This is a genomic window from Variovorax sp. 01N425, from assembly GCF_056399465.1.
This window is the reverse complement of record NZ_JBFTRJ010000003.1, coordinates 276,043-329,741: the sequence shown is the minus strand read 5'-3', so window position 1 is coordinate 329,741 and position 53,699 is coordinate 276,043. Positions and strand designations below refer to the sequence as shown.

Genomic DNA, 53,699 nt, shown 5'->3' with positions numbered 1-53,699 from the left:
TTGTGCCGCCACCTCTTGACCTCAAGTCGACTTGAAGTTGCACAGTCTAGCTTTCGCCCAAACAGACACGCCAAGGACAAACCATCATGGACATCACGGACCAGCAACACAACGAACAAGCCGCCCTCTGGAACGGCCGCGGCGGCCGCGCCTGGGTCGATGCGCAGGAGTCGCTCGACCAGCTGTTCGCGCCGTTCGAGAACTTGCTGGTGGACGAGGCGCGCGCCGCCTCCGCGCAGCGGGTGCTCGACGTGGGCTGCGGCACCGGTGCCACCACGCTGGCCATCGCAGGGGTGCTCGGCGCGGCGGGGCATTGCGTCGGCGCCGACATCTCCGAGCCGATGATTGCCGCCGCCCGCGTGCGCGCCGAACGGGCGGGAATACCGGCAAGCTTCATCTGCGGCGACGTGCAGCGGCACGCCTTCGAGCCCGCGAGCTTCGACCTGGTCGTTTCGCGCTTCGGCGTGATGTTCTTCGACAGCCCGGTGCAGGCCTTTGCGAACCTGCGGCATGCCGCGAAGGATGGCGCCGCGCTTCGGGCCATCGCATGGCGCAGCGCCGCAGAGAACCCATTCATGACGACGGCCGAGCGCGCCGCCGCGCCGCTGCTGCCGAACCTGCCGGCGCGCAGGCCGGGTGCGCCGGGACAGTTCTCCTTCGCGGACCGCGATCGGGTGGTGTCCATCCTGGAAGAGAGCGGCTGGGCCGGCATCGACATCCGGCCGATCGATGTGGAATGCACATTGCCCGAGAAGGCGCTGCATGGCTATCTCACGCGGCTCGGCCCCGTCGGGCTCGTTCTCCAGGATGCGGACGAGCGAACGCGCACACGGGTCACCGAGGGCATGCGCGCGGCGTTCGAGCCCTATGTGCACGGCAGCGAAGTCCGCTTCACCGCCGCCTGCTGGACGATCGGCGCGCGGGCGCCGGCCGCGTAGCGGCGCTCAGCCCAGGAGCCGCGGCACGCCCTGCACCGCAAGCGCTCCGATGATTCCCTGCGCTGTCACGCAGTGCCACATCAGCGCGGTGTTGTCGATGGTCGCGCGGGCCGCGGGCTGCAGCCTGCCCGACCACGAACGCACGAGCACATAGCCACCCATCAGCATCAGCACTGCGATGTGGAAGGCCTGGTAGCCCAGCAGCATGCCAACCGATGCGCTCCAGCCTTGGGCGCGCGGATCGAGCCCGGCGAGCTGGTGGCCGCCGATGTCGAGCGCCGCCGCACCGGCCGCGCAGGCCATGGCCAGTGCCGCAAGCATGCGCAGCCTGCGCTGGCGGCGCGGATCTGCTGCATGCAGCCTGCGCGCGGCCAGCGCCATCGCGGCCGAGCCGGCCGCGAGCAGCAGCGCCGCGCCCAGCGGCCAGCGCAGGGGCGGCAGCGCGGCACCGGGCGGCGGGCACACGTCGCTGGCCATCGACAGGTGCACATGGGTGTACAGCAGCGACACGAAGATCGTCATGTCCACCGCAATCAGCACGACCATGGCCCACCACGAGTGCGATGCCCGCCCCCGCGCGCCGACCGGCAGCTGCACGCCATGGCCGACGTCGACCGTGGCCACCGGCGGCGGACGGTCGGAGTCCCACAGCCAGCGCAGGATGCATGCCACCGCGATCACGCCGCAGGCCAGCGCAGGCAGCGTCTGCGACACCGTGAGAAGCAGGAAGAAACCCGCGGTGCCGGCGGCTGCCGCCAGCGGCCACCAGCTGTCGGTCGGCAGGCGCAGCAGGTGCATCGGCCGCGCATCGCGCGGGCTGGTCACCAGCGTTTCGCGGCCGCCGAAGACGGTGCCCGGCAGCCAGTGCCGACCGGCCTCCACCTCCTGCGGCAGCGCGAGCCGCCGCCACAGCGGATAGCGCGAATCCACCTGCGGAATGCTGCGCACGCCGTATTCGCGCGGCGGCAGCCATTCGAGCGTGCCGGCGCGCCAGGGATTGCCATGGTCCTGCCCGGGCCGGCGCAGCGTGCGCGCCGCGTCCACCGTGAAGAGCAGCACACCGGCCGCCAGCGTGTAGGCGCCAAGGGTGGACAGCATGTTGAGCGCGTTCCAGCCCAGGTCGGCGCTGTAGGTGTACACGCGCCGCGGCATGCCGAGCATGCCCGCGATGTGCATCGGAAAGAAGGCGAGGTTGAAGCCGCCGAACATGAGCCCGAACACCCAGCGGCCCCAGCGCTCGGAAAGCCGGTGGCCGTTGAAGACCGGCGCCCAGTAGTAGAAGCCCGCGAACACCGGAAACACCATGCCGCCGATGAGCACGTAGTGCAGGTGCGCGACGATGAAGTAGCTGTCGTGCGCCTGCCAGTCGAAGGGCAGCACTGCCACCATCACGCCCGTGAGGCCGCCCAGCACGAAGATGAAGTGAAAGCCCAGGAGGAACAGCGTGGGCGCATCGAGCGCGACGCGGCCGCGCCAGAAGGTGGCGATCCACGCGAACACCTGCACGCCGCTCGGTATGGCGACGATGAAGCTCGCGGCCGACACCACCAGCAGCGAGAGATTGCCCAGGCCCGCGGTGAACATGTGGTGCACCCACAGCGCAAAGCTCACCACGCCCACGCCGATGAGCGCCAGCACCACCGCCCGGTGGCCCACCAGCGGCGTGCCCGCGAGCGTGGCGACCATCATCGACACCATGCCGGCCGCGGGCAGGAAGATGATGTAGACCTCCGGGTGGCCGAAGAACCAGAACAGGTGCTGCCACAGCAGCGGATCGCCGCCGCGCGCGGGAATGAAGAAGGGCCAGTCGAGCGCGCGCTCCAGCTCCAGCAGCATGGTCGCCGCGATCACCGCGGGAAACGCGAAGACGATCATCAGCGCGGTGACCAGCATGGCCCAGGCGAAGATCGGCATGCGCATCAGCGTCATGCCGGGCGCGCGCGTGAACAGCACGCCCACGATCAGCTCGATGGCGCCCGCAATGGCCGAGATCTCGATGAACCCGATGCCCAGCAGCCACCAGTCGGCGCCGCGCCCGGGCGAGAACTCCTTGCCGGTGAGCGGCGGATACATGAACCAGCCGCCATCGGGTGACACGCCGAAGAACAGCGTGCAGAAGAAGGCGATGCCGCCGATGGCATAGGCCCAGAACGCATAGGCCGAGAGCAGCGGAAAGGGCAGGTCGCGCGCGCCCAGCATGCCCGGCAGCAGGTAGATGGCCACGGCCTCGACGATGGGCACCGCAAACAGGAACATCATCACGGTGCCGTGCATCGTGAAGAGCTGGTTGTAGGTGCCCGCGTCGATCAGGTGGTTGTCCGGCACCGCGAGCTGCGTGCGCATCATCAGCGCCAGGATGCCGGCCAGCACGAAGAAGAGCATGGCGGTGGCGATGTAGAACACGCCGATGCGCGTGTTGTTCACCGCCGAGAAGAGCCGCCAGCCGGTGGGCGGGCGCCACGCGCGCTCGAGGGCCTCGCGCTCGCCTGCGGGGCGCGGCGGCAGATTCGAAGGATCTTCCTTGGGAGCCTGCGTCGTCATTTCAGTTGCGCGAGCCAGGCCGCGATGGATTGCAGGTCGGCCTCGCCGATGCGCTCGCCGGAGGAGGGCATGCGCGCGCCCGGCTTCAGCTGCTGCGTGTGGGCCACCCAGGCGGCGAGCTGCGCGGCATCGTTGGGCGCGGTGCCGGCGCCCAGGTGCAGCCGGCTGCCCACGTGCGTGAGGTCGGGCCCGAGGCGGCTCTGCTCGCTGACGCCGCGCACGGTGTGGCAGGCGTTGCAGCGGTGCGCGAGGAAGGCCTCGCGGCCGCGTTCGAGCTCGCGCGAAGCCGCGGCCGCCGGCCGTGCCTGCCCCGCAAGCCATGCATCGAAAGCCGCGGGCTCTTCGGCCACCACGTGCAGCGCCATGCGCGCATGCTGCTCGCCGCAGTATTCGGCGCACTGCCCGCGCCAGGTGCCGGGCCGGCCGGCCTGCAGCAGCAGGTGCTGCACGCGGCCGGGCAGCATGTCCATCTTGCCGCCGAGCGAGGGCACCCAGAAACTGTGGATCACGTCGGCGCTGCCAAGGCCGAAATAGACCGGCCGGCCGACCGGAATGCGGATCTCGTTCGCCGTGACCACCTCGGCGCCGCTGGCGGGGTCGCGGTAGCGCACCTCCCACCACCACATGTGGCCCGTGACGCCGACGATCAGCGCGCCGGGCGGTGGAATGGGCCGCCACGGCGGCCGGTGGAATTCGCTGTGGGCGAAGAGCGCCGAGAGCACCACCGTCGGAAAAGCAAGGCCGCCGCCGAGCAGCCACCAGCGCGTGTTCACCCGGCCGCCACCGCGGTGGCGAACGGCCAGTGCGAGCAGCAGCATCACGCCGGCGAAGATCACCGCGCCGCCCACCGCCAGCACGCCGCTCACTTCGAGCAGCGATTGCGCGACGGGGCCGGCGGCCCGCAGGGCGGATTGGGGTGCGCCCTCGCTCGCCGCGTTCATTTCTCGAGCGCGAGCAGGTAGGCCGCCATGTCGCGCGCGTCCTGGGGCGACACACCCATTGCAGGCATGGTGGTGCCCGGCACCACGGCGGCCGGCGCCACGATCCAGCGCACCAGGGCGTCGGGGCCGTTCGGCACCTGGCCGGCAATGTAGCTGCGCTTGCCGAAGGCGGCGAGCGTGGGGCCGGTGCGGCCGCGCGCGGCCTGCACGTCGGGGATGGTGTGGCAGCTTCCGCACTGGTATTGCGCCAGCAGCTGCCTTCCGCGCTCGCGCTGCGCGGGCGGCGCGCGCTCGAAGATGGGGCTGCTCTCTCCCGGCGTGCATCCGGCCGCGAGCGCCACCAGCACCAGCAGGGCGAGCGGGCACACGGCAGGGCATGACGGGGCGGCCACCATGCCGCGATTCTGCGGATTGGAATGCGGCTTGCGCCGACATGGCGGCGCCGGTGCGCGTCGGACAATGCCGCCAATTGAATGCTGCCGATGGGTGCACCCAAGACCGCTCTACTCACCGTCGCCGCGCTGGGCATCGCGGGCGTGGCGGCGGGCGCGCTGGTGGTGTATGGCGGCCTCTACGACGTGGCGGCCACGCAGCAGCATTTCCAGCCGGTCTATTCGATGCTGGAAACCGCCATGCGCCAGTCGGTGAAGATGCGCGCGCGCAACATCGAGCCGCCGCGGCTCGACGACGAGCGGCTGGTGATGCGCGGCGCGGCCTGTTTTCGCGACAAGTGCGTGCAATGCCATGGTGCGCCGGGCGTCGCGCAGGGCGACATCGGAAAGAGCATGCAGCCGCTGCCGGGGCCGCTGGTGGATGCGCGGCACCACTGGAAGCCGCGCGAACTGTACTGGCTGACCAAGCACGGCATCCGCATGAGCGGCATGCCGGCCTGGGAGTTCAGGTTGTCCGAGGAAGACCTGTGGTCGGTGGTGGCGTTCATGGCGCGCCTGCCCGAGCTCACGCCGCAGCAGTATGCCGAAGCCACGCGCGTGGAGCCCACCGGCGCACAGGGCGCACAGGGCGCACCGGCGCGGCCGGCATGCGGGCCGGCAGATGGCGCCGCGCCGCTGCGGGCGGCCGATGCGCAGCGCGGCGCGCGGGCGCTGCCCCAGTACGCATGCAGCGCCTGCCACACGATCCCCGGCATCACGAGCTCGTCGCCCAACGTGGGGCCGCCGCTTGCGGGCATGGGCGGCCGTTCGCTGATTGCGGGAAAGCTCGCCAACACGCCGGACAACATGGTGCGCTGGCTGCGCCACACGCACGAGGTCGATCCGCTCACGGCCATGCCGCAGATGAGCGTGTCCGAGCAGGACGCGCGGGATATCGCCGCCTATCTGGCGGCGCTGCGCTGACCAGCCTTTCTAGAATTTGGCCGCGTTGCGTTCGTCGTCGACCGTGGCAATGCGCAGCCGGGCCCGCTCGTGCTTGATGACGAGCTGCGCGCACCGCTCCCGCATGGAAGGGTCCGTGGGCTGCTGCTCGCTGCAATCCACGAGAAGCTGCGACTCGTCGAAGTCGAGCCCGTGAAGAACCTCCTGGCCATGCGAATTGATGGCCAGGAGGTTGTCGGCCGACAACTGGGCGCGCAGGGCCTCGGAGATGGCGAGCGTCTGCAAGGGCTTCACCGCTTCTCGGGTCCTGTGGCGGGGGCTGTGCGCCACTGCCTACTTCTTCATCGCCTTGATGTCGGCCTTGCCCTTGGCCTCGGTGGCCTTGGCTTCCTTCACGCAAGCGCTCTTGGCGTCGCCCTTCTGGTCGTCGCACTTTTCCTTGGCGATCGCATAGGCCGCTTCCACCTTGGCTTCGGCCACCTTGCGTGCGTTGCTGTCGCTGGGCTTCTGCTTCTGCTCGAGTTCGGCCTTGGCAATCTTTTCCTTGCCCTTGGCTTCTTCGATGCAGACGTCCTTGGCGTTGTCCTTCATGGCATCGCAAGCCGCCTTGTCGGCCTTGTAGTCGGCCGAGATCTTGTCGCGCGCAGCCTTGTATTCGGCCATGGCCGGATCGGTGGCCGCCGCGGGAGGCGTGTTCACTTGCGCATGCACCTGGCCCACTGCCATGCAGGAGGCTGCGGCACACATCAATAACAGTTTCTTCATGGTTGAGCTCCTTGACGCCGGTGGTTTTTCTTGCAGGGGAGGATCCGGCGTCCGAAATCAATATAGAAGTCGGCAGCGCCGGGGCGGTAGGACGCCTTGCGAAGCGGCCGTAAGCACATGCTGACGCTTCCTGCGCAAGGGGCATGAATGGGCGGCGGGGCGTCGGCGGTGCCCCCCGGCCGGCTTGGGCGCACGTCCTACCGGCGCGGACGATGCGGCGCCCACACTGCGGCAAGAGCGACTGACAGGAGATCGCCATGCAAAAGCTACACGCGTTGTTCGCCGCCGCGCTGCTATGGGCGGGGGCGATCGTTCCGGCGGGTGCGCAAACCTCGCCGCCGCATCCGGCGGAGATCGACCCGGCCATCGTCGAATACGGCGCGGCGCGGGAACGGATCGGCGCCAACCTGAAGGCCGCGCTGGAACAGTGCGAAAAGCAGGTCGAGCCCGCCAGGGCAGTCTGCGTCAAGGAAGCGCAGGGCCGCCAGAAGATTGCACTGGCCGAGCTCGACCACCAGCGTAGCCCCAGCGACGCCAATGCCCGCAGGCTCGCTGAAACGCGGGTGGCGGTGAACTACGAGGTGGCCAGGGAGAAGTGCAACGAGCGGCAGGGCGGCGACAGGGCCGCGTGCCTGTCGCGCGCGAGCGAGGAAGAATCAAAAGCCAGGGCGGACATCAAGACCGGGCAGTAGCGGGAGAGACAAGGCTCATCACGCCGTCGCGCTGGCCCAGTATTCCCGCATGGTGGCCTTGATGGTCCGCATGGCTTCGGGGTCGCCCTGCCAGAGGGCCAGCAGGTAGGCCTTGGCCTGGGCGAGCGAAACATCGGGCGGCAGCGGCGGCACGGCGGAGTCGGTGACCATTTCCAGCAGCATCGGGCGGTCGGCCGCAAAGGCGGCGTCCCATGCCGGGCCGATGGCTTCTGGCGTATCGACGCGCAGGGCCGCAAGGCCGAGCATCTGCGCGAAGCGCGCGTAGGGAAAGTCGGGCAGCTCCTGCGAAGCGTTGAACTTCGGATCTCCGCCGAGCACGCGCTGCTCCCAGCTCACGAGGTTGAGGTCGCGGTTGTTGAGCACCATGACGACCAGGCGCGGATCGGCCCAGTCGCGCCACATGCGCGCCAGGGTGATGAGCGCATTGAGGCCGTTCATCTGCATGGCGCCGTCGCCCAGCATCGCGACCACGGGCCGGTCGGGATGCACCAGCTTGGCCGCAATCGCGTAGGGGAGGGCCGGGCCCATGGTGGCGAGGCCGCCGGACAGGCTGGCCTTCATGCCGCGGCGCAGCTTGACGTCGCGCGCGTACCAGTTGGCGGCGGTGCCGCTGTCGCAGGTGAGCACCGTTTCTTCGGGCAGGCGCGGCGACAGCTCCCAGAACACGCGCTGCGGATTGACCGGCGAGGCCTCCACATGCGCGCGCGCCTCGAGCACGCGCCACCAGCGCGCCACGTCGGCCTCGATGCCTTGGCGCCAGGCACCGTGTTCCTTGTGGTCGAGCAGCGGCAGCAGCGCCGCGAGCGTGGCGCGGCTGTCGCCGACCAGGCCCAGCTCCGTGGGGTAGCGCAGCCCGATGGCGCGCGGGTCGGTGTCGATCTGCACGCAGCGGGCCTGCCCTTCGGGCGGCAGGAATTCCGCGTACGGGAACGACGAGCCCACCATCAGCAAGGTGTCGCAGTCTTCCATCATGCGCGAGCTGGGCCGCGTGCCGAGCACGCCGATGGCGCCGGTCACGAAGGGCAGATCGTCGGGCACCGCCGCCTTGCCGAGCAGCGCCTTGGCAATGCCGGCGCCGAGCCGCTCGGCCGCATGGATCAGCTCATCGGTGGCATGCAGGGCGCCCGCGCCCGCCAGGATGGCCACCTTGCTGCCCGCGTTGATGATGTCCGCCGCCTGCCCCAGCGCCGCGGCGTTCGGCACCGCGGCGCTGGCCGTGCTGCCGATGCCGCTGTGCACGGTGCCGTGCTTGCGCGGCGGCACCGGCACCGCCGGCAGCTCCTGCACGTCGTTGGGGACGATCACGCAGGTGACGGCGCGGCGGTCGCGCGCGATGCGCATCGCGCGGTCGACCAGGTGGCGAACCTGCTCCGCGCTGGTGGCCATCTGCACGAACTCGTGCGCCACGTCCTTGAACAGCGAAACCAGATCCACCTCCTGCTGGTAGTCGCCGCCGAGCGCGCTGCGCTGCTGCTGGCCGACGATGGCGACCACCGGCTGGCGGTCGAGCTTCGCGTCGTACAGGCCGTTCAGCAGGTGGATCGCGCCCGGTCCCGAGGTGGCCAGGCAGACGCCCACCTCGCCCGAGAACTTGGCATGCGCACAGGCCATGAAGGCGGCCAGTTCCTCATGGCGGCTCTGGATGAACTCGATGGCGCCGTCCGCCCGGTCGAGTGCGCCCATGAGGCCGTTGATGCCGTCGCCGGGGTAGCCGTAGACGCGCCGCACGCCCCAGTCGTGCAGGCGCTGGACCACGAAATCGCTGACTGTCTTTTTCATCGCACGGATACTCCGCGCCTCGCGCGCGGCGGGCTGTCGTGCAATCGGCCCCAGGCACCGTCGGTGCAATCCCACAAGGGCCGCGTGCACTGCGCCGCCGACAGACTGCTCCCACGCGCAAGGCCTGCGTCTTCCGACCCGCAATGAAGACCAGGGGCGCAGCATGAAGGCTTCTTCATCCTCCAGGAGAGTTCAATGCCAAGAGGTGACAAGTCGTCCTATACGGACAAGCAGAAACGCAAGGCCGAGCACATCGAGGAAGGCTACGAGCATCGCGGCGTGGGCAAGGGCGAAGCCGAAAGGCGTGCCTGGGCCACCGTCAATGCCGAGACCGGCGGCGGCAAGAAGAGCGGCAGCGGCCGCGGCAAGGCGGAGAACCACGCGCCCTCGCGCACCGGCGGCCACAAGGGCGGCGCCGCGGCGGCGTCCCGTACGGCCGCCGAACGCTCGGCCTCGGCCAAGAAGGCTGCGGCCACGCGCAAGCGCAACGCCGAGCGGCGCAGCGGCTGACCCCCGAACGAAGGCAGGCAATGACACGCGTATCCGAACTGATGACCCGCGGCGTGCGGACCCTGTCGCCGTCCGACACGGTGGCGCTGGCCGCCCAGGCCATGGACGAGCTGGACATCGGCGCCATTCCCGTGTGCGACGGCCAGCGGCTGCTGGGCATGGTGACCGACCGCGACATCGTGCTTCGCGTGGTCGCGCAGACGCGCCCGCTGGACACCGCGCTGTCCGAGGTGATGTCGAAGGACGTCAAGTGGTGCAGCGAGAACGACAACGTCGAAACCGTGATGGACGAGATGGCCGGCTACCAGGTGCGGCGCATGCCGGTGGTGGACCGCGGCCGCAGGCTGGTGGGCATGCTGTCGCTGGGCGACACCGCCGCCAAGGGCGACATCGGCAAGGCCGGCGACACGCTCAACATCATCTCCCAGCCGGCCGAGCCCGACCGCTCGGGGCAGTCCGCGGCCAGCGGACCCACCGGCGGGGGCTCCTCGTAGGTCCGGCGCGGCGCGGGTTCTCTGTTTGTCTGCCAACGGCGTGTGCACGCATCAGCGCTTCGCAGGCAGGCGGATGCGCGCCCCGGGCGTGGTGGAGACGCGCAGCGCCTCTTGCGCCTGGCGCAGGAAGCGCTCATTGCGTGCGCTCGTCTGCGAGGCGACGCAATCGCGCGGAACGACGGCCTCGAGGTCGCGCATGCCCGCGTCGGCCACGGTGGCCCAGATGCACTGGTCGCTGGCCACGCCGGTCACGATCAGCCGCGTGGCCTTGAGATAGGCGAGCAGCAGCTCGAGCGGCGTCGCGAAGAAAGCGGACTGCTTGGGCTTGAGCACGAAGTAGTCCGTTTCCTCGGGCAGCAGCGTCGAGGTGATCTCGGCACCGGCGCCTCCAGAGGCCAGCGACAGTTCCACCAGCTTGGGAAAGTCCGAGCGCCAGCGCCCGCGGTTGTCGTTGACGTAGATGGCGGGCACCCCGGCGCGCGTGCAGCGCGCCTTCAGCGCTGCGATGCGCCCCGCAATGAAATGCGCGCCGGGCAACAGCTTTTCGGCATCGGGAAAGTCCCAGCAACTGATCATGTCGATGATCAGGAGGGCCGTGTGGCCCGCGGCGGGAGCCGGTGCGAGGGCGGGGGGCTGCGAGTGCGAGCGGGGAGGCGCCATGGCGCCCCACCATTCCAAATGGGCGGCGCCGCAGCCGTAGGAAAGGCCCGCATGGCTGCGAAAGTCGCCACCACGCGCGCCGGTCAGGGCCGGCCGGGGTCGCCGCCGCTCAACGGCCTTGCGGCACGCCGAACGCCGCGCGCACTTCGTCGAGCCGTGCTTGCGCGACCTCGAAGCACTCGGCCAATTGCTCCGGCGTGGCCGGCGGATAGCCGGCCGGCGGCTGCAGCGCATTGCCCAGCCGTTCCCAGGCGGCCTCCCAGGCCAGCTTGGCAAGCGCACGGGACTCCGGGTTGGAAGGAGCGGGCATGTTCGTCCTCGGTTGTGGCGAATGGGAGTATGCGCCCGAGGAAAGAAGGGCGGTTTGGCAGAGGCCGCGTAGGAGGCCTCTTTCACAACGACGCGCGTTATCCCGCCCCGCCGGGCCGAAACCTGTCCGACCATCGGCGCGAGGACGACGCCCGCCCTGGGCCTGCTGCAAAGAAGCCACAAGCTAGGCCCGTGCAGGAGAGCCTTCTGTAGGAACCGGCCTCATCGAGATGCACGGATTGCCCCCATGCACCCAGCCAACCGTTCACAAGGAGTTTTCCCGATGAACAGATCCGCTTTCACCCGGCCTCTTGCCCTTGTTGCCCTTGTCACCGGCGCTTCCTCCGGCATCTGCCCGGAGGCGCACCGCTAAGCCCGGGCCCATGCCATGGACACCCTTTTCAGCTCCGGAGTCGCCCTCGTGGACACGGTCCTCAAGAGCACCGGCGGCAGCGTCGTGGTCTGGAGCGCGGACCCGCAGGCCTACGGCAGCGATCACGAACGGGCCACGCGCAGCAATTTCGCGCAGCGGCTCGCAGCGCTGAAGCAGTTCCGCTACGCGGGCGAATACGACGCCTCGCGCGCCCACGAGAGCACGCCGCTGTACTTCGTGCCGAGCGACACCATCGCCAGCACGCAGCTTGCGCGCTCGCTCGGCATCTCGACGCTGCACGACCTGTTCGGCGGCGTGGTTCCGCACCCCTTCGTTGCCACCAAGGCGATCACGCACCCGCTGGTGGGCAGGGCGGCGGCCTGTCCCGAGGGATGGGAGCCGGCCTTCGCCCCCGCCGTGTCGCAGGCGGTGCTCGGCGGCTTTTCGGCGTTCTCGGTCGAGGACGCGCGATGGGCCGGGCGCCACCTGCTGGAAAGCGGCGCGGTGCGCATCAAGCCGGTGTGCGCCACCGGCGGGCGCGGCCAGGCGATGGCCGCCGATGCCGAAGCCCTGGACCGCTGCCTCGCGGCCATGGACGAGAGCGAGATCGCGCTGCACGGCGTGGTGCTCGAAGAGAACCTCGCCAAGCCGGAAACCTACAGCGTCGGGCAGGTGCTGGTCGACCAGATGATCGTGAGCTACTTCGGCCGCCAGCGGATGACGCTCGACAACACCGGCCAGAACGTCTACGGCGGCTCCGACCTGACGCTCGTGCGCGGCAACTTCGATGCGCTGCTGGCCATCACCAGCCCGCCGCCGGCGCTTTGCCTGGCGATCGAGCAGGCGCGGCGCTACCACCATGCGGTGATCGAGTGCTACCCGGGCTTCTTTGCGTCGCGCGTGAACTACGACGTGGCGCAGGGCCTGGGCGCGGACGGCGCCTGGCGCTCGGGCGTGCTCGAGCAGTCGTGGCGCGTGGGCGGCGCCACCGGGGCCGAAATGGTCGCGCTCGAATGCTTCTGGCGCGACCCGGCGCTCGAGCGCGTGCGCATCTCCTGCTTCGAGGCGTATGGTGAGGCGCCGGCGATCCCGGCGGGCGCAACGGTGCACTACCGCGGCGTCGACTCGCAGATCGGGCCGCTCGCCAAATACGCATTGTTCCAGCCATATGACAGCGACACGACATAACTTCATAGACATATCCGTAGACGGCCAGCACATTGCCGGAACGCTGGTTGCCGCCTCCACGATGGTGCCCGGCGTTCTCCTGGTCCATGGCTGGGATGGCAGCCAGGAGCAGTACATCGCGCGCGCGCACGAGATTGCCGCGCTCGGCTGCGTCTGCCTCACCTTCGACCTGCGCGGCCATGCGCGCCATGCCTCGCTGCGCCAGGAGGTCACGCGCGAGGACAACCTGCGCGACGTGCTCGCGGCCTACGACACGCTCATCAGCCACCCCACCGTCGACCCGCAGGCCATTGCCATCGTCGGCAGCAGCTACGGCGGCTACCTGGCGGCGCTGGTCAGCACCATGCGGCCGGTGCGCTGGCTCGCGCTGCGGGCGCCGGCGCTCTACCGCGACCGCGAGTGGCTCGCGCCCAAGGGCCAGCTGAGCCGGCCCGACCTCGTGGCCTACCGCCGCACCCTGGTGGGCCCGCGCGACAACCGGGCGCTCGCGGCCTGCGAGGCCTTCACGGGCGACGTGCTGATCGTGGAATCGGAGCACGACCAGATCGTGCCGCACCCGGTCATCGAGAACTACCTGGGTGCCTTCAAGCGCGTGCGCTCCGCGACCTACCGCGTCATTTCGGGGGCCGACCATGCGCTGTCGAAGCAGGCGCACCGCCAAGCCTATGGACAACTCCTCGTCTCCTGGATGACGGAGATGACGCTGGGCGCCCGGGCGACCGGCACCATGACGCGGCCCGTCTCCGCGAGTCCCGCATAGAAAGACAGGTTTCCTATGCAAACCCCCGCCCTGACCCTGAGCGAAAGGCAACGCTCGACGCTGCGGACCGGCCTCGTCGCGGGAACCCTTGCAAGCTTCGCCTCCACCGCCGCGCTGATGCTGTGCGGCCGCCGCGAGGCCGGCAGCCTGGTGGCGCCGACCAATGCCACCAGCCACTGGCTCTGGGGCGACCGGGCCTTCGATGTGCGCGGCCCCACGCTGAAGCACACCGCGCTCGGCTATGCCACGCACCATGCGAGCGCCATCTTCTGGGCGCTGATCTATGGCTGGCTGCATGCCAGCCGGCATCCCGCGCAGTCGGCTCCCGCGGCGCTCGCGAGCGCCGGCGCCGCCACCGCGCTGGCCTGCGCGGTGGACTACACGATCACGCCGCACCGGCTCAGGCCGGGCTTCGAGCACCACCTTTCGAAGCGCTCCCTGGGGGCGGTCTACGGCCTCTTTGCCCTGGGGCTGGCGGCCGGCTGCCTGCTGGCCCAGCGCGGCAACGCGCACGAGTAGTGCGCCTTGCTACGCGCAGCACGAGTAGTGCGCCTTGCTACGCGCACTCAGGGAGCTTTCCTACGCCGCGGCGCCGGCAGCCCTTTCATCGTTCGGCTTCCATCAACCCAACCGGAGCCCACGATGCCCAACTCCACCAAGCGCGCAGCACCCGATGCATGCAGCCTTCTCGATACCGACCACCGCAACGTCAAGAAGATGTTCAAGGCGTACGAGGAACTGACCCATTCGCGCGCCGCCGACGTGCAGCAGAAGAAGCGCGAACTCGCCAACCAGATCTGCACCGAGCTGACCGTCCATGCCCAGATCGAGGAAGAGATCTTCTACCCGGCCGTGCGCGAGGCGATCAGCGAAACCGATCTTCTGGACGAAGCCGAGGTCGAGCACACCAGCGCCAAGGAGCTGATCGCGCAGATCGAAGCCGCGACCGAGGTGGACGACAAGTTCGATGCCAAGGTCATCGTGCTCGGCGAATACATCGACCACCACGTGAAGGAAGAGCGCAACGAGATCTTCGTCAAGGCACGCGCCGCCAGGGGGCTCGACCTGGTGGCCATGCGCGAGCAGCTCGCCGCGCGCAAGGAAGAGCTCATGGAAGAGCTCACCGCCGCCGCCTGACCGGGCGCCGCACACAACACCCGACGACCCAGTCCAGCGCACCCGTGGAACCGGCTCCGCCGGGCCACCGGGTGCGTCCCCCAGTGGGGGGAGGCGCCGCAGGCGCTTCGGGGGGCGTCCTACCCTGGAGTTCCACATGACCAACATCGTCTCCCGGCTCTTTCCCACGGCGACCAACATGATTCGCCTGGACCACACGCACGTGCTCTCCACCTTCCACCAGTACAAGGCCGGCGCGCCGGAACGGGTGAAGAAAGGGCTGGTCAACACCATCTGCACCGCGCTCGAGATCCATGCGCAGCTCGAGGAAGAAATCTTCTATCCCGAGATGCGCAAGGTCTGCGAGGACGACGAACGCATCACCAAGGCGCTCGAGGAGCATTCCGAGATGCGCCGCCTCATCGGCCTGCTTCGCGCCATGGAGCCCGAAGCGCGCGACTATGACGAAACCCTCTCGGCGCTGATGCGCGACGTGATGCACCACGTGGCCGACGAGGAAACCATCCTGCTGCCGACCGCCGAGAAGCTGCTGCCCGACCGGCTCGGCGAGCTGGGCGCGCAGATGACCAAGCGCCGGCTGCAGCTTGCCGGGCCGCGCACCGGCGAGATCGCGCTCGACATGGGCCGTGCGGCATCCGGCAACACGGCCGCCATTGCGATGGTCGGGCTGGCTGCGGCCGGGCTGCTGCTCGCGCGGCGTTCCGGCCATCTGCGCTGGCCCCACGCGCACCACGCGCGCACCTGAGGCACCAGCAGAGGCCGTCCCATGCCCGAAGACAGCAACATTCCCGTGCCTGCCGCGCCCGAGTCACCGCGCGCCGCATTCCAGGCCCTGGCCGAGCGCGTGGGCGTTCTCGCGCCGGGCGCGCCGCTCTCGGACGAACTCATGAAGTTTGCCGAGGGCGTGCTGCAGCTCGCGGCCGAGGGCAAGGTGCCGCGCGAGCGCGCGCCCCGCTGAACCCTGCCCCGCCATCCCATCGAACGGAGTTTCAATGCCGCCTTCCAGAACACCTTCTCCTCCCGAATCCGGCAGCGCCGCCACCAGCGCAGCGGCGGCCGCCCGCAACACCGACAGCGGCGCCGCGCACCTGCCGGGGGGGCCGCCGCCCGATCCGCCCTCGCAAAAAGCCGCGCATGCGCAGGCGCTGGCCGCAGGCATGCCTTTCAATGCGAACAAGCCGTTGGAGCACGGCATGGACAACGCGCTGCGCCCGCCCGCCGGCCAGACCGTGCAGCCGCTGTCGTCCGCGGCAACGGCCAGCACCTTGTCCGAAGAGATCAACTCGGAGAAGGCCGGCGGCATGGCCATGCCGGGCCTGAATGCCACCATCGAATCGCTGGACCGGGTGCGCGTCGACTCTGGCGGCCAGCGGCTCACCACCAACCAGGGCGTGCCCATCGCGGACAACCAGAATTCGCTCAAGGCCGGCCTGCGCGGCCCCGCGCTGCTCGAAGACTTCATCCTGCGCGAGAAGATCACCCACTTCGACCACGAGCGCATTCCCGAGCGCATCGTGCATGCGCGCGGTTCGGGCGCCCACGGCTACTTCGAATGCTACGAAGGCATCCCGCAGTTCACCAAGGCGGCGCCGCTGCGCGAAGGCGGAAAGATCACGCCGGTGTTCGTGCGCTTTTCCACCGTGGCCGGCGAGCGCGGCTCCAAGGACACGGCGCGCGACGTGCGCGGCTTTGCCGTCAAGTTCTACACGGACGAAGGCAACTGGGACCTGGTGGGCAACAACATGCCCGTGTTCTTCATCCAGGACGCCATGAAGTTTCCCGACCTGGTCCACGCCGTGAAGCCGGAGCCGCATCACCAGATGCCGCAGGCCGCGAGCGCGCACGACACCTTCTGGGACTTCGTCTCGCTCATGCCCGAGTCGACCCACATGCTGATGTGGCACATGTCCGATCGCGCCATTCCGCGCAGCTACCGCATGATGCAGGGCTTTGGCGTGCACACCTTCCGGCTCGTGAACGAGGCCGGCGATTCGGTGTTCTGCAAGTTCCACTGGTCGCCGGTGCTCGGAACGCATTCACTGATGTGGGACGAGGCCGTGAAGATCTCGGGCGCCGACCCCGACTTCCACCGCCGCGACCTGTGGGAAGCCATCGAGGCCGGGGAGTTTCCGGAATGGGAACTCGGCCTGCAGATCTTCACCGAGGAAGAGGCCGAGGCCTTCAGCTTCGACGTGCTCGACGCCACCAAGATCGTGCCCGAGGAACTGGTGCCGCTCACGCCCGTGGGGCGCCTGGTGCTCAACCGCAATCCCGACAATTTTTTTGCCGAGACCGAGCAGGTGGCCTTCTGCGCCGCGCACGTGGTGCCGGGCATCGACTTCACCAACGACCCGCTGCTGGCCGGGCGCATCCACTCCTACGTCGACACGCAGATCACGCGCCTGGGCGGGCCGAACTTCCATGAGCTGCCGATCAACGCGCCGATGGCGCAGGTGCACAACAACCAGCGCGACGGCATGCACCGCCAGGCCATCCACCGCGGCCGTGCGGCCTACGAGCCCAACTCGCTGGGCGGCGGCTGTCCGTTCCAGGCCGGGGCTTCGGCCGGCTTCATGACTTTTCCGCAGCGCGCGGAGCAGGACAAGGTGCGCGGCAAGCCCGAGAAGTTTGCCGACCACTACACGCAGGCCACGCTCTTCTTCGAAAGCCAGACGCCCACCGAGCAGGCCCACATCGCGGCGGCGTTCCGCTTCGAGCTCTCCAAGTGCACCGTGCCTGCCGTGCGCGAGCGCATGGTGGCGAGCCTCGTCAATGCATCGCCGCTGCTCGCGCAGCAGGTGGCCGACGGGCTCGGCATTCCGGTGCCGCCTGCGCTGCCTCGCGCACTTGCGCAGCCTGTAAATCCGGAGGTCACGCATTCGCACGCACTGTCGCTCACGGCGCGGCCCGGCGATGGGTCCGTGCGCACGCGCAAGGTGGCGCTGCTGGTGGCGGACGGCGTGCAGGGCGAGCAGATCGCCGCCATCCAGGCGGCGCTGCTGGCCGAAGGCGCCGTCGGCCGCCTGGTGGGACCGCGTATCGGACCGTTCCGCACGGCCGAGGGCGAGACGATGGAAGCCGACGCTTCGATGGAAAACGAACCCGGCTTCCTGTTCGATGCGCTGGTGCTGCCCGATGGCGCCGAAGGCGTGGAGCTTCTCTCCGCCCATGCCTATACCGAGCAGTTCATCAAGGACCAGTACCAGCACGGCAAGACCATTCTCGCGCTCGGAGCCTCGGCCACGCTGCTGGCCGAGGCGAAGATTCCGGAGACCCTGCCGTCGGGCGACGCGGACCCGGGCGTGCTGCGCGGCACGGCGGAGAATTTCGAATCCACCATCGAGGCCTTCGTCGCGGCTCTCGCCAGGCACCGGCATCCGGCGCGCGAGATCGGGGCGCTGGTGGTGGACGCCGGCTAGAGAAAGTCCCGCAGCCGGTAGTACATCATCCCCAGCACCAGCGCTGGCGTGCGCAGCAGGGTGCCGCCCGGAAAGGCGTGGTGCCCGATGCGCGCGAACAGGTCGAAGCGCTCCGCCTGGCCCGCGATGGCCTCGGCCGCCAGCTTGCCCGCCATGCCCGTGAGCGCCAGGCCGTGGCCCGAGAAGCCCTGCAGGTAGTAGATGTTGGTGCCGATGCGCCCGAAGTCGGGCGCCTTGTTCATCGTGATGTCGACGAAGCCGCCCCATGCGTGGTCGATGCCCAGGTCCGCCAGCTGCGGAAACACCGCGAGCATGCTCTTGCGGATCTTCTCGATGAGGTTGCGCGGCGTCCGCGCACTGTAGCTGTCGCCCGAGCCGAACAGCAGGCGATGGTCGGCGCTCAGCCGGAAGTAGTCGAGCACGAAGTTGGTGTCCGACGCGGCCGGCCTGCCGCGCATGAGCGCATCGGCGCGCGCCGGCTCCATCGGCTCGGTCGCGATCATGTAGGTGCCCACCGGCATGATGCGCGACGAGACCTCGGGCGCCACGTCGTCGCCGTACTCGGCCAGGTAGACGTTGCCCGCCAGCACCACGAAGCTGCAGCGCACCTCGCCCTGCGCGGTCTTGACGACGGGCCGCGCGCCGCGCTCGATCACCTGCGCGGCCGAGTTCTCGTGCAGCTGCGCGCCGGCCGCGCGCGCCGCGGACGCCAGGCCCAGCGAATACTTCAGCGGATGCAGATGGCCCGAGCGCACATCGAAGGTGCCGCCGTCGAAGCGCTTGCTGTCCACGCACTGCGCGACCTCGCCGGGCCCGAGCCATTGGAGCGGATAGCCGTGGACGCGGCCCACGTGGTCCATCCATTCACGCAGCGCGCGCGACTTCGCGGGCTTGACCGACAGGTTCAGGTAGCCGGCCTGCCAGTCGCAGTCGATCGCATGGCTCGCGATGCGGTCCTGCAGCAGATCCAGGCCCTCGACCGATATGTCCCAGGCGCGCCGCGCATCCTCGGGCGTGAACTGCTTTTCGATGGCCTCTTCGCCGTCGGCGCCGAAGCCCACGATCACCTGGCCGCCGTTGCGGCCCGAGGCACCCCAGCCCACGCGCTGCGCCTCCAGCAGCACCACCGCGTAGCCGCGCATGGCAAGCTCGAGCGCGGCCGACAGCCCCGCGAGCCCGCCGCCCACCACGCAGACGTCGGCGGTGGCAATGCCTTCGAGCGGGCGCGCGGGTTCGAAGCGCGCCGCCCGTTGCACGCTGGCTTCGTAGTAGGAGTTCTCGACGACGCCGAGTTCTTTGCGCAGCAGCAATCAGGCCACCCGGAAGTTGATGAACTGCCAGGGGTCGTCTTCGTCCTTCTCCTCGTCGAAGAGCGGGCTGCGTTCCTTCAGCGGCGTCCAGTCGCCATACACGCCCGCCACTTCTCCGAGGTAGGGCATGGCGGCTTCCAGCACCACGCGGTGGTCCAGGTCGTCCGGCTCCACAAGGCCCGCGTCGGGATGGCGCAGCGCCCACGACATGCCGCCCAGGATGCCGGCCACCACCTGCAGGCTGGTGGCGCTGTTGGCGGGCGCCAGTTCGCGCGCCTGCTCGATGGTGAGCCGCGAGCCGTACCAGTAGGCCCCCTTGGGGTTGCCCATCAGCAGCACGCCTAGCTCGTCCATGCCTTCGGCGATCTCGTCGCGCACGATCCGCTGGCGGTGCTGCAGCTGCCAGTTCTTTCCCGCCATCTCGTGCAGCGAGAGCACGGCGTCGTCGCACGGGTGATAGGCGTAGTGCACCGTGGGGCGGTACACCACCTGGCCGTCCTTGCGCAGCGTCAGGTGGTCGGCAATGGAAATCGATTCGGCATGCGTCACCAGGAAGCCGTGGTAGGGGCCTTCCAGCGGCGTCCAGCTGCGCACCCGCGTGCCGATGCCGGGGCGTTTCAGGTAGATGGCCGCATCGCTGCCGAAGCCGTGCCGCGCGGCATCGGCCGGCCAGTGCCGCTCGTGCGTTCCCCAGCCCAGCTCGGCGGGCTGCAGGCCCTCGTCGGCGAAGCCCTGCACCGACCAGGTGTTGACGAACTCGCCGCGCTGCTTGCGCTCCTTCGCAACCTGGGTGTCGCGCTCGGCGATGTGCACCACCTTGATGCCCAGCTGCTGCGCGAGCGCTGCCCAGTCCTCGTAGCTCGACGGCATGGCTTCGAGCTCGGCATGCGTGTCGGCCGCGATGTTCAGCAGTGCCTGCTTGAGCAGCGCCGAGACCAGCCCCGGGTTCGCGCCCTGCGTGATCACTGCCGTGGGCCCGCTGCGCTTGTCCAGGCGCCAGGCCAGCACCTCTTCGCGCAGGCTGTAGTTCGAGCGGCGCGAAGGCGGAAGCGCGGGATCGTCGTAGCGGCCGCCCCAGGGCTCGTTGCAGGTGTCCAGGTAGAGCGCGCCGCGTTCGCGGCAGAGCTTGATGAGCGCCAGGCTCGACACGTCGACCGAGAGGTTGACCAGGAAGTCGCCCTTGTCCACCAGCGGCTCCAGCACGGCGGCAAAGTTGCCTTCCTCGAGCCGCACCGGAATGACCTCCACGCCCAGCTGCTTTGCCAGGCCGCTGCGGTCTTCGCCCGGCTTCACGATCCTGATGTCCGCCGCCTTGAGTCCGAAATGGCGCAACAGCAAAGGCAGCAGCGCCTGGCCGATGGAGCCGAAGCCGATCATCGTGAGCTTGCCGTCCAGGCGAGCCAGCGCTTCGTTCTTCTTCGTCATCCCATCACCTCGCTGAGTGGCGCCGGACCGGCCGGCCTTGTCCTTCGTTTCCTCGAACGAATGTGGAACGCGCCGGCCGGCGAATGCGTCAGCTTGCCTTTGCCGATGGTGTAGGAGGACTCCATGAGCGCATGCTCCGCCCGCGGCCATGGTAGAAACCGGCCACCATGCGCACGTTGCGCATGGCACCCCACCGATGGCCGAAGACTTCCCCTTCAATCCACGACGTTCCGCCCCGCCAACCGGCTGGCTTGGCCTGCGCCTGGCGCGCGCGCCCTGGCTGTTGCTGCTCGGCTTGGCCCTGCTGCTCCTGGGCGGCTGCGCGGGGCTGCCGGCTGGGGTGGAGCGCAAGCCTTCGGTGGCCATCACCGATGGCGCCGACACCATGCTGGGGCGCCTGGTGGCAGCGGCCTCGCCGCCGGGGCAGGGGCTGAGCGGCTTCCGGCTGCTGCCGATGCCGCAGTATTCGCTGCATGCGCGCATCGAGCTCGCGCGCCGCGCCCAGCGCTCGATCGACGTGCAGTACTACCTGGTGCAGAACGACGAAACCGGCCGCTACCTGCTGCGCACGCTGCGCGACGCGGCCGACCGCGGCGTGCGCGTGCGCCTGCTGGTGGACGATCTCTACACCGCGGGCGCCGATCCGCTGTTCGCGGGCTTCGCGGCGCATCCGAACGTGGAGGTGCGCTTCTTCAATCCCTTCCCGGCCGGCCGCGGCCTGCTGGGCACGCGCTGGGCGGCGTCGCTGCTCGACTTCGACCGGGTGCACCGGCGCATGCACAACAAGCTGTTCGTGGTGGACAACACGATGGCGGTCATGGGCGGGCGCAACATCGCCAACGAATACTTCCTGCGCGATGGCGGCTCCAACTTCATCGACATCGACACGCTGGTGGCCGGCACGGTCGTGCCGCGGCTGTCGTCGCTGTTCGACATGTACTGGAACAGCCCGTACGTCTACCCGATCGAGTCGCTGGTCTCCAATGGCGGGGCCACGCCGCAGCAGCTGCGCGAACGCTTCGAGCAGATGACTGCCGGGCCGGACACGCTGCATCCCGAGCCGCTGACTTCCACCGACCTGCTGGGCAACAACGCGCTCGCCAAGGACCTGGGCGAGGGTGCGCTGTCGCTGGTCTGGGCGCGCGCCGAAGCCTATGCCGATGCGCCCGCCAAGGCACTCGGGCCGCCCGAAGCCCGCGGACTGCCGGCCGACGAATCGACCGACAGCGTGCTCTACAACGTGCGGCGCTACCTGCGCGGAGCCCAGCAGGAGATCCTGCAGACCACGCCCTACCTGATTCCGGGGCGCGGCGGCATGGAGACGATCCGCCTCGTGCGGCAGCGCGGCGTGAGCTACACCATCGTGACCAATTCGCTGGCCGCCACGGACGAATCGCTGGTGCACATCGGCTATCGCCACTACCGGCCCGAAATGCTCGCCCTGGGCGTGGAGCTCTACGAGCTGAGCCCCAAGCGCGTGGAGCAGACCAAGCGCTTCGGCATCTACGGTTCGGCCAGTGGCCGGCTGCACGGCAAGTCGGCCGTGGTCGACCGCAGCATGGTGTTCATCGGCTCGATGAACTTCGATCCGCGCTCGATGCTGCACAACACCGAGATCGGCCTGTTCATCTTCAGCCCGCAGATTGCCCAGCAGCTCACCAGCCTGATCGGTTTCATCCGGCTGGACGGCGCCTACCAGCTGCAGCTGGGGCCGCGCGGCGGCATCGAGTGGGTGAGCCCGGCCTCGGGCGATGGCGCCGACACCATCCTGCACGTGGAGCCGGAAACGGATTTCTGGGCGCGCTGGAAGCTGGAGCTGTTCGCCCCGCTGGTGCCCGAGAGCCTGCTGTAGCGCGGGCCGGCAGGTGCTACTGCTGCAGGCGGCCGTTCAGGTAGGGCTCGGGATCGACGGCGGTGCCGTTCTTGCGGATCTCGAAATGCAGCTTCACGCGGTCGGTTTCGCTCTTGCCCATTTCGGCGATCTTCTGGCCTTGCCGCACCACCGCGTTTTCCTTCACGAGGATGGTCTGCGCATGGGCGTAGGCGGTGAGAAAGGTCTCGTTGTGCTTGATGATGACCATGTTGCCGTAGCTGCGCAGCTCGCCGCCCACGTACACCACGCGGCCATCGGCCGAGGCCACGATGGGATCGCCCAGGTTGCCTGCAATGTCGAGCCCCTTGTTGCGCACGCCGTCGAAGCGGGCAATGGTGGTGCCGGCGGCGGGCCGGATGAACATGGCCAGGGGCTGCTGCACGGGCGGCGGAATGACGACGCCGGGCCGCGCGGGCGGCTGCGGCGTGGTGCAGGCGGCCAGGCCGGCAGCCACCAGGAGCGCGGCGCCGGTACGAAGGGCAAAAGTCTGAAGGTGCATGGCTCTGTTGGAACGAATTCGTTGCTGAGGGTTCCCGCGGTCGGCGCGCCGGGCGAGCCACCTCGTCCATGCTAGCAAACTCCGCCGGGGCCGGGTCTACTTGAGCGGAATGGGCGTGCCGCGGTCGATCGGCACCGCCGTCACGCTGTTCTTCGGCGAGCCTTCGATCAGCAGGTCGGAGTAGGTGAGATAGACCAGCGTGTTGCGCCTGGCGTCGACCATGCGCACCACGCGCAGCCGCTTGAACAGGATCGACAGCCGCTCGCTGTAGACCTCTTCGCGCTTTGGAAGCGGCTGCACGATGCTGACCGGCCCGACCTGGCGGCAGGCAATGGAGGCTTCCGACTTGTCCTCCGCCACGCCGAAGGCGCCCGCCAGCCCGCCGGTCTTGGCGCGCGAGACATAGCAGGTCACGCCGTTCACCTTGGGGTCGTCGTAGGCCTCCACCACGATCTTGTGATCGGGGCCGATGAGCTTGAAGGCGGTGTCCACGTCGCCCACCGTTTCCGCATGCGCGGCGAAGGCCAGCGCCAGGCCCGCCAGCGCCAGGCCGCATGCGAAGGCGCCGCGAAGGAGGAGGGGAGCGCGGGAGGCCTGGGTCATGGGGTGGTGTTTCAAACGATGCTGAGTTCGTGCACGCGGTCGAAGCTGCCGCGCCGCCGGTCTTCGAAGAAGTGTTCGAGCGCCTCGCGCACGGTGCGAAAGGCGATCTCTTCCCAGGGAATTTCTTCCTCGGTGAAGAGCCGGGCCTCGATGGTCTCGTGGCCCGGGTCGAAGCGGTCGTCGAGCAGGCGGGCGCGGTAGAACAGGTGCACCTGGCCCACGCGCACCACGCTGATCACCGCGAACAGGCCCTGCATCTCGTAATGGGCGCCGGCCTCTTCGTCGGTCTCGCGGGCCGCGCCCTGGGCCGCGGTTTCGCCCAGCTCCATGAAGCCCGCCGGCAGCGTCCACTTGCCCCAGCGCGGCTCGATGTTGCGCTTGCACAGCAGCACCTTGTCGCCGAGCACGGGAATGGTGCCCACCACGTTCAGCGGGTTCTCGTAGTGGACGGTGCTGCAGGCCGGGCAGACCGCGCGCTCCTTGGTGTCGCCGTCGTCGGGGACGCGGTAGACCACGGCGGTGCCGCAGTTCTTGCAGTGCTTGATGGGTACGCGCAGGATCATGGAGCGGGGAGCCGCGGCGTCAGACGATCTTGACCGCCAACTTGGGCAAGCCGGCTACTTCGCCCACCAGCGTGTCGCCCGCCACCACCGCCGCCACGCCTTCGGGCGTGCCGCTGTAGATCAGGTCGCCGGGCTGCAGCTCCCACGCGGCCGACAGGTGCTCGATGGTTTCGGCCACGTTCCAGATCAGCTTGCTCACGGTGCTGCGCTGGCGGTCGGTGCCGTTGACCTGCAGCGAGATCTCGGCGTTCTCGGCATCGCCGGCCTCGGCCACCGGCACGATCGGGCCGATGGGCGCGCTCTGCTCGAAGCCCTTGCCGATGTCCCAGGGGCGGCCCTGCTTCTTCATGTCGTTCTGCAGGTCGCGCCGCGTCATGTCCAGGCCCACGGCATAGCCGTAGATGTGCTTGTGCGCATCGGCCGCCGCAATGTTCTTGCCGCCGGTGCCGATCGCCACCACGAGCTCGATCTCGTGGTGCAGGTTCTTCGTGAGCGTGGGGTAGGCCATGGTGCCGGTCTGGCCCGCATCGACCACCACCAGCGCGTCGGCCGGCTTCATGAAGAAGAAGGGCGGCTCGCGCCCGGTGAAACCCATTTCCTTGGCGTGGTCCTCGTAGTTGCGGCCCACGCAGTAGATGCGGTGCACCGGAAAACGGGCCGGCTGGCCGACCACGGGGATCGAAACGGTCGCGGGCGGGGCGAAAACAAACTCGGAAGCCATTGCGTCTGTCCTTTTCAGCGGAACGGAGAAAAAACGGCAGTGTGCCAGAGGCAGGCACGGGCTGCCGGTGCGGCGCTATGCTTGCGGGATGATGAAGCTGCACAACTACTTCCGATCGTCCTCGTCGTTCCGCGTGCGCATCGCGCTCCACCTGAAGGGCCTGGAGTTCGACTACATCCCGGTGCACATCGCCCGCGGCGAGCACCGCACGGGGCCGTTCTCGGCCATTTCGGCCGACATGCTGGTGCCGCTGCTCGAGGACGAGGGCGAGCGCTTTTCGCAATCGATGGCCATCATCGAATACCTGGACGAAACCCACCCCGAGCCGGCGCTGCTGCCGCACGATCCGGTGGGCCGCGCCCATGTGCGCGCGCTGGCGGAATCCATCGCCTGCGAGATCCATCCGCTCAACAACCTGCGCGTGCTCAAGTACCTGGTGAAGGAGCTCAAGCTCGACGACGAGGCCAAGAACGCCTGGTACCGCCATTGGGTGCGCGACGGCATGCTGGCCTTCGAGCGCCAGCTCGCGCAGCATCCGGGCGGCCGGTTCTGCTATGGCGACACGCCCACGCTGGCCGACTGCTGCCTGGTGCCGCAGATCTTCAACGGCCGCCGCTTCGACTGCGACTTCAGCGGATTGCCGCGCACCATGGCCGCCTTCGAGGCCTGCATGGAGCTCGACGCCTTCCAGCGCGCCCAGCCTTCGCAGTGCCCCGACGCGGAAGCCTGAACGCGCCCGCCGCCATGGACGACGCGCACTGGCTCGTGCCCGACTGGCCGGCGCCGCCCAACGTGCGGGCCGTGTGCACCACGCGCGAGGGCGGTGTCTCGCAGGGCCGCTACCAGAGCCTCAACCTGGGCGACCACGTGGGCGACCTGGCCGCCCACGTCGCCGAAAACCGCCATCGCCTGGCGCAGGCCATCGGCGGCGCGCGGCCGGTCTTTCTTCAGCAGGTGCACGGCACCGGCTTGGTGGCGCTCGATGCCGAGGCGGGCGGGGCGGGCGACGGCACGCCGGCCGATGCCTGCACCGCCACGGCCACCGGCGTGGCCTGCACCATCATGGTGGCCGACTGCCTGCCCGTGCTCTTCACCGACGAATCGGGCCAGCGGGTGGCGGCCGCGCATGCCGGCTGGCGCGGCCTGGCCGGCGGCGTGCTCGAGGCGGCGGCCCGGTGCTTCGAGCCCGCGCAGGGCGGCGGCAGGGTCATGGCCTGGCTCGGCCCGTGCATCGGGCCCCGTGCCTTTGAGGTCGGGCCCGAGGTCAAGGCTGCGTTCGAGGCGCATGCGCCCGAGGCTGCGCGCTGCTTCCTGCCCGCGGCGGCGCCCGGCAAGTGGCTGGCCGACCTGCCCGCGCTCGCGCGCCAGCGCCTCTGTGCAGCCGGCGTGGAATCGGTGCATGGCAACGACGGCAGCGACGCGTGGTGCACCGTCGCCAACCCGTCACGGTTCTTTTCGCACCGGCGGGACGGCGTCAGCGGGCGTTTCGCCGCGCTGGTCTGGAAGGCCTGAGTCCGCGCCTGCCGCTGCGGCCGCCTCGCTCGCGGCGCGGCGCGCTTCTTCCTGTGCCTTTTCCTCGCGCTCCCTGATCGCGCGGCGCCGCCCCGGCGTCCCCATCAGGTAAACCACCAGTGCGACAGGCGCCAATCCGTACAAAAGAAATGTGAAGATGGCACCCAGCACGGTGCCGGTGGTGTTGGTGGCTTCGGCCACGGCCATCATCAGGGCGACGTAGAGCCAGCCAATCACGATCAGGTGGATGAACACAAGAAGTTTCAGTCGGTAAGTGAGCGGGGAGCGTTGTGGGCGCCTTGCGAAATGCAGGATACTCAAAATACGCAAGCCATCCGTATCGATTCAGGTGAGGACCAGGAGACATGATGAAGCAACAAGCAACGGGGGCCGACGCGTTCGCGCCCTTCCAGCAGGCTCTTTCGGAGGGATGGACCAAGGCGCTGGAATCGCTCCAGCAGTCCGCCGTACAGGGGGCCTCGGCCTTCAACGGCGGCGGCACGCCGCTGTGGCAATTGCCTCCGGGGGCAACGCTGCCTGAATTGCCGAAAGTCTCCATCGCGCCCGAGAAGCTGCAATCGATCCAGCAGCAATACATGGCCGAGGCCACCGAACTCTGGCGCCGCGGCTTCGACGCCAGGCCCGAGGGCGACAGGCGCTTTGCCGGCGAAGCCTGGGGCAGCAACCCGCTCGCGGCCTTCTCGGCGGCGGTCTACCTGCTCAATGGCCGCACCCTGCTCAGCATGGCCGAGGCCATCGACGCCGACGAAAAGACCAAGGCGCGCATGCGCTTTGCGGTCGAGCAATGGATGGCGGCCGCATCGCCCAGCAACTCGCTCGCCTTCAACGCAGAGGCGCAGAAGAAAGCCATCGACACGCAGGGCGAGAGCATTGCCAAGGGCATCCAGAACCTGCTGCACGACGTGAAGCAGGGCCACCTCAGCATGACCGACGAAAGCGCCTTCGAAGTGGGGCGCAACGTGGCCACCACCGAGGGCGCCGTGGTGTTCGAGAACGAGTATTTCCAACTGCTCGAATACAAACCGCTCACGGCCAAGGTCTATGAGCGGCCGTTCCTGCTGGTGCCGCCGTGCATCAACAAGTTCTACATCCTCGACCTGCAGCCCGAGAACTCCCTGATCCGCTATGCCAACGAGCAGGGCCACCGCGTGTTCGTGGTGAGCTGGCGCAACCCCGACGAGTCGCTGGCCCACGCCACCTGGGACGACTACATCGAGAATGCCGCCATCAAGGCGATCCACCTCGTGCAGGAGATCGGCGGGAGCAAGCAGATCAACGCGCTGGGCTTCTGCGTGGGCGGCACCATCCTGAGCACAGCGCTGGCCGTGCTCGCGGCGCGCGGCGAAAAGCCGGCCGCCTCGGTCACGCTGCTCACCACCTTTCTCGACTTCAGCGACACCGGCATCCTCGACATCTTCGTGGACGAGGCGATGGTGGCGTACCGCGAAATGCAGCTGGGCAAGGGCGGCCTGCTGCCGGGCATGGACCTGGCCTCGACCTTCAGCTTCCTGCGGCCCAACGACCTGGTCTGGAACTACGTGGTCGGCAACTACCTGAAGGGCGAGACCCCGCCGCCCTTCGACCTGCTCTACTGGAACAGCGACGCCACCAACCTGCCGGGCCCGTTCTACACCTGGTACCTGCGCAACACGTACCACGAGAACAAGCTCGCCAAGCCCAATGCGCTCACGGTCTGCGGCGAGAAGATCGACCTCGGCAGGATCGACATCCCGGCCTATATCTACGGCTCGCGCGAAGACCACATCGTGCCGATCGGCGGCGCCTATGCGTCCACGCAGCTGCTGCCCGGCAAGAAGCGCTTCGTCATGGGCGCCTCGGGCCACATCGCGGGCGTGATCAATCCGCCCGCCAAGAAAAAGCGCAGCCACTGGACGCGCGAGGACGGCAAGTTCCCCAAGACCCAGGCCGAATGGCTGGCCGGCGCCACCGAGCATCCCGGCAGCTGGTGGACCGACTGGGCCCAATGGCTCAAGGACCATGCGGGCAAGCAGGTCCCGGCACCCAAGGCCTACGGCAACGGCAAGGCCTACAAGGCCATCGAGCCGGCGCCGGGACGCTACGTCAAGGCCAGGGCCTGATCCCGGACACACACGCACGAGTTACCCGCACCGCTTCAATTCAAATCACTTCAACGGAGAACCTCATGGAAGACATCGTCATCGTTTCGGCCGCACGCACGGCGGTCGGCAAGTTCGGCGGCTCGCTTGCCGGCATTGCAGCCACCGAGCTGGGCGCCCTCGTGATCAAGGAAGTGATCGCGCGCGCCAATCTCACGGCCGACCAGGTCGGCGAAGCCATCATGGGCCAGGTGCTGGCCGCCGGTGCGGGCCAGAACCCCGCGCGCCAGGCATGGCTCAAGAGCGGCGGCGCCAAGGAAACGCCGGCGCTCACCATCAACGCCGTGTGCGGTTCGGGCCTGAAGGCCGTGATGCTCGCGGCGCAGGCCGTGGCCACGGGCGACAGCGAGATCGTGATTGCCGGCGGCCAGGAGAACATGAGCGCCGCGCCGCACGTGCTGCCCAATTCGCGCAACGGCCAGCGCATGGGCGACTGGAAGCTGGTCGACACCATGATCGTGGACGGCCTGTGGGACGTCTACAACCAGTACCACATGGGCATCACGGCCGAGAACGTGGCCAAGAAGTACGGCATCGACCGCTCCGCGCAGGACGAGCTCGCGCTCGGCAGCCAGACCAAGGCCGCGGCCGCGCAGGACGCCGGCAAGTTCAAGGACGAGATCGTGCCCGTGAGCATTGCGCAGAAGAAGGGCGATCCGATCGTCTTCGACAAGGACGAGTTCATCAACCGCAAGACCAGCGCCGAAGGCCTGGCGGGCCTGCGCCCCGCGTTCGACAAGGCTGGCGGCGTGACCGCGGGCAATGCCTCGGGCCTGAACGACGGCGCTGCCGCCGTGATGGTGATGACGGCCAAGAAGGCGGCCGCGCTCGGCCTCAAGCCGCTGGGCCGCATCGCAAGCTACGCCACGGCCGGCCTCGACCCGGCGATCATGGGCATGGGCCCGGTGCCCGCGTCGACCAAGGCGCTGCAGCGCGCCGGCTGGAAGGCTGCCGACCTTGATCTGCTCGAGATCAACGAGGCTTTCGCGGCGCAGGCCTGCGCGGTGAACAGGGAAATGGGCTGGGACGTGAACAAGGTCAACGTGAACGGCGGCGCCATTGCCATCGGCCACCCGATCGGCGCGTCGGGCTGCCGCATCCTGGTGACGCTGCTGCACGAGATGCAGCGCCAGAACGCGAAGAAGGGCATTGCGTCGCTGTGCATCGGCGGCGGCATGGGCGTGGCGCTGACGATCGAGCGATAGGTCTTTGCGCTCCCGGGTCGCGCACCTCTCTTTCGGGGGCGCGGCCATTCAGGGCGCGCTCCCGCCGACGGGGTACCTTGCTCCGCGAATGTCCTCCGGCCTTCGGCCTCCCCCTTGATTTCGCTGCGCAAGGCACCCCATCAGCGGGAGCGTTGGACAGAGCGGCCGTTGATCGGCTGTGTTCGCAGAGCGTGCCCAGGTGCACAGGGCATCGGGTGCTCCCCGCAGCGAAATCAAGGAGGAGGGGGCGCAGCCCCCGGGGGACATTCGCGGAGGGGAGTACCCGGTGGCCTGTGCACGCGCCCCGAACACGACAACAGCAACAGCTCACTGCCGGACCCGGCAGGCCGCAGATCACTTTGTTCACCGCCCAATTTTTGAGCAAACTGATTATTCCCCTTGTAAAACAACAAGTTAGATCGCCTTTACAAGGAAGAACATCAGTTATCCCCAAAGTTGTCCACGGAAAATGGGGATGGCATCGGCTTCTTCAGAATTCGCCCGCAAGTCCTTGATTTGTGGCACTCAGCCGGCAGCGGCCTGCTCCACGGCGTAGTGCTGGCACAGCGTCTCGACCAGCGCCTGCGCATAGATCGGCAGTGCCGCCCGGTCGCGCACCAGCAGGTAGCGCTCCCGCACGCACCATGCGTCGCTGAGATCGATCAGCGCGAGCTGCATGCTTTCCTGATTGCGCCGCGCCGCCGACTCCGGCACCACGCCAATGCCCACGCCGCTGCCGATCATCCGGCACATGGCGTCGAAGCTGCCGAGCTGGATGCGCAGCTTCTGCCGCTTGCCGAGGTTGTCGGTGATCTGCGCCAGAAAGGTCTGCAAGGTGCTGCCTTGCTGCATGCCGATTGCGTCTTCATCCAGCGTTTCCGCGAATGAAATCCTGCGGCGCTTCGCGAAGCGGTGCTTGCGCGAGGTGGCGAGCACCAGCCGATCGGTGCTGAAGTGGATCGCTTCGAGGCCCAGCGTGTCGACGCGGCCCGCCACGATGCCGATGTCGGCGCGGCCGTCGAGCACGCCGCGCGGGATCTGAGCATTCGGTTTTTCCTGAAGGTCGACGTTGATGCGCGGATTGCGCGCAAGAAAGCCCGGCAAGATTTCAGGCAGGAAATCGGTCACCGCCGTGGTGTTGGCGAACACGCGCAGGTGGCCGCGCAGGCCGCCGCCGTATTCGAGCAGGTCGGCGCGCAGCTGCTCGGTCTGGTGCAGCACGAGGCGCGCGTGGTGCAGGAAGGCTTCCCCCGGCGGCAGCAGGCGCACGCCGCGCGCTTCGCGCTGCAGCAGCTGCAGCCCGGCCTGGTTTTCGAGCGCCTTGATGCGCGCGCTGGCCGCCGCAAGCGACAGGTGCTGCCGCTCGGCCGCGCGCGTGAGATTGCCGAGCTCGGCCGTGGCAACGAAGAGGCGCAGGTCGGTCAGGTCGAAAAGCATGGCGCCATCGTAAAGCCCGAGCCTTCGGTATTTCAGAAGCCTGGGTTTCGAAATCGCAGATTGCGCACGCTGCCACGGCAGAACACCATGCGGCCATGGAGACAAAGACAATGACATTCCGCGCACTGGCGCTTCTTTCCCTTGCCGCGGCAGCGCTCTGCACTGCGGTTCCGGCTGCCGCGCAGCCCTACCCCTCGCGCCCCGTCACGCTCGTCGTGCCGCAGGCTGCGGGCGGCACCAACGACATCGTGGGCCGCCTCGTGGGCCAGAAGATCGGCGAGCTGATGAACGCGAGCGTGGTGGTCGACAACCGGCCGGGCGCGGGCGGCAACATCGGCACGCAACTGGTCGCCAAGGGCCCGAAGGACGGCTACATGCTGCTCATGACCATCAGCAGCAGCCAGGCCATCAACCCGGCGCTCTACAGGAACCCGGGCTTCGATCCGGTGAAGGATTTCAAGCCCGTGGGCCTGATCGGCGCGGTGCCCAACGTGCTGCTGGTCAACCCCTCGTTTCCCGCGAAGGATTTCAACGAGTTCCTGAAGCTCGCGCGGCAGAAGGGCGCCAACTACCAGTACGCCTCGGCCGGCAACGGCACGCTCAACCACCTGCTGGGCGAAATGCTCAACAGCATGGCCGGCATCTCGCTGCAGCACGTGCCGTACAAGGGCGTGGCGCCCGCGCTCAACGACGTGCTCGGCGGGCAGCTGCCGATCGTGTTCGCGAGCCTGCCTTCGGCGCTCTCGCACATCAAGGCCGGCAAGCTGCGCGCGCTGGCCGTGAGCGGCGACAAGCGCTCGCCGGTGCTGCCCCATGTGCCCGCCATCGCCGAGGCCGTGCCGGGCTACAACGGCACGCTCTGGATCGGCCTGTTCGCGCCAGCGGGCGTGCCGCCCGAGGTGCTCGCCACGCTGCAGGACGCGACGCGCAAGGCGCTGGCCGCGAAGGACCTGCGCGACAAGCTCGAACAGCAGGGCGTGGAGATCGCGCCGCCCACCACGCCCGATCAATTCTCGAAACTGCTGCAGGACGACCTCGCCAAGTGGGCACGCATCGTCAAGGCCTCCGGCGCAGCGGTCGACTGAAGGAACCCATGATCAATTCCGTCCAAGAAAAGTCCCCCGGCGCGATCGACGCCGGCACGCTCGCGAAGCTCCAGGCCTGGCAAGGCCGCAGCGAAACGCTGGCCGACGACATCACCGCCGCTCCCGTGCGTGCGCTCTCGGCCACGCTCGACCGCGACGACGCACCGCCCGCCGCCGGCACGCGCCTGCCCGAACTCTGGCATTGGCTCTACTTCCTGCCGCACCATCGCCAGTCCGAGATCGGCGAGGACGGCCATGCGAAGCGCGGCGGCTTCCTGCCGCCCGTGCCGCTGCCGCGCCGCATGTGGGCCGGCGGGCGGCTGGCGTGGGAGCCGGGCAACCCGCTGCAGGTGGGTGACAGGGCCGAGCGCACCTCGACCATCGCCTCGGTCACCCACAAGGTCGGCCGCACGGGCGAGCTGATGTTCGTGCTGGTGCGCCATGAAGTGCGCAACGAACGCGGCCTTGCGCTGACCGAGGAGCACGACATCGTCTACCGCGCCGCGGCCGCGCCCGGCGAGAAGGCGCCGCCGCCCACGCCGGCGCCGAAGGACGCCGCCTTCAGCCGCGAGATCGTGCCCGACGACGTGCTGCTGTTCCGCTATTCGGCGCTCACCTTCAACGGCCACCGCATCCACTACGACCGCCGCTACGTGACGCAGGTCGAGGGTTATCCGGGCCTGATCGTGCACGGCCCGCTGATCGCGACGCTGCTGGTGGACCTGCTGCGCCGCCATGTGCCGGGCGCGCAGCTCGCGCGCTTCGAGTTCCGCGCCGTGCGGCCGACCTTCGACATTGCGCCGTTCCGCGTGCACGGCAGGCCGGCCGAAGGCAGCACGGACGGCAAGACCTTCAGCCTCTGGGGCGAAGACGCCGATGGCTGGCTCACGATGCAGGCCACGGCCGTGCTCGCATGAAAAAAATGGAAAACACGTCCATGACAAGACCTCTCGACGGCATCACCGTGGTTTCGCTCGAGCACGCGATCGCCGCGCCTTTCTGCACCCGGCAGCTGGCCGACCTCGGCGCCCGCGTCATCAAGGTGGAGCGCCCCGGCGCCGGCGACTTCGCGCGCGCCTACGACGCACGCGTGGGCGGCGAGGCCTCGCACTTCGTGTGGGTGAACCGCTCCAAGGAAAGCCTCACGCTCGACCTCAAGCAGCCTGCCGCGCTCGCGGTGCTGCAGGCGCTGGTGGCCGAGGCCGACGTGCTGGTGCAGAACCTCGCGCCCGGCGCGGCCGCGCGCATGGGCCTGGGCGCCGAGGCGCTGCAGGCCCTGCATCCGCGGCTCATCGTCTGCGACATCTCGGGCTATGGCGACGACGGCCCGTACCGCGACAAGAAGGCCTACGACCTGCTGATCCAGAGCGAGGCGGGTTTTCTCTCGGTCACCGGCACGCCGGACGATCCCTGCAAGTCGGGCAATTCCATCGCCGACATCGCGGCGGGCATGTATGCCTACACCGGCATCCTCGCGGCGCTGCTGCAGCGCGGCAAGACCGGCAAGGGCTCGCACATCGACGTGTCGATGCTCGAATCGCTCGCCGAGTGGATGGGCTACCCGATGTACTACGCCTACGAAGGCGCGCCGCCGCCGCCGCGCAGCGCGGCCTCGCACGCCACCATCTATCCCTACGGTCCCTTTCCCGCGGGCGACGGCGGCACGGTGATGCTGGGCCTGCAGAACGAGCGCGAATGGCGTGTGTTCTGCGAGAAGGTGCTGCTGCAGGCGGGGCTTGCCACCGACGCGCGCTTCGACAGCAATGCGCGGCGCAACGAGAACCGCGACGCGCTGCGCGCGATCATCGTCGAGACCTTCGCCGCGCTCGGCACCGCGCAGGTGGTCGAGCGCCTCGATGCGGCGCAGATCGCCAATGCGCGCATGAACGACATGGCCGGGCTGTGGGCGCATCCGCAATTGCAGGCGCGCGAGCGCTGGCGGCAGGTGGGCTCGCCGGCCGGCGACATTCCGGCGCTGCTGCCGGCCGGCCGCCAGAGCGCCTTCGACTACCGCATGGACGCGATACCGGCCGTGGGCCAGCACACCGACGCCATCCTGCGCAGCCTGGGCCGCAGCGAGGCGGACATCGCGGCGCTGCGCGAGGCGGGGGCGGTGTGAGCACGGCAGCGCTCGCGCTGGCGCGCGCCTTTCTCTTCGTGCCGGCCGACCGGCCCGAGCGCCACGCGCGCGCGCTGGCCACCGGCGCGGGCGCGGTGATCGTCGACCTGGAGGATGCGGTGGCACCCGAGCGCAAGGCCGCGGCGCGCGAAGGCCTCGCGGCGTCGTTCGCCGCGCTGCCCGCGGCCGGCCGGCAGCGCCTGCTGGTGCGCATCAATGCCGCAGGCACGCCCTGGCACGAGGACGACTGCGTGGCCGTGGCCGGGCTGGTCTTGCAGGGGCTGATTGCGGGCGTGGTGCTGCCCAAGGCGGAGCGGGCCGGCGACCTGCGGCTGCTGGCCGAAGCCATCGGTCCTCGAGGGGTGCTCGTGCCGCTCGTCGAATCGGCGGCCGGCCTCGCGGCGGTCGACGAGCTCGCGGCGGCGCCACAGGTGCTGCGGCTCGCCTTCGGCAACCTCGATTTCCAGGCCGATGTCGGGCTGGCCTGCGATGCGGACGAAGCCGAGCTGGTGCCGGTGCGCCTGGCGCTGCTGCTGGCCTCGCGCCGCACCGGGCTGCCCGCGCCGATCGACGGCGTGACGGCCGACTGGCGCGATGCGCAGCGCCTGGCCGCCGACACCGCACGCGCGCGGCGCGGCGGCTTCGGCGCCAAGCTGTGCATCCACCCCGACCAGGTCGCGCCGGTGCAGGCCGCGCTCGGCCCGAGCGACGGCGAGCTCGCATGGGCGCGCCGCGTGATCGAGGCCGTGCGGTCGGCTGGCGGCGGCGTCGCCAGCCTCGACGGCCGCATGGTCGACGCGCCGGTGGTTCGCCTGGCCGAACGGCTGCAGGCGCTCGCTGCGGAACAAGACAGGCATCCAACAACCAAGGAGACAAGCAAGTGAATCTGAAGAAGAACTGGAAGGGCCGCACCCTGCTGGCCGCGGCATGGGGCGCAGGCCTGCTGGCCGCGCAAGCGCCGGCCGCCGCGCAGGCGCCCTGGCCCGAGAAGCCCATCACCATGGTCGTGCCGTACTCGGCCGGCGGCCCCACCGACGTGGTCGCGCGCATGCTCGCGATTCCCATGGGCAAGTCGCTCGGGCAGACCGTGATCGTCGAGAACACCGTGGGCGCGGGCGGCACCATCGCGCCCGCGCGCGTGGCCAAGGCGGCGCCCAACGGCTACACCATCCTGATCCACCACATGGGCATGGCCACCGCGCCCGCGCTCTACAAGAAGCTCAACTACGACCCGCTGAAGGATTTCGAATACGTGGGCCAGGTGATGGACGTGCCCATGACCCTGCTCTCGCGCAAGGACTTTCCGGCCAGCAACTTCCAGGAACTGCTGGCCTACGTGAAGACCCACAAGGACAAGGTCACGCTTGCCAACGCCGGCATCGGCGCGGTCTCGCAGCTGTGCGGCATGCTGCTGGCGCACCAGATCGGGGTGCAGCTCACCACCGTGCCCTACAAGGGCGCCGGCCCGGCGCTCAACGACCTGATGGGCGGACAGGTCGACCTGCTGTGCGACCAGACCACGCAGACCGCGCCGGTCATCAAGGACGGCAACCGCGTCAAGGTGTTCGGCGTGACCACGCCGAAGCGCCTGTCCAGCATGCCCAGCATTCCCACGCTCGACGAGCAGGGCCTCAAGGGTTTCGACGTGAAGGTGTGGCACGGCATCTACGCGCCCAAGGGCACGCCGCCGGCCGTGATGGAAAAGCTCAACACGGCCCTGCGCGCCGCGCTGCAGGACGACATGGTCAAGCACCGCTTCGCCGAGCTGAGCACCGAGGCCGTGCCGATGGACAAGGTGACGCCCGAAGCACTGCGCACCCACCTGGCGGCCGAGACCGAGAAGTGGGGGAAGGTGATCAAGGCGGCGGGGGTGCAGGCGGACTAGGAGCCTGGCGCTCGGCGATCCTGCGCCAGCAGCGTCTGGTGGAACAGCAGGAGCAGTTGCCGCGCAAAGACATCCATGTTCGACGCGCGGTCCGCATCGGCGGTTTCGATCGTCCGGCTGGCCGCAGCCTCTCCGGCGACGGCCACGCACACATGCCCCGGCGCGTCGCCATACGGACTGCCGGACGGGCCGGCCGCGCCGCTTTCGGCAATGCCCCAGGTGGCGCGGTGGCTGCCCCGGATCCTGCCTGCAATGAAGCTGGCATAGGGTTCGGTTTCCGCGCGCATGCCGGCCATGTCTTCGGCCGTCAGCCCTAGCAGCGCTTTTCCGGCCCGGCGCGAGTAGACGACCGCGCCGCCGAGGAAGAAAGCCGAGGCACCCGGAATGGCGAGCAGGGCGGCTGACACCAGGCCGCCGGCCGAGGATTCGGCCACCGCCACGGTCTGGCGCCGCTCGCGCAGGATGGCGCCGACACGGCCGGCGAGGATGGAAAGCGGCTCGAGGCCGGCGATGTCAGGCATGGGGGCGTTGCCCGGCGTTTTCGAAATTCATACTTTCGAACTCCTTGGAAGCAAAGGGGTGTGCGGGACGGCGGCGGACTTATGCAATATGGTTGCACATGCGGCCGCGCCGTGACAGCTGGTTGCAAGCTCGGCTCAGTGTTTTCCTCAGAGTTCGACGGCTTGAAACTCGCTAGAGTGAAGGCGGCCGTTCAGGCTTTTCGCACACATCAAGGAAAAAATCATGAGCAAGAAAGTTGCATATGTCACCGGGGGCATGGGTGGCATCGGAACAGCCATCTGCCAACGCCTTCACAAGGACGGCTTCACTGTCGTCGCAGGCTGCGGCCCCACGCGCGATCATGCCAAATGGCTGGCCGAGCAGAAGGCCTTGGGCTTCGAGTTCCATGCGTCGGTCGGCAATGTCGGCGACTGGCAGTCCACCGTCGAGGCCTTTTCGGCCGCCAAGGCAGCGCACGGTCCCATCGACGTGCTGGTCAACAACGCCGGCATCACGCGGGACCGCATGTTCCTGAAAATGACGCCCGAGGACTGGAGCGCGGTCATCGAGACCAACCTCAACAGCATGTTCAACGTCACCAAGCAGGTGGTGGGCGACATGGTCGAGAAGGGCTGGGGCCGCATCATCAACATCAGCTCGGTCAATGGCGCCAAGGGCCAGGCGGGGCAGACCAACTATTCGGCGGCCAAGGCCGGCATGCACGGCTTCACGATGGCGCTGGCGCAGGAGCTGGCGAGCAAGGGCGTCACGGTCAACACCGTGAGCCCGGGCTACATCGGCACCGACATGGTCAAGGCCATCCGCCAGGAAGTGCTCGACAAGATCGTGGCCACCATTCCGGTCAAGCGCCTGGGCGAGCCGAGCGAAATTGCTTCCATCATCGCGTGGCTTGCCACCGACGAGGGCGGCTACAGCACGGGCGCCGACTTCTCGGTCAACGGCGGCCTGCACATGCACTGATCATGCTGACGAGAAGCTGATCGAAAAGACCCGCCGAGGCGGGTTTTTTCATTTCTGCGATGTGGCTTCTACGTATCAGAGAAGCGGTCGATTCGGTTCTACAGTTTCCAACCCCTCCGGAGGCAACATGGCAGACACAACAATCACACCCACCAGAAAGCTCCCGCTCTATCGTTCGCTCTACGTGCAGGTGATCACGGCGGTGATCATCGGCGTGCTGCTCGGCCACTTCCAGCCGGCGCTGGGCGAGGCCATGAAGCCGCTGGGCGATGGCTTCATCAAGCTCATCAAGATGATCATCGCGCCGATCATCTTCTGCACCGTGGTGGTGGGCATCGCGGGCATGGAAGACATGAAGAAGGTCGGCAAGACCGGCGGGCTGGCGCTCCTGTACTTCGAAATCGTGAGCTCCATCGCACTGGTGGTGGGCCTCGTGCTGGTCAACCTGCTCAAGCCCGGCGCGGGCATGAACATCGACCCGTCCACGCTCGACACCAAGGCGCTCGCGTCCTATACCGGCCCGGGCAAGATGACGGGCACGGTCGACTTCCTGCTCAACGTCATTCCCAGCACGCTGGTCGACGCCTTCGCCAAGGGCGAGATCCTGCAGGTGCTGCTGATCGCGGTGCTGTTCGGCTTTGCGCTGCACCGCTTCGGCGGGCGCGGCACGCTGGTGTTCGACGTGATCGAGAAGGGCTCGCACGTGCTCTTCGTGATCGTGGGCTACATCATGAAGCTGGCGCCCATCGGCGCCTTCGGCGCGATGGCCTTCACCATCGGCAAGTACGGCCTGGGCAGCCTGTTCTCGCTCGGCAAGCTGATGGGCACCTTCTACCTGACCTGCCTCTTGTTCATCTTCGTGGTGCTCGGGCTCATTGCGCGCTTCCACGGCTTCAGCATCTGGAAGTTCATCAAGTACATCAAGGAAGAGCTGCTGATCGTGCTGGGCACCTCGTCCTCCGAGTCGGTGCTGCCGCGCATGATGGAGAAGATGGAAAACCTGGGCGCCAACAAGACCTGCGTGGGCCTGGTGATTCCCACTGGCTACTCCTTCAACCTCGACGGCACCTCCATCTACCTCACGATGGCGGCCGTGTTCATTGCGCAGGCCACCAACACGCCGATGACGCTGATGCAGGAGATCACGCTGCTGGCCGTGCTGCTGCTCACCTCCAAGGGCGCGGCGGGCGTCACGGGCAGCGGCTTCATCGTGCTGGCGGCCACGCTGTCGGCCGTGGGCCATGTGCCGGTGGCGGGCCTGGCGCTGATCCTGGGCATCGACCGCTTCATGTCGGAGGCGCGTGCGCTGACCAACCTGATCGGCAACGGCGTGGCCACCATCGTGGTGGCCAAGTGGACCAACGAGCTCGACACCGAGCGGCTGCACGCCGGGCTCAACAACGAGAGCTGGGTCGAGTCGCAGGAGCCCGAAGTGCTCGAAGGCGCACGCATCGCAAAGATGGCCGATTGATGCCCGTGTGAAGCCAGAGGGGCGCATCGTTCCTGCAAAATGGAGCAATGCCCCACAGCGTTTCCCTGATCAACACGATTGCCGCCGGCCTGGGGCTGGCGCTCGTGCTGGGTTTCCTGGCGCTGCGGCTGCGGCTGCCGGCGCTGGTGGGCTACCTGCTCGCGGGCGTGATCATCGGGCCGTTCACGCCGGGCTTCGTGGCCGATGCGGGCATTGCGGCGCAGCTGGCCGAGATCGGCGTGATGCTGCTGATGTTCGGCGTGGGCCTGCATTTTTCGCTCGACGACCTGCTGGCGGTGCGCAAGATCGCGCTGCCGGGCGCACTCGCGCAGATCGCGGTGGCCACGGTGCTGGGCGGTGCACTGGCGCTCTGGTGGGACTGGTCGTGGGGCGAGGCGCTGGTCTTCGGCCTGGCGCTGTCGGTGGCAAGCACGGTCGTGCTGCTGCGCGCGCTCGAGAGCCTGGGCATTCTCGATTCGTTCACCGGGCGCATCGCGGTCGGCTGGCTGGTGGTCGAGGACCTCGCCATGGTGCTGGTCCTGGTGCTGATGCCGCCGCTCGCGGGGGCGCTGGGCGGCCAGGCGGGCGATTCGGCCAACGCCGATCCGCTGTGGCAGACGCTCGGCGTCACGCTGCTGCAGGTGGGCGGGTTCGTGGCGCTGATGCTGGTGGTGGGGCGGCGCGCGTTTCCTTGGATTCTCTGGCAGGTCACGCGCACCGGCTCGCGCGAGCTGTTCACGCTGTGCGTGATCGCGGCGGCGGTCAGCATCGCCTTTGCGTCGGCGGCGCTGTTCGGCGTGTCGTTTGCGCTGGGCGCTTTCTTCGCGGGCATGGTGATGCGCGAATCCGAATTCAGCCACCGCGCGGCGCAGGAGTCGCTGCCGCTGCGCGATGCCTTCGCGGTGCTGTTCTTCGTGTCGGTGGGCATGCTCTTCGATCCCTCGGTGCTCGTCGAGCGGCCGCTGCAGGTGCTGGCGGTGGTGGGCGTGATCGTGCTGGGCAAGTCGCTGGCCGCCTGCGCGCTGGTGCTGGCGTTCCGCTATCCGCTGGGCACGGCGCTCACCGTGAGCGCGAGCCTTGCGCAGATCGGGGAGTTCTCGTTCATTCTTGCGGGGCTCGGCGTCTCGCTCGGCCTGCTGCCGGTGGAGGGGCAGAGCCTGATCCTGGCCGGCGCACTGATTTCCATTGCCACCAATCCGCTGTGGTTCAGCCTGGTCGCACCGATCGAGAAATGGCTGCACGGCCGCTTCCCGGCGGCGCGCAGCCTCGAATCGCACGACCATCCGCTGGCCGAACTGCCGACCACCACCGAAGCCCGTTACCTGTCCAGGCAGGTGGTGCTGGTGGGCTATGGCCGCGTCGGGCGCCGCATCGCGTCCGAACTGGAGGCGCACGACATTCCCTACGTGGTGGCGGAGCAGAACCGCGAGCTGGTGGAGAAGCTGCGCGAGGCCGGCGTGGCGGCCGTCTGGGGCGACGCGGCCGATCCGGCCGTGCTGATCCAGGCGCACATCGCGCGTGCCCGCGTGCTGGTGGTGGCCATCCCGGACGCCATGAACGTGCGGCAGATGATGGAAACCGCCCGCACCCTCAATCCGGCCATCGAAACCGTGATCCGCAGCCACAACGAGGAAGAAGCCGGGCTGCTGACGCGCGAGATGGCCGCCACGGTCTTCCTGGGCGAACAGGAACTCGCGCAGGCCATGGCGCGCGACGTGGTGCGGCGCGCAGCGGCGGCCGCCTGAGCCGCCGGCGGATCGATCGAGCAGAGGGTTTGGGTCAAAGGTCTTCGATGACCAGCGTGCGATAGCGCTGCGCGATCGAATAGGGCACGGTGCGCACCAGTTCCATCAGGCGGTTGGCGTCCTCTTCGTGCTTCGTTCTGACCAGGAGGCCGGCATGGCCTTCGCGCGCCAGCTTGGTGTAGGCACGCACGGTGGCCGCGTCGGTGCCGGCCGACGGCAGCGGCTCGTCGGCTTCCCTCACGGTGGGCGAGATCTCCTCCAGGATCGTGGCCGCGGGAAGCAGGTAGATCTCGTCGCCGCTCACGCCGTTCTCGATCAGCTTGTGGCCGATGCGGTTGGCGTCCTCCGTGCTCGGGAACATCACCATCGAGTAGCCTGTGGGGTAGAAAGCGCCGCCGATGCTCGAGCGCATGCGGGGCTCCAGAACGAAATTCTTCATGATGCTGCCTCCTGGATGATGCAGTTCTTTGCCCAGCACACTAGGCCTGCGGCCGCACGCCTGCTGTAGGCCTGCTCCCCGAAATTCCGCAGGCTGGGCGCGCCAGCCGTCGAAGCGGGTCCGGCCCGCTCCTGTACACTGGCGGCTTCATGCCGTGCCAATCCTTCCCCTCCACCGTCTGCGCAGCCTCCATGGCCCGCATGATGCCGCCTGCCTTCGCGCGGGCGGAGGGGTCATTGGTTGCACGAATGATTACCACCATTACCACCGCGGCCACCTGAGCACGCGCAGGTGGCCGTTTCGGCAGCCACCTGGTGTATCGCTCTTCTTCCCCGAATGAATGAAACCCAGCTCTGGCAGCTGGGTTTCTTGTTTTTCATCCGGAGATGTCCATGTACCGCGATCCAGTCCAGTCCCTCGAACCCCTGCCCAGCCGCCCCGCGGCCATCCGTGCGCTGCGCGTGGGGATGATCGGCATCGGCACCGTCGGCTCGGGCACATTCCGGGTGCTGGCGCGCAACCAGGCCGAGATCGCGGGCCGGGCGGGCCGGCCCATCGAGCTGGTGATGGTGGCCGCGCGCAACCTGGTGCGCGCCGCCGCCATCGTGGGCGCGGATGTTCCGCTCACGGACGACCCGCTGCGCGTGGCCACCCATCCCGATGTCGACGTGGTGGTGGAAGTGGCCGGCGGCACCGGCCCGGCGCGCGAATGGGTGCTGGCCGCCATCGCGCACGGCAAGCACGTGGTCACGGCCAACAAGGCCCTGCTGGCGGTGCATGGCGCCGAGATCTTTGCCGCGGCCCGGCGGCATGGGGTGGCCGTGGCCTACGAGGGCGCGGTGGCGGTGAGCATTCCCATTGTCAAGGCGCTGCGCGAGGGCCTCGCGGCCAACCGCATCGAGTGGGTGGCGGGCATCATCAACGGCACCACCAACTTCATCCTGAGCAAGATGAGGGATGAAGGCCTGGACTTCGCAGCCGCGCTCGCGCAGGCCCAGGCGCTCGGCTATGCGGAGGCCGATCCGGCCTTCGACATCGAAGGCATCGACGCCGCGCACAAGCTCACGCTGCTGGCCGCCAATGCCTTCGGCACCACCGTGCGGCTTGCCGATGTGCAGGTGCAAGGCATCACGGCACTCGAGCGGGTGGACGTGGCCTCTGCCGAGCAGCTGGGCTACCGCATCAAGCTGCTGGGTGTGGCGCGGCGCCGGGAGGAGGGCGTGGAGCTGCGCGTGCAGCCCGCGCTGGTGCCCGCATCGCACCTGATGGCGCATGTGAGCGGGTCGATGAATGCCGTGATGGTCAAGGGCGATGCGTCCGGCGTGACGATGTACTACGGCGCGGGCGCCGGCTCCGAACAGACCGCATCGGCGGTGATTGCCGACCTGGTCGATGTGGCGCGGCTGGACGGCACCCATGCCGCACAGCGCGTGCCGCACCTGGGCTTTCATGCGCACGCGATGAGCGCGTTGCCGGCGCTGCCCCGCGCCGAGGCATGCGGCGCGCACTACCTGCGCATCCCCGTGCAAGCCGCCAGCCAGATCGAGGCGGTGTCGGGCTGGCTGGCGGGGCAGCAGGTGCCGGTGCAGCAGGTGGCGCTGGCGGCTGCGCAGCCCGGCATGGGCGCACAGCTGCTGGTGCTCACGCAGCCGGTGCGGCAGGGCACGATGGACCTGGCGCTGCATGCGCTTCAGGCGCATCCCTCGGTCGCAGGAAAGGTCACGGCGCTGTGCGTGGAGGCGCTGGCCTGAGACAGAATGCGCCACGGCATGCATTGGCAGGCCGATGGAACGGAGTGGGTGCAATGGATTTCGCCTGGCATGGTGGCCTTCTTCGATGGATGCGGCGCGAACTGCGCATGGAGCGCTGGTTCCTGGGCATGGCGCTGGCGCTGGCCGCACCCGCATTCGCCCAGGCCGCGGAGCCGGCGGAGGGCGCCGCTTCATCCTGCGAAGCGGAAGAGGCCGCGCTGGAGCACGACATGGACCTGGCCCGCTCCAGGGGCCAGATGCTGCGCCGCCGGCAGCTCGCCGAGAACCTGGACGCGCTGCGGGCGCGCTGCCGGGCATCGGAGCCGCCGCAAAGCCGCGCGGCGCGCATCGACAAGCTGGAGCACGACGTCCGCGCGCTGCGGGCCGAGCTCGAACATGCCGAGGCGCAGCTGCGCGAGCTCAAGAACGAACGGCCCTGACGGCCGCGCCGGTCCGCGTCAGAGCCTGGGCAGCTGCATGCGCAGGCGCCGCGCCGCTTCTTCCTGGCGCGCGTCGTCCACCTCGCGCAGCACGTTGCCCAGGTCGACGGGGCCGGTGTCGCGCGCATGCGTGCCGCTCAGCACCGACTCGACGCGCAGCAGGCCGCGCTCGTACAGGTGCCAGATCTCGTCGCCGTAGTGCGTGCCCAGGAGCTCCGGCGCGAACTGGCCGAAGAAGTTGCGCAGGTTCTCCACGTCGCGCAGCAGCATGCGCTTCGCGTGGTTGTTGCCCGCCGCATCCACCGCCTGCGGCAGGTCGATCACCACCGGGCCGTCGGCCGCGAGCAGCACGTTGAATTCCGACAGGTCGCCGTGCACCACGCCCGCGCACAGCATGCGCACCACCTCCTTCAGCAGGCTGGCGTGGTGCTGCACGGCTTCCTCGCGCGTGAAGGCCACGTCGTTCAGGCGCGGGGCCGCATCGCCGTTGGCATCGGTCACCAGCTCCATCAGCAGCACGCCTTCCAGGAAGTTGTAGGGAACGGGCACGCGCACGCCGGCCGCCGCCAGGCGGTAGAGCGCATCGACCTCGGCGCTTTGCCAGATGGCCTCGGTCACCTGGCGGCCGAAGCGCGTGCCCTTGGCCATGGCGCGCGTTTCGCGCGAATTGCGCACGCGGCGGTTCTCGGTGTAGTCGACGGCCTGGCGGAAGCTGCGCTTGTCGGCTTCCTTGTAGACCTTGGCGCAGCGCGTCTCCTCGCCGCAGCGCACCACGTAGACCATGGCTTCCTTGCCGCTCATCAGCTGGCGGACCACCGTGTCGATCAGGCCTTCGTCGACCAGCGACTGCAGTCGTGGTGGTGCTTTCATTGGTACCGCTCCATCGGATCCAGCGGGCGGGTCGAGAGGAAGGCCCTCAGGCTTTCCGGGCCGATCTGGTAGACCGCATCATGCCTGTGCGGCGCGAAGCCCAACCGGTGGTTGATGGAGAGCATCGGCGCGTTGACCTCGGCGTTGCTGGTGATGACGGTGGCGACCTCCGGGTGGCGCTCGCGTACCAGCGCCAGCATGGAGGCCTTCACGCCCTTGGCCAGGCCCTTGCCGCGCCAGCGCGGCGCCACGGCCGTCAGCTGCTGGTACATGCGGTCCGGAAAGCGCTGGTCCCAGCTGGCGTCGCACATGGCGGCCACCTCGTCGCCGTCGAGCAGCAGCACCAGAAAGTGCTCTCCGCCGCGCTGCGACATGTCGGCATACCAGGTGCGGTAGTTCTCGAGCTCGTAGCGCATGCGCGGCATGTCCAGCGCATTGGTGGGCGCGTCGTTGATGAGCGCCGAGAAGGGCGCGATCAGGCTGGCCAGGCGCTCGAAGGGCACGCGGCCGGCGTGGATTTCGGCGCGCAAGCCCCCGCCGGCGGCGAATGCCTGCGATTGCCAGCGGGCGAGTTCGTCCCACGGCAGTGCATCGAAGGCGGCCCGGTTCTCGACGGCGCGGTGCTTCTCGATCGCGCCGATGGCTGCGAGAAACGCATGCCCTTCGGGCAAGTGGGCCTTGATGCTGGCCGTGGTCTTGCCTTGCGCTTCCATGAAGCCGAGCAGCACGCGCAGCAGTGCGCTGGCCACGCCGCGCCGCCGGTGCGGCCGCAGTACACCGCCCCAGGCATCGAGATAGGGCGCGAAGGCGGCATGGTCCGGCGAGCCTTCGCGGCGAAAGCTCAGCGTGAGGCTGCCGATGAACTCGCCTTCGCAACTCGCGAGGACCCGGTGGAAGGCCAGCAGCGGCAGGTGCTCACGCAGCGCGCGCTCGGTGTCGGCGCTGGGGATGCGGCGCTCGCCGGGGTGGTCTTCCTCGGTGCGAAGCTGCCAATAGCGATGGAACTTCTCCCAGCTTTCGGTGGACGCCTGATGGGGATCGAAAACGGATATCGAAAACGGCCGCGGATGCGCGGCGCGGGTTTCAAGCATGGTGAGCCTTGAGGATTCTGGAAACGGACAGATCGCGGCCGGCAACTGCTTGCCGGCGGCGGCGTTTGAATCTCGGGCGGTTTGCGGTTGCGGCCAGGAAGCGCCGCAAGGGTCGAATTGGCTGTATCAGCAACTCTTCGAAGAACCGACAAACCGGCCGATCGTGGAGCAATGAATAGCTGTGTCTTCCATCGCGCACCTCCGATCCGGGTTGTTTGTCGAGGCGTCGAATGTAGCGGCCTTGCCGCGGCCTGTGAAGTGCCGCGTGGCATGGGCGCCTCTGCGCGACCCGATCGCTATCAGCTTTCGCGCATCGCTTCAAAGGGCGGCCGGCTGTTTCCACGTCGCGATTGCCGGGATTGCGTGCGCCATGAGGTTGTACCTGGATGCCATCGCAAAATCGATTTCACGGACCAGCCCAAAAAGCAAGAACGGTTCGCAGCCTCCCTCCATCCAATCATTGAATCGAAGGAAATCCGAATGACCATCTCCAACGCCAAGCGTCTTTCTGCCATCGCACTGGCCCTCGCTGCCGCCGCCGGCGCCGCCCATGCCGAAACCTATGAAGGCGTCCATCCCCTGACCACCGCCGAGAGCCGCGCCAACGTGGCTGCCGGGGCCGTGGTGGCCGCACGCATTGGCAATCCCTATGCCACGGGTGTCGATGCCGGCCCGAAGCATCCGCCGGTCGCCATGAACAACCGCGACACCGTGCGTGCCGAAGCGGTGGCCGCCGCACGCGCACCGGACCCGTACGCCGAAGCGGCCTCCTCGGGCACCACGCCGATCGTCGCCGGTGCGGTGGACCGCGCAACGGTGCGGGCCGAAGCCTATGCCGCCGCACGCGGCAATGCGCTGCCGCTGTAGTTGCAGAAAGGCAAGAAGGCCGGGCCTGCGAAAGCGGGCCCGGCTTTTTTGCGTGGAGCGCCGGCCGGCGCCGCACCTGGCCGATGTAAGGTGGCGGGCCCAAGCAGAGATTCGAAATGAACAAGAGCAAGCTCGCCGCATTCCTCCTTGCCTGCGCATCGGCAATGGCCGCCTCCGCCCAGGAGTGGCCGACCAAGCCCGTACGCCTGATCGTTCCCGCGCCCGCCGGCAGTTCGCTCGACCTGATCGCGCGCACGCTGGCCGACCGGCTACGCCCCCTGTGGAAGCAGCCCATCGTGATCGAGACCAAGGCCGGTGCGGGCGGCCTGATCGGCATGGACGCCGTGGCCAAGGCGCCGGGCGATGGCCATACGCTGGGCATCGGCTTCAACGGGCCGATCGCCTTCGGCCCCTACATGTACAGCCGCATGCCGTATGCGCCCGCACGCGACCTGGTGCCGATCGTGCTCACCACCTCGCAGCCCAACGTGCTGGCGGTGCAGGCCGGCAACCCTGCCAACACGCTGCCGGAATTCGTCGCGTGGGCGAAGAAGCAGGGCCACCCGTTCAGCTATGCGTCGGTGGGCGCGGGGAGTTCATCGCACCTGACGATGGAGCTGTTTCGCAGCGTGGCCGGCATCGAGGCGGTGCACGTGCCCTATGCCGGATCGCCGCCGGCGGGCCTTTCGGTGGCGGCCGGCGACACGCAGGCGCTGTTCACCGTGGCACCGGCGCTGCTGCCGCTCGTGCAGGGCAAGCGCATCAAGCTGCTCGCGGTCACGAGCGCGAAGCGCTCCGAGCTCATGAAGGACCTGCCCACCGTGGCGGAGTCGGGCTATCCGGGCTTCGAGTCGCTGGCGTGGAACGGCCTCTTCACCGCGAGCGGCACGCCGCCCGAGGTGGTTCGCCGCATCAATGCCGATGTGAACACGGTGCTGCAGGAGCCCGCCGTGCGTGAACTGCTGGCCAACCAGGGCCTGGTGGCGGGCGGCGGCTCCGCCGAGGAGTTCGGCTCGTTCATCGACAGCGAGGGCCGCAAATGGGGCGCGATCATCGCCAGGCGTGGCATCCGGCTCGACCAGTGAGATTTTTCGGGCGATCTGGAATTCAGATCAATTGATCCGAATTTTCGATTTTACGGATGACGGCGGGCTGCCTAAAGTCCGCCTCGATGAATGCCAATGCACCGCCCCCACTGCTGATCGGCTGCGCGGCCGGCTTTTCCGGCGACCGCACCGATGCGGCGGGGCAGGTGGTCGACACGCTGATCGCGCGGCTCGCCGGCGGCCCGGCCGGCCAGCGTGCCTTCCTGATCTTCGAGACGCTGGCCGAACGCACGCTCGCGCTCGCCCAACTGCGCCGCCGCGACAACCCCGACGCCGGCTACGAGCCCTTGCTCGACGCCATGCTGCGGCCCGTGCTGGCGCGCAGCCTCGCGCACGGCATCCGCATCGTGAGCAACTTCGGCGCGGCCAACCCCCGCGCCGCGGCCCGCCACATCGCCCGCATGGCGCGCGAACTGGGCGCCGATGCGCCGCGCATCGCGGTGGTGGAAGGCGACGATCTTTCGGGCCCTTCGCACCGCGCGCTCTTGCATGAAACGCTGGGCGCGCAGATGGAGGGCCTGCGCATCGTCAGCGCCAATGCCTACATCGGCGCCGAGCCGATTGCCGCCGCGCTCGACGCCGGCGCGCAGATCGTGGTGTGCGGCCGCGTGGCCGACCCTTCGCTTGCGGTTGGCCCCGCCATGTCGCACTTCGGCTGGCGCGCCGACGACTGGCACCGGCTGGGCCGCGCCACCATGGCAGGCCACCTGCTCGAATGCGGCGCGCAGGTGTGCGGCGGCTATTTCGCCGACCCGGGCTACAAGGACGTGCCGGGGCTCGACAACGTGGGTTTCCCGATTGCGGAGATCGATGCCGACGGCCAATGCACCATCGGCAAGGCTGACGGCACCGGCGGCCTCGTGAGCGAAGCCACCGTGAAGGAACAGCTGCTCTACGAAGTGCACGACCCGAGCGCCTACCTCACGCCCGACGTGGTGGCCGACATCGCAGAAGCCGAAGTGCGCGCGCTGCCCGGCGAGGACCGCGTCGAACTCTCCGGCGTGCGCGGCCACGCGCGGCCGAGCCATTACAAGGTCAATGTCTGCCATGAAGGCGGCTGGCTCGCCGAGGGCGAAATTTCCTACGCGGGGCCGCGTGCCGAGGCGCGCGCCCGGCTCGCGGCCGAGGTGCTGCGCAAGCGGCTCGACGGGCTGGCGCTGCGCGTGGACCTGATCGGCGCGCTGAGCATCCTGGGCGACGACGCCGGCCGCATGCTCGCGGACACGCCCGACACGGGCCTGCGCGACGTGCGCCTGCGCGTGGCGGCCACGCATGCGGAGCGCGCGCAGGCCGAGCGCCTGGCGCGCGAGGTCATGGCGCTCTACACCTGCGGACCCGCGGGCGGCGGCGGCGTGCGCACCGCGCTCACGCCGCGGCTCAACACCCTGTCGTGCCTGCTGCCGCGCGAAGCGGTGCCGGTGCGCTTCGAACTGCTCGGCGCGGAGGCCCTGGCATGAACACACCGACCGACGAGATGATCGAAGTGCCGCTCTACCGCGCGGCCCACGGCCGCACCGGCGACAAGGGCGACCGCTCCAACATCAGCGTGATCGCCTGGCATCCCGATCTGTATGCCTTGCTGGCCGAGCAGCTCACGCCCGAGCGCGTGTCGATGCAGTTCCGCCACCGCGCACCGGCGCGGGTGCAGCGCTTCCTGCTGCCCCGGCTGCATGCGATGAACTTCGTGCTCGACGCGGTGCTCGACGGCGGCGTCAACGATGCGCTGAACCTCGATGCGCACGGCAAGGCGCTGTCTTTCCTGCTGCTCGACATGCCCATCCGCGTGCCGCGCGCGCTCGTGCCGCTGCTGGCGGGGCCGTAGCGGCAGCCATCCATTTTTTTACCAGCCATCCATCCGGAGACAAAACAATGAAACGACGTTCCCTCACCCTTTCGGCCGCCGCGCTGGCCCTGGTGCCGCTGCTGGGCCACGCACAGCAGCAGGCCTTCCCGGAAAAGCCCATCACCTTCGTCGTGCCCTTTGCGGCCGGCACCGCCACCGACCAGATCGCGCGTGCGCTGGGCAACAGCATCACGGCCGAAACGAAGCAGCCCGTGGTGATCGACAACAAGGCCGGCGCCAGCGGCTTCATCGCCTCGCAGCAGGTGGCCAAGGCCGCGGCCGATGGCTACACCGTGCTGATCACCACCAACACCACGCATGCCGCCAACGAGCACCTGTTCAAGAAGCTGCCGTACGACCCGGTGAAAGACTTCGCGCCCGTCACCGCGCTCGGCAAGGGCGGGCAGATCATGGTGGTGAACCCATCGTTCCCTGCCAAGAGCGTGGCCGAGTTCGTGGCGCTCGCGAAGAAGGAGCCGGGCAAGTACAGCTTCGGCAGCGGCAGTTCGTCCAGCCGCATGGCGGGCGAGCTGCTGCAGCAGATGGCCGACATCAAGCTGCTGCACGTGCCCTACAAGAGCAACACGCTCGCCGTCACCGACCTGCTGGGCGGCCAGATCCACATGATGATCACCGACGCGGCCACCGGCCTGCCGCAGGTCAAGGCCGGCAAGCTGCGCGCATTGGGCGTTTCGAGCGCCGCGCGTTCGCTGCTTGCACCCGACGTGCCCACCATCTCGGAAGCCGGCGTGAAGGGCTACGAGATGGGCTACTGGTTCGCGGCCTACGCGCCCGCGAAGACGCCGCCGGCCGTGGTCAAGCGGCTCAACGAACTGCTGGTGAAGGCCGCGAAGAGCGCGTCCGCGAAGACGGCTTTCTACGAGCCCACCGGCACCGAGGTGTTCACCACCTCGCCCGAAGAGCTCGCCAGGTTCCAGACGGCCGAGTCGCAGAAGTGGGGCCGCATCGTGAAGGCCGCCGGCATCGAAGCCGAGTAGGGCGCGCACCGGCCGCAGCGGAGATCGGCACCGCGCAGACACCCCAACGAAGGAGACAAACCATGAAACGCTGGAGCCTGTTGGCTGCCACGGTGGCTTCGGCCGCCCTTTTCCTGAGCGCATGCGGCGGAAGCGGCGGTGGAGGGGGCGGTGGCTTCGTGCTGCCGCCGCCGGCCGCAACCACGCCGCCGCCGGCAACTGCCGAAGCGCCCAAGTTCAAGCTCGCGATCTCGAAGACCGAGGACGTGGCCGGCACCTTCGGCAGCGTCGGCGCCTACGAGAAGATCACCGGCACCTTCACGGGCGAGGTCGATCCGAAGGATGCGCGCAACGCCATCATCCAGGACCTGTCGCTCGCGCCGCTCAATGCCAACGGCAAGGTCGAGTACAGCTCCGACTTCGTGCTCTTCAAGCCCAAGGACATGGGCAAGGCCAGCGGCGTGCTGCGCTACGACGCGCCGAACCGCGGCAACATCGTCAACCTCGATCCGTACTTTGCATCGCGCGGCTACGTGTTCCTCACGGCGGCCTGGCAGGGCGATGTGCCGGCCGCGGCGGGCAAGCTCACGCTCAAGGTGCCCGTGGCCCGCAATGCAGACGGCAGCAGCATCACCGGCACCTACCGCGCCGAGCTGCTGCCCACGGCGGCAAGCAACGATTCGCTGCCGCTGCCCGGCGGGCCGTTCAACGCGGCCATGCAGGCCTATGCGACCGCGAGCCTGGACAACACGCAACCCGGCTACGTGCTCACGCGGCGCATCAACGAAGCCGATGCGCGCCAGCTCATTCCCGCGAGCGACTGGAAGTTTGCCAAGTGCAGCGCCGCCGCACCGTTCCCCGGCACGCCCGACGAGACGAACGTGTGCCTGCGCGACAAATGGGATCCGGCCTACATGTACGAGCTGGTCTACGTCGCGAAGGACCCGAAGGTCATGGGCCTGGGCCTTGCCGCGGTGCGCGACATGATCGCCTTCTTCCACCGCGAGGCGAGCGATGCCGCGGGCACCGCCAACCCGGTGGCGGCCGCCATCAGGAACACCATTGCCTCGGGCGTGTCGCAGTGCGGCAACTTCATGAAGACCTTCGTGCACCTGGGCTTCAACCAGGACCTCGCGGGGCGCAAGGTGTTCGACGGCGTGTTCGCGCAGATCGCGGCGCGGCAGACCAACATCAACATGCGCTTCGCGATCCCGGGCGGCGGCGGAGGCGTGCGCACCGACCACACGGCCTTCGGCCAGGCCGGCACGCGCGGCCTCTCGAAGGACTACGTGGACGACGTGGCGCAGCGCCGCGGCGGCATCCTGTCGCGCTGCGAGGCGAGCGGCACCTGCCCCAAGCTCTTCATCGGCATCAGCGGCACGGAGTTCTATGTGCTGCAGGGCTCGCCGCTTTTGACCGACGCCTGGGGCACGGCCGACCTCGTGCAGCCGGACAACGCGCGCATCTACTACTACGCGAGCACGCACCACCTGCTGGGCCTGCCCTCGCTGCCGGGCGCGAGCGCCGGGGCGCTCTATACCACCAATGCGAACGCCGGCGTGGTGCCGGTGGTGCGCGCGCTCTACCAGAACCTGGAAGACTGGGTCGTCAAGGGCGCCACGCCGCCCGACAGCCAGGTGCCCAAGCTGGCCGACGCCACGCTGGTGCGCCCGCAGCAGCTGAAGTTTCCGGCCATTCCGGGCGCGAACTACACGGGCCTGGTCAACACCTATTCGCTGCTCGACTGGGGGCCGAACTACCGGCCGCAAGACGAGAGCGGCATTGCCACGCAGGTGCCGCCTGCATACCTCGGCCGCGACTACGCCATCCTCGTGCCGCAGGTGGATGCCGACGGCAACGACATCGCGGGCATCCGCAGCCTCGACGTGGCGGTGCCGGTGGGCACCAACACCGGCTGGAACTACACCAGCAAGCCGGGCACCATCGACCTGGCAGGCTTGTTCGGCGCGTACTTTCCGTTTGCGAAGACGGCGGTCGAGCGTTCGGGCAGCGGCGATCCGCGGCCCTCGCTGCAGGAGCGCTACACCGACCAGGCCGGCTACCTCGCGGCCCTGACTGCCGCCGCCAACGACCTCGTCGCCAGGCGCTTCATGCTGCGCGCCGATGCGGATGCGGCCATTGCCAACGCGGCGGCGAATCCGGTGCTGCCTTAGCCCGAGTTCCTGCCGGCCGGCGCGGCGTGCACCGCGAAGCCCGCCTCGCCCGGTGCGATGTCGCCCCGCAGTGTGAGCGCGGGAATCTCGTAGTCGCCGGCGTTCTGCGGGCGGAACGGGATCGGCTCGGTGGTTGCGAGCGTATCGAGCCGGCGGCCCAGTTCTTCGGTGATGCGCGCGTAGGCCGCGGCATCGACCTTGCCGGTGCGGTACACCACGTAGGGCGGCAGCACCTCGAAGCCGGGGTAGTAGAGAATGCCGTGGTGGATCGGGAACAGCAGGTCGTCCATCGGCCCGTTGATGCCGCGCGCGCTGTAGTGCGAGGCCCAGCCGCCGGTCGTGACCACCAGCATGGCGCGCTTGCCGGCCATCACGCCCTGGCCGAAGCGGTCGCCCCAGTGCCTGTCGGAATGCTCGCCCACGCCGTAGGCAAAGCCGTAGGCGTAGACGCGGTCGACCCAGCCCTTGAGGATGGCCGGCATCGTGTACCACCACAGCGGAAACTGGAAGATCACGGTGTCAGCCCAGAGCAGCTTGGCCTGCTCGGCGGCGACTTCCTCGCGCTGGGTGCCGGCCTCGAAGGCGCGCTGGGAATCGGCGATGGGGTCGAAGGGTGCGCCGGGCTCGAGATGCGCGAAGTCGTCGGCGGCCAAGGTCGCCTTCCATTGCATGGCGTACAGGTCGGACACCTGCACCTCGTGCCCGGCCTGCACGAGACGTTCGCGCATGAACTGTTTGAGCGAGCCGTTGAGTGAACGGGCTTCGGGATGGGCATGGACAAGAAGGATTTTCATGGCTGCATGGTTCGTCGGATGAAGATGCAGGCAGGTTAGGCCTCGTCGAGCTATATTGGAAATGAATATTCAGAATTCCAGGAATAGCGATGGACAATTTCAAGCGGCTCGACCTCAACCTGCTGCTCACGCTCGACGTGCTGCTGGCCGAACGCAGCGTGACCCGTGCCGCCGAGCGCCTGAACCTCTCGCAGCCCTCGGTGAGTGTGCAGCTCGCCCGGCTGCGCGAGGTGTTCAGCGATCCGCTTCTGGTGCCCGCGCAGCGCGGCATGCGGCCCACCGCGCGCGCCGACGAATTGCGCGAGCCGCTGCGCGAAGCGCTCGAATCATTGGGCCGCGCGGTGGCGCCCACCAAACCCTTCGACCCCGCCGAGGCGACCACCACCTGGCGC

General features: G+C 68.7%; 56 protein-coding genes (2 of these 56 only partly in view). 34 read left to right on the top strand and 22 right to left on the bottom strand.

Annotated features, from left to right (window positions below; genetic code table 11):
• Positions 1 to 12, bottom strand: partial view of a helix-turn-helix domain-containing protein gene (locus tag AC1DSC_RS07175; protein ID WP_012747122.1) — the 5' end (the start) only. 432 nt of this gene lie to the left of the window's left edge; only the first 12 of its 444 coding nucleotides appear in the window; the start codon lies at positions 10 to 12; the stop codon falls past the left edge of the window.
• 74 nt (positions 13 to 86) lie between these two features.
• Here AC1DSC_RS07175 and AC1DSC_RS07170 point away from each other — a divergent pair, with 74 nt between their 5' ends.
• Positions 87 to 938, top strand: coding sequence for a class I SAM-dependent methyltransferase (locus AC1DSC_RS07170; RefSeq protein ID WP_012747123.1), 852 nt, complete (start codon positions 87 to 89; stop codon positions 936 to 938).
• A gap of 6 nt (positions 939 to 944) precedes the next feature.
• On the opposite strand, the gene AC1DSC_RS07165 is transcribed toward AC1DSC_RS07170, so the two are convergent.
• From AC1DSC_RS07165 to AC1DSC_RS07155, 3 genes are read right to left on the bottom strand one after another with little or no spacing between them, the layout of a single operon-like run.
• Positions 945 to 3,479: a cytochrome c oxidase subunit I gene (locus AC1DSC_RS07165; RefSeq protein ID WP_012747124.1), complete on the bottom strand. Its 2,535-nt coding sequence runs from the start codon at positions 3,477 to 3,479 to the stop codon at positions 945 to 947.
• Positions 3,476 to 4,420: a cytochrome c oxidase subunit II gene (locus tag AC1DSC_RS07160; protein WP_012747125.1), complete on the bottom strand. Its 945-nt coding sequence runs from the start codon at positions 4,418 to 4,420 to the stop codon at positions 3,476 to 3,478. The genes AC1DSC_RS07165 and AC1DSC_RS07160 overlap by 4 nt, the downstream gene beginning before the upstream one ends.
• Positions 4,417 to 4,788, bottom strand: a complete 372-nt coding sequence (locus AC1DSC_RS07155; protein WP_478131790.1) for a c-type cytochrome — start codon at positions 4,786 to 4,788, stop codon at positions 4,417 to 4,419. Before AC1DSC_RS07155 ends, AC1DSC_RS07160 begins: the two co-directional genes overlap by 4 nt.
• A 114-nt stretch (positions 4,789 to 4,902) precedes the next feature.
• On the opposite strand from AC1DSC_RS07155, the gene AC1DSC_RS07150 reads away from it, so the two are divergent.
• Positions 4,903 to 5,775 (top strand): c-type cytochrome, encoded by an 873-nt coding sequence (locus tag AC1DSC_RS07150; RefSeq protein WP_244883339.1) that lies wholly within the window; start codon positions 4,903 to 4,905, stop codon positions 5,773 to 5,775.
• 9 nt (positions 5,776 to 5,784) lie between these two features.
• On the opposite strand, the gene AC1DSC_RS07145 is transcribed toward AC1DSC_RS07150, so the two are convergent.
• Both AC1DSC_RS07145 and AC1DSC_RS07140 read right to left on the bottom strand, forming a co-directional pair.
• Positions 5,785 to 6,048: a hypothetical protein gene (locus tag AC1DSC_RS07145; RefSeq protein ID WP_012747128.1), complete on the bottom strand. Its 264-nt coding sequence runs from the start codon at positions 6,046 to 6,048 to the stop codon at positions 5,785 to 5,787.
• Positions 6,049 to 6,087: 39 nt separating this feature from the next.
• The gene (locus tag AC1DSC_RS07140) at positions 6,088 to 6,519 is read right to left on the bottom strand and encodes a hypothetical protein (protein WP_012747129.1); all 432 of its coding nucleotides are present in this window, start codon (positions 6,517 to 6,519) and stop codon (positions 6,088 to 6,090) included.
• A gap of 257 nt (positions 6,520 to 6,776) precedes the next feature.
• Here AC1DSC_RS07140 and AC1DSC_RS07135 point away from each other — a divergent pair, with 257 nt between their 5' ends.
• Positions 6,777 to 7,211 carry a hypothetical protein gene (locus tag AC1DSC_RS07135; protein WP_012747130.1) on the top strand — a complete coding sequence of 145 codons (435 nt, stop codon included), beginning with the start codon at positions 6,777 to 6,779 and terminating at the stop codon, positions 7,209 to 7,211.
• An 18-nt stretch (positions 7,212 to 7,229) separates the two neighbouring features.
• Here AC1DSC_RS07135 and AC1DSC_RS07130 read toward each other — a convergent pair whose 3' ends face one another.
• The gene (locus AC1DSC_RS07130; protein ID WP_012747131.1) at positions 7,230 to 9,011 is read right to left on the bottom strand and encodes a thiamine pyrophosphate-requiring protein; all 1,782 of its coding nucleotides are present in this window, start codon (positions 9,009 to 9,011) and stop codon (positions 7,230 to 7,232) included.
• A gap of 195 nt (positions 9,012 to 9,206) precedes the next feature.
• Between AC1DSC_RS07130 and AC1DSC_RS07125 the strand changes: the two genes are divergently transcribed.
• Positions 9,207 to 9,521 carry a hypothetical protein gene (locus AC1DSC_RS07125; RefSeq protein WP_012747132.1) on the top strand — a complete coding sequence of 105 codons (315 nt, stop codon included), beginning with the start codon at positions 9,207 to 9,209 and terminating at the stop codon, positions 9,519 to 9,521.
• Between the two features lie 20 nt (positions 9,522 to 9,541).
• Positions 9,542 to 10,015 (top strand): CBS domain-containing protein, encoded by a 474-nt coding sequence (locus AC1DSC_RS07120; protein WP_012747133.1) that lies wholly within the window; start codon positions 9,542 to 9,544, stop codon positions 10,013 to 10,015.
• A 51-nt stretch (positions 10,016 to 10,066) separates the two neighbouring features.
• Here the strand turns inward: AC1DSC_RS07120 and AC1DSC_RS07115 are convergent, their stop codons facing one another.
• Together AC1DSC_RS07115 and AC1DSC_RS07110 are read right to left on the bottom strand one after the other, a co-directional pair.
• Entirely contained in the window at positions 10,067 to 10,675 is a 609-nt protein-coding gene (locus AC1DSC_RS07115; RefSeq protein ID WP_012747134.1) for a cysteine hydrolase family protein, read from the bottom strand.
• Between the two features lie 109 nt (positions 10,676 to 10,784).
• Positions 10,785 to 10,985 (bottom strand): hypothetical protein, encoded by a 201-nt coding sequence (locus tag AC1DSC_RS07110; protein ID WP_012747135.1) that lies wholly within the window; start codon positions 10,983 to 10,985, stop codon positions 10,785 to 10,787.
• Positions 10,986 to 11,405: 420 nt separating this feature from the next.
• On the opposite strand from AC1DSC_RS07110, the gene AC1DSC_RS07105 reads away from it, so the two are divergent.
• The 7 genes from AC1DSC_RS07105 to AC1DSC_RS07075 all read left to right on the top strand — a co-directional run bounded on the left by AC1DSC_RS07105 (position 11,406) and on the right by AC1DSC_RS07075 (position 17,861).
• Positions 11,406 to 12,545, top strand: coding sequence for a DUF3182 family protein (locus tag AC1DSC_RS07105; protein ID WP_230537698.1), 1,140 nt, complete (start codon positions 11,406 to 11,408; stop codon positions 12,543 to 12,545).
• Positions 12,526 to 13,305, top strand: coding sequence for an alpha/beta hydrolase family protein (locus AC1DSC_RS07100; protein WP_012747137.1), 780 nt, complete (start codon positions 12,526 to 12,528; stop codon positions 13,303 to 13,305). Before AC1DSC_RS07105 ends, AC1DSC_RS07100 begins: the two co-directional genes overlap by 20 nt.
• Positions 13,306 to 13,320: 15 nt before the next feature.
• Complete coding sequence (locus tag AC1DSC_RS07095; protein WP_012747138.1) at positions 13,321 to 13,824, top strand: hypothetical protein; 504 nt, start codon at positions 13,321 to 13,323, stop codon at positions 13,822 to 13,824.
• 123 nt (positions 13,825 to 13,947) lie between these two features.
• The gene (locus AC1DSC_RS07090) at positions 13,948 to 14,442 is read left to right on the top strand and encodes a hemerythrin domain-containing protein (protein WP_012747139.1); all 495 of its coding nucleotides are present in this window, start codon (positions 13,948 to 13,950) and stop codon (positions 14,440 to 14,442) included.
• Positions 14,443 to 14,578: 136 nt separating this feature from the next.
• Positions 14,579 to 15,187, top strand: coding sequence for a hemerythrin domain-containing protein (locus AC1DSC_RS07085; protein WP_012747140.1), 609 nt, complete (start codon positions 14,579 to 14,581; stop codon positions 15,185 to 15,187).
• Positions 15,188 to 15,208: 21 nt separating this feature from the next.
• Complete coding sequence (locus AC1DSC_RS07080; protein WP_018902877.1) at positions 15,209 to 15,400, top strand: hypothetical protein; 192 nt, start codon at positions 15,209 to 15,211, stop codon at positions 15,398 to 15,400.
• Between the two features lie 34 nt (positions 15,401 to 15,434).
• Positions 15,435 to 17,861: a catalase gene (locus AC1DSC_RS07075; RefSeq protein WP_012747141.1), complete on the top strand. Its 2,427-nt coding sequence runs from the start codon at positions 15,435 to 15,437 to the stop codon at positions 17,859 to 17,861.
• Here AC1DSC_RS07075 and AC1DSC_RS07070 read toward each other — a convergent pair.
• Both AC1DSC_RS07070 and AC1DSC_RS07065 read right to left on the bottom strand, forming a co-directional pair.
• Positions 17,858 to 19,171: an NAD(P)/FAD-dependent oxidoreductase gene (locus tag AC1DSC_RS07070; protein WP_012747142.1), complete on the bottom strand. Its 1,314-nt coding sequence runs from the start codon at positions 19,169 to 19,171 to the stop codon at positions 17,858 to 17,860. The two genes, AC1DSC_RS07075 and AC1DSC_RS07070, sit on opposite strands and share 4 nt — an antisense overlap.
• Complete coding sequence (locus AC1DSC_RS07065) at positions 19,172 to 20,596, bottom strand: homospermidine synthase (protein ID WP_018902875.1); 1,425 nt, start codon at positions 20,594 to 20,596, stop codon at positions 19,172 to 19,174.
• Between the two features lie 196 nt (positions 20,597 to 20,792).
• Here AC1DSC_RS07065 and AC1DSC_RS07060 point away from each other — a divergent pair, with 196 nt between their 5' ends.
• Positions 20,793 to 22,448, top strand: a complete 1,656-nt coding sequence (locus AC1DSC_RS07060; RefSeq protein ID WP_018902874.1) for a phospholipase D family protein — start codon at positions 20,793 to 20,795, stop codon at positions 22,446 to 22,448.
• 16 nt (positions 22,449 to 22,464) lie between these two features.
• Here AC1DSC_RS07060 and AC1DSC_RS07055 read toward each other — a convergent pair whose 3' ends face one another.
• The 4 genes from AC1DSC_RS07055 to AC1DSC_RS07040 form a co-directional block, all read right to left on the bottom strand.
• Positions 22,465 to 22,968 (bottom strand): murein hydrolase activator EnvC family protein, encoded by a 504-nt coding sequence (locus tag AC1DSC_RS07055; protein WP_012747146.1) that lies wholly within the window; start codon positions 22,966 to 22,968, stop codon positions 22,465 to 22,467.
• Between the two features lie 96 nt (positions 22,969 to 23,064).
• Positions 23,065 to 23,571, bottom strand: a complete 507-nt coding sequence (locus AC1DSC_RS07050) for a CreA family protein (protein WP_012747147.1) — start codon at positions 23,569 to 23,571, stop codon at positions 23,065 to 23,067.
• An 11-nt stretch (positions 23,572 to 23,582) separates the two neighbouring features.
• Positions 23,583 to 24,134: an NUDIX hydrolase gene (locus AC1DSC_RS07045; RefSeq protein WP_018902873.1), complete on the bottom strand. Its 552-nt coding sequence runs from the start codon at positions 24,132 to 24,134 to the stop codon at positions 23,583 to 23,585.
• A 19-nt stretch (positions 24,135 to 24,153) separates the two neighbouring features.
• Entirely contained in the window at positions 24,154 to 24,855 is a 702-nt protein-coding gene (locus AC1DSC_RS07040; protein ID WP_018902872.1) for a fumarylacetoacetate hydrolase family protein, read from the bottom strand.
• 91 nt (positions 24,856 to 24,946) lie between these two features.
• Here AC1DSC_RS07040 and maiA point away from each other — a divergent pair, with 91 nt between their 5' ends.
• Positions 24,947 to 25,585: a maleylacetoacetate isomerase gene (gene maiA / locus AC1DSC_RS07035; protein ID WP_026283796.1), complete on the top strand. Its 639-nt coding sequence runs from the start codon at positions 24,947 to 24,949 to the stop codon at positions 25,583 to 25,585.
• A 14-nt stretch (positions 25,586 to 25,599) separates the two neighbouring features.
• Positions 25,600 to 26,367 carry a peptidoglycan editing factor PgeF gene (pgeF, locus tag AC1DSC_RS07030; protein ID WP_062361899.1) on the top strand — a complete coding sequence of 256 codons (768 nt, stop codon included), beginning with the start codon at positions 25,600 to 25,602 and terminating at the stop codon, positions 26,365 to 26,367.
• Here the strand turns inward: pgeF and AC1DSC_RS07025 are convergent.
• A complete protein-coding gene (locus tag AC1DSC_RS07025) occupies positions 26,299 to 26,622 on the bottom strand; it encodes a hypothetical protein (protein ID WP_018902871.1) in 324 nt (107 codons plus the stop codon). The genes pgeF and AC1DSC_RS07025 overlap by 69 nt on opposite strands.
• 113 nt (positions 26,623 to 26,735) lie before the next feature.
• On the opposite strand from AC1DSC_RS07025, the gene phaC reads away from it, so the two are divergent.
• Complete coding sequence (phaC, locus tag AC1DSC_RS07020; protein WP_062361897.1) at positions 26,736 to 28,487, top strand: class I poly(R)-hydroxyalkanoic acid synthase; 1,752 nt, start codon at positions 26,736 to 26,738, stop codon at positions 28,485 to 28,487.
• Between the two features lie 65 nt (positions 28,488 to 28,552).
• Positions 28,553 to 29,731: an acetyl-CoA C-acetyltransferase gene (locus AC1DSC_RS07015; protein ID WP_018902869.1), complete on the top strand. Its 1,179-nt coding sequence runs from the start codon at positions 28,553 to 28,555 to the stop codon at positions 29,729 to 29,731.
• Positions 29,732 to 30,256: 525 nt separating this feature from the next.
• Here the strand turns inward: AC1DSC_RS07015 and AC1DSC_RS07010 are convergent.
• A complete protein-coding gene (locus AC1DSC_RS07010; RefSeq protein ID WP_018902868.1) occupies positions 30,257 to 31,168 on the bottom strand; it encodes a LysR family transcriptional regulator in 912 nt (303 codons plus the stop codon).
• A gap of 110 nt (positions 31,169 to 31,278) precedes the next feature.
• On the opposite strand from AC1DSC_RS07010, the gene AC1DSC_RS07005 reads away from it, so the two are divergent.
• The 5 genes from AC1DSC_RS07005 to AC1DSC_RS06985 are packed head-to-tail and all read left to right on the top strand — an operon-like array spanning position 31,279 to position 36,257.
• Positions 31,279 to 32,253, top strand: coding sequence for a tripartite tricarboxylate transporter substrate binding protein (locus AC1DSC_RS07005; RefSeq protein ID WP_062361896.1), 975 nt, complete (start codon positions 31,279 to 31,281; stop codon positions 32,251 to 32,253).
• Between the two features lie 8 nt (positions 32,254 to 32,261).
• Entirely contained in the window at positions 32,262 to 33,170 is a 909-nt protein-coding gene (locus tag AC1DSC_RS07000) for an HTD2 family dehydratase (protein WP_155736544.1), read from the top strand.
• A gap of 20 nt (positions 33,171 to 33,190) precedes the next feature.
• On the top strand, positions 33,191 to 34,372 hold the full coding sequence (locus AC1DSC_RS06995) for a CaiB/BaiF CoA transferase family protein (protein WP_062364387.1): 1,182 nt from the start codon (positions 33,191 to 33,193) through the stop codon (positions 34,370 to 34,372).
• Complete coding sequence (locus AC1DSC_RS06990; RefSeq protein WP_062361894.1) at positions 34,369 to 35,256, top strand: HpcH/HpaI aldolase/citrate lyase family protein; 888 nt, start codon at positions 34,369 to 34,371, stop codon at positions 35,254 to 35,256. Before AC1DSC_RS06995 ends, AC1DSC_RS06990 begins: the two co-directional genes overlap by 4 nt.
• Positions 35,253 to 36,257: a tripartite tricarboxylate transporter substrate binding protein BugD gene (locus AC1DSC_RS06985; protein WP_062361892.1), complete on the top strand. Its 1,005-nt coding sequence runs from the start codon at positions 35,253 to 35,255 to the stop codon at positions 36,255 to 36,257. The genes AC1DSC_RS06990 and AC1DSC_RS06985 overlap by 4 nt, the downstream gene beginning before the upstream one ends.
• Here AC1DSC_RS06985 and AC1DSC_RS06980 read toward each other — a convergent pair.
• Positions 36,254 to 36,778 carry a CinA family protein gene (locus tag AC1DSC_RS06980; RefSeq protein WP_062361889.1) on the bottom strand — a complete coding sequence of 175 codons (525 nt, stop codon included), beginning with the start codon at positions 36,776 to 36,778 and terminating at the stop codon, positions 36,254 to 36,256. The two genes, AC1DSC_RS06985 and AC1DSC_RS06980, sit on opposite strands and share 4 nt — an antisense overlap.
• A 223-nt stretch (positions 36,779 to 37,001) precedes the next feature.
• On the opposite strand from AC1DSC_RS06980, the gene phbB reads away from it, so the two are divergent.
• The 3 genes from phbB to AC1DSC_RS06965 all read left to right on the top strand — a co-directional run bounded on the left by phbB (position 37,002) and on the right by AC1DSC_RS06965 (position 40,955).
• Entirely contained in the window at positions 37,002 to 37,739 is a 738-nt protein-coding gene (gene phbB / locus AC1DSC_RS06975) for an acetoacetyl-CoA reductase (RefSeq protein ID WP_012747162.1), read from the top strand.
• A gap of 127 nt (positions 37,740 to 37,866) precedes the next feature.
• Complete coding sequence (locus AC1DSC_RS06970; RefSeq protein WP_012747163.1) at positions 37,867 to 39,210, top strand: dicarboxylate/amino acid:cation symporter; 1,344 nt, start codon at positions 37,867 to 37,869, stop codon at positions 39,208 to 39,210.
• Positions 39,211 to 39,257: 47 nt separating this feature from the next.
• On the top strand, positions 39,258 to 40,955 hold the full coding sequence (locus AC1DSC_RS06965) for a cation:proton antiporter domain-containing protein (protein ID WP_369664418.1): 1,698 nt from the start codon (positions 39,258 to 39,260) through the stop codon (positions 40,953 to 40,955).
• Positions 40,956 to 40,989: 34 nt separating this feature from the next.
• On the opposite strand, the gene AC1DSC_RS06960 is transcribed toward AC1DSC_RS06965, so the two are convergent.
• Positions 40,990 to 41,394 (bottom strand): hypothetical protein, encoded by a 405-nt coding sequence (locus tag AC1DSC_RS06960; RefSeq protein WP_018902859.1) that lies wholly within the window; start codon positions 41,392 to 41,394, stop codon positions 40,990 to 40,992.
• Positions 41,395 to 41,786: 392 nt separating this feature from the next.
• Here AC1DSC_RS06960 and AC1DSC_RS06955 point away from each other — a divergent pair, with 392 nt between their 5' ends.
• Positions 41,787 to 43,145, top strand: coding sequence for a homoserine dehydrogenase (locus AC1DSC_RS06955; protein WP_018902858.1), 1,359 nt, complete (start codon positions 41,787 to 41,789; stop codon positions 43,143 to 43,145).
• Positions 43,146 to 43,198: 53 nt separating this feature from the next.
• Positions 43,199 to 43,585, top strand: coding sequence for a DUF1090 family protein (locus AC1DSC_RS06950; protein ID WP_018902857.1), 387 nt, complete (start codon positions 43,199 to 43,201; stop codon positions 43,583 to 43,585).
• Between the two features lie 18 nt (positions 43,586 to 43,603).
• Here AC1DSC_RS06950 and AC1DSC_RS06945 read toward each other — a convergent pair whose 3' ends face one another.
• Entirely contained in the window at positions 43,604 to 44,455 is an 852-nt protein-coding gene (locus AC1DSC_RS06945; protein ID WP_018902856.1) for a PA4780 family RIO1-like protein kinase, read from the bottom strand.
• A complete protein-coding gene (locus tag AC1DSC_RS06940; protein ID WP_018902855.1) occupies positions 44,452 to 45,546 on the bottom strand; it encodes a GNAT family N-acetyltransferase in 1,095 nt (364 codons plus the stop codon). The genes AC1DSC_RS06945 and AC1DSC_RS06940 overlap by 4 nt, the downstream gene beginning before the upstream one ends.
• A gap of 480 nt (positions 45,547 to 46,026) precedes the next feature.
• On the opposite strand from AC1DSC_RS06940, the gene AC1DSC_RS06935 reads away from it, so the two are divergent.
• The 6 genes from AC1DSC_RS06935 to AC1DSC_RS06910 all read left to right on the top strand — a co-directional run bounded on the left by AC1DSC_RS06935 (position 46,027) and on the right by AC1DSC_RS06910 (position 52,513).
• Positions 46,027 to 46,413, top strand: a complete 387-nt coding sequence (locus tag AC1DSC_RS06935) for a helicase SNF2 (protein WP_478131789.1) — start codon at positions 46,027 to 46,029, stop codon at positions 46,411 to 46,413.
• A gap of 116 nt (positions 46,414 to 46,529) precedes the next feature.
• Entirely contained in the window at positions 46,530 to 47,498 is a 969-nt protein-coding gene (locus AC1DSC_RS06930) for a Bug family tripartite tricarboxylate transporter substrate binding protein (protein ID WP_018902852.1), read from the top strand.
• A gap of 86 nt (positions 47,499 to 47,584) precedes the next feature.
• Positions 47,585 to 48,976: an acyclic terpene utilization AtuA family protein gene (locus tag AC1DSC_RS06925; protein WP_026283792.1), complete on the top strand. Its 1,392-nt coding sequence runs from the start codon at positions 47,585 to 47,587 to the stop codon at positions 48,974 to 48,976.
• Entirely contained in the window at positions 48,973 to 49,341 is a 369-nt protein-coding gene (locus AC1DSC_RS06920) for an AtuA-related protein (protein ID WP_018902850.1), read from the top strand. Before AC1DSC_RS06925 ends, AC1DSC_RS06920 begins: the two co-directional genes overlap by 4 nt.
• 47 nt (positions 49,342 to 49,388) lie before the next feature.
• On the top strand, positions 49,389 to 50,360 hold the full coding sequence (locus tag AC1DSC_RS06915) for a Bug family tripartite tricarboxylate transporter substrate binding protein (RefSeq protein WP_018902849.1): 972 nt from the start codon (positions 49,389 to 49,391) through the stop codon (positions 50,358 to 50,360).
• 62 nt (positions 50,361 to 50,422) lie between these two features.
• Complete coding sequence (locus tag AC1DSC_RS06910; protein ID WP_018902848.1) at positions 50,423 to 52,513, top strand: alpha/beta hydrolase domain-containing protein; 2,091 nt, start codon at positions 50,423 to 50,425, stop codon at positions 52,511 to 52,513.
• On the opposite strand, the gene AC1DSC_RS06905 is transcribed toward AC1DSC_RS06910, so the two are convergent.
• Positions 52,510 to 53,307, bottom strand: a complete 798-nt coding sequence (locus AC1DSC_RS06905) for an NAD(P)H-dependent oxidoreductase (RefSeq protein ID WP_018902847.1) — start codon at positions 53,305 to 53,307, stop codon at positions 52,510 to 52,512. The genes AC1DSC_RS06910 and AC1DSC_RS06905 overlap by 4 nt on opposite strands.
• Positions 53,308 to 53,396: 89 nt before the next feature.
• Here AC1DSC_RS06905 and AC1DSC_RS06900 point away from each other — a divergent pair, with 89 nt between their 5' ends.
• Positions 53,397 to 53,699, top strand: partial view of a LysR family transcriptional regulator gene (locus tag AC1DSC_RS06900; protein ID WP_018902846.1) — the start only. It continues 591 nt past the right edge of the window; the window shows 303 of its 894 coding nt (coding positions 1-303); the start codon lies at positions 53,397 to 53,399; its stop codon lies off the right edge, out of view.

Bases quoted from the DNA above. Each gene is read 5' to 3' on its own strand.
- AC1DSC_RS07085 (WP_012747140.1), top strand. From the start codon at position 14,579: ATGACCAACATCGTCTCCCGGCTCTTTCCCACGGCGACCAACATGATT.
- pgeF (WP_062361899.1), top strand. From the start codon at position 25,600: ATGGACGACGCGCACTGGCTCGTGCCCGACTGGCCGGCGCCGCCCAAC.
- AC1DSC_RS07080 (WP_018902877.1), top strand. From the start codon at position 15,209: ATGCCCGAAGACAGCAACATTCCCGTGCCTGCCGCGCCCGAGTCACCG.
- AC1DSC_RS07170 (WP_012747123.1), top strand. From the start codon at position 87: ATGGACATCACGGACCAGCAACACAACGAACAAGCCGCCCTCTGGAAC.
- AC1DSC_RS07160 (WP_012747125.1), bottom strand. From the start codon at position 4,420: ATGAACGCGGCGAGCGAGGGCGCACCCCAATCCGCCCTGCGGGCCGCC.
- AC1DSC_RS07110 (WP_012747135.1), bottom strand. From the start codon at position 10,985: ATGCCCGCTCCTTCCAACCCGGAGTCCCGTGCGCTTGCCAAGCTGGCC.
- AC1DSC_RS07000 (WP_155736544.1), top strand. From the start codon at position 32,262: ATGATCAATTCCGTCCAAGAAAAGTCCCCCGGCGCGATCGACGCCGGC.
- AC1DSC_RS06965 (WP_369664418.1), top strand. From the start codon at position 39,258: ATGCCCCACAGCGTTTCCCTGATCAACACGATTGCCGCCGGCCTGGGG.
- maiA (WP_026283796.1), top strand. From the start codon at position 24,947: ATGAAGCTGCACAACTACTTCCGATCGTCCTCGTCGTTCCGCGTGCGC.
- AC1DSC_RS06945 (WP_018902856.1), bottom strand. From the start codon at position 44,455: ATGAAAGCACCACCACGACTGCAGTCGCTGGTCGACGAAGGCCTGATC.
- AC1DSC_RS07090 (WP_012747139.1), top strand. From the start codon at position 13,948: ATGCCCAACTCCACCAAGCGCGCAGCACCCGATGCATGCAGCCTTCTC.
- AC1DSC_RS06935 (WP_478131789.1), top strand. From the start codon at position 46,027: ATGACCATCTCCAACGCCAAGCGTCTTTCTGCCATCGCACTGGCCCTC.
- AC1DSC_RS06915 (WP_018902849.1), top strand. From the start codon at position 49,389: ATGAAACGACGTTCCCTCACCCTTTCGGCCGCCGCGCTGGCCCTGGTG.
- AC1DSC_RS07065 (WP_018902875.1), bottom strand. From the start codon at position 20,596: ATGACGAAGAAGAACGAAGCGCTGGCTCGCCTGGACGGCAAGCTCACG.
- AC1DSC_RS07100 (WP_012747137.1), top strand. From the start codon at position 12,526: ATGACAGCGACACGACATAACTTCATAGACATATCCGTAGACGGCCAG.
- AC1DSC_RS07165 (WP_012747124.1), bottom strand. From the start codon at position 3,479: ATGACGACGCAGGCTCCCAAGGAAGATCCTTCGAATCTGCCGCCGCGC.
- AC1DSC_RS07140 (WP_012747129.1), bottom strand. From the start codon at position 6,519: ATGAAGAAACTGTTATTGATGTGTGCCGCAGCCTCCTGCATGGCAGTG.
- AC1DSC_RS06950 (WP_018902857.1), top strand. From the start codon at position 43,199: ATGGATTTCGCCTGGCATGGTGGCCTTCTTCGATGGATGCGGCGCGAA.
- AC1DSC_RS06905 (WP_018902847.1), bottom strand. From the start codon at position 53,307: ATGAAAATCCTTCTTGTCCATGCCCATCCCGAAGCCCGTTCACTCAAC.
- AC1DSC_RS07130 (WP_012747131.1), bottom strand. From the start codon at position 9,011: ATGAAAAAGACAGTCAGCGATTTCGTGGTCCAGCGCCTGCACGACTGG.
- phaC (WP_062361897.1), top strand. From the start codon at position 26,736: ATGAAGCAACAAGCAACGGGGGCCGACGCGTTCGCGCCCTTCCAGCAG.
- AC1DSC_RS07115 (WP_012747134.1), bottom strand. From the start codon at position 10,675: ATGGCGCCTCCCCGCTCGCACTCGCAGCCCCCCGCCCTCGCACCGGCT.
- AC1DSC_RS06955 (WP_018902858.1), top strand. From the start codon at position 41,787: ATGTACCGCGATCCAGTCCAGTCCCTCGAACCCCTGCCCAGCCGCCCC.
- AC1DSC_RS07075 (WP_012747141.1), top strand. From the start codon at position 15,435: ATGCCGCCTTCCAGAACACCTTCTCCTCCCGAATCCGGCAGCGCCGCC.
- AC1DSC_RS07015 (WP_018902869.1), top strand. From the start codon at position 28,553: ATGGAAGACATCGTCATCGTTTCGGCCGCACGCACGGCGGTCGGCAAG.
- AC1DSC_RS06960 (WP_018902859.1), bottom strand. From the start codon at position 41,394: ATGAAGAATTTCGTTCTGGAGCCCCGCATGCGCTCGAGCATCGGCGGC.
- AC1DSC_RS07120 (WP_012747133.1), top strand. From the start codon at position 9,542: ATGACACGCGTATCCGAACTGATGACCCGCGGCGTGCGGACCCTGTCG.
- AC1DSC_RS06940 (WP_018902855.1), bottom strand. From the start codon at position 45,546: ATGCTTGAAACCCGCGCCGCGCATCCGCGGCCGTTTTCGATATCCGTT.
- phbB (WP_012747162.1), top strand. From the start codon at position 37,002: ATGAGCAAGAAAGTTGCATATGTCACCGGGGGCATGGGTGGCATCGGA.
- AC1DSC_RS07150 (WP_244883339.1), top strand. From the start codon at position 4,903: ATGGGTGCACCCAAGACCGCTCTACTCACCGTCGCCGCGCTGGGCATC.
- AC1DSC_RS07040 (WP_018902872.1), bottom strand. From the start codon at position 24,855: ATGGCTTCCGAGTTTGTTTTCGCCCCGCCCGCGACCGTTTCGATCCCC.
- AC1DSC_RS07050 (WP_012747147.1), bottom strand. From the start codon at position 23,571: ATGACCCAGGCCTCCCGCGCTCCCCTCCTCCTTCGCGGCGCCTTCGCA.
- AC1DSC_RS06980 (WP_062361889.1), bottom strand. From the start codon at position 36,778: ATGCCTGACATCGCCGGCCTCGAGCCGCTTTCCATCCTCGCCGGCCGT.
- AC1DSC_RS07135 (WP_012747130.1), top strand. From the start codon at position 6,777: ATGCAAAAGCTACACGCGTTGTTCGCCGCCGCGCTGCTATGGGCGGGG.
- AC1DSC_RS07125 (WP_012747132.1), top strand. From the start codon at position 9,207: ATGCCAAGAGGTGACAAGTCGTCCTATACGGACAAGCAGAAACGCAAG.
- AC1DSC_RS07010 (WP_018902868.1), bottom strand. From the start codon at position 31,168: ATGCTTTTCGACCTGACCGACCTGCGCCTCTTCGTTGCCACGGCCGAG.
- AC1DSC_RS06910 (WP_018902848.1), top strand. From the start codon at position 50,423: ATGAAACGCTGGAGCCTGTTGGCTGCCACGGTGGCTTCGGCCGCCCTT.
- AC1DSC_RS06920 (WP_018902850.1), top strand. From the start codon at position 48,973: ATGAACACACCGACCGACGAGATGATCGAAGTGCCGCTCTACCGCGCG.
- AC1DSC_RS07060 (WP_018902874.1), top strand. From the start codon at position 20,793: ATGGCCGAAGACTTCCCCTTCAATCCACGACGTTCCGCCCCGCCAACC.
- AC1DSC_RS07095 (WP_012747138.1), top strand. From the start codon at position 13,321: ATGCAAACCCCCGCCCTGACCCTGAGCGAAAGGCAACGCTCGACGCTG.
- AC1DSC_RS06995 (WP_062364387.1), top strand. From the start codon at position 33,191: ATGACAAGACCTCTCGACGGCATCACCGTGGTTTCGCTCGAGCACGCG.
- AC1DSC_RS07055 (WP_012747146.1), bottom strand. From the start codon at position 22,968: ATGCACCTTCAGACTTTTGCCCTTCGTACCGGCGCCGCGCTCCTGGTG.
- AC1DSC_RS06930 (WP_018902852.1), top strand. From the start codon at position 46,530: ATGAACAAGAGCAAGCTCGCCGCATTCCTCCTTGCCTGCGCATCGGCA.
- AC1DSC_RS07045 (WP_018902873.1), bottom strand. From the start codon at position 24,134: ATGATCCTGCGCGTACCCATCAAGCACTGCAAGAACTGCGGCACCGCC.
- AC1DSC_RS06970 (WP_012747163.1), top strand. From the start codon at position 37,867: ATGGCAGACACAACAATCACACCCACCAGAAAGCTCCCGCTCTATCGT.
- AC1DSC_RS06925 (WP_026283792.1), top strand. From the start codon at position 47,585: ATGAATGCCAATGCACCGCCCCCACTGCTGATCGGCTGCGCGGCCGGC.
- AC1DSC_RS07005 (WP_062361896.1), top strand. From the start codon at position 31,279: ATGACATTCCGCGCACTGGCGCTTCTTTCCCTTGCCGCGGCAGCGCTC.